43 protein-coding genes and 2 tRNA genes (2 of these 45 only partly in view) are annotated in these 57,671 nt (G+C 65.3%); 16 read left to right on the forward strand and 29 right to left on the reverse strand.

The features are described from left to right. The 8 genes from acs to DMX10_RS05565 form a co-directional block, all read left to right on the forward strand. Nucleotides 1–430: the 3' portion of an acetate--CoA ligase gene (gene acs, locus DMX10_RS05530; protein ID WP_111260150.1), read on the forward strand. 1,508 nt of this gene lie to the left of the window's left edge; 430 of the gene's 1,938 nt are visible here — the last part of the coding sequence; the start codon falls outside the window, past its left edge; the stop codon is at nt 428–430. Nucleotides 431–507: 77 nt separating this feature from the next. Further along, nucleotides 508–1,383, forward strand: a complete 876-nt coding sequence (locus DMX10_RS05535) for an oxygenase MpaB family protein (protein ID WP_111260151.1) — start codon at nt 508–510, stop codon at nt 1,381–1,383. An 88-nt stretch (nt 1,384–1,471) separates the two neighbouring features. After that, on the forward strand, nt 1,472–2,650 hold the full coding sequence (locus DMX10_RS05540; RefSeq protein WP_111260152.1) for an acetyl-CoA C-acetyltransferase: 1,179 nt from the start codon (nt 1,472–1,474) through the stop codon (nt 2,648–2,650). A gap of 115 nt (nt 2,651–2,765) precedes the next feature. Beyond that, nucleotides 2,766–3,785 (forward strand): class I SAM-dependent rRNA methyltransferase, encoded by a 1,020-nt coding sequence (locus DMX10_RS05545; RefSeq protein WP_111260153.1) that lies wholly within the window; start codon nt 2,766–2,768, stop codon nt 3,783–3,785. Between the two features lie 100 nt (nt 3,786–3,885). Then, nucleotides 3,886–6,831, forward strand: a complete 2,946-nt coding sequence (locus DMX10_RS05550) for a DUF748 domain-containing protein (protein ID WP_111260154.1) — start codon at nt 3,886–3,888, stop codon at nt 6,829–6,831. 127 nt (nt 6,832–6,958) lie between these two features. Then, nucleotides 6,959–7,282, forward strand: a complete 324-nt coding sequence (locus DMX10_RS05555) for a DUF2845 domain-containing protein (protein WP_111260155.1) — start codon at nt 6,959–6,961, stop codon at nt 7,280–7,282. A 60-nt stretch (nt 7,283–7,342) separates the two neighbouring features. Then, entirely contained in the window at nt 7,343–7,639 is a 297-nt protein-coding gene (locus tag DMX10_RS05560; RefSeq protein WP_111260156.1) for a DUF2845 domain-containing protein, read from the forward strand. A 38-nt stretch (nt 7,640–7,677) separates the two neighbouring features. Beyond that, nucleotides 7,678–9,132 (forward strand): rhomboid family intramembrane serine protease, encoded by a 1,455-nt coding sequence (locus tag DMX10_RS05565; protein WP_111260157.1) that lies wholly within the window; start codon nt 7,678–7,680, stop codon nt 9,130–9,132. A gap of 69 nt (nt 9,133–9,201) precedes the next feature. On the opposite strand, the gene DMX10_RS05570 is transcribed toward DMX10_RS05565, so the two are convergent. From DMX10_RS05570 to ftsH, 17 genes are all read right to left on the reverse strand, one after another. Beyond that, nucleotides 9,202–9,399, reverse strand: coding sequence for a CsbD family protein (locus DMX10_RS05570; protein ID WP_021217892.1), 198 nt, complete (start codon nt 9,397–9,399; stop codon nt 9,202–9,204). 58 nt (nt 9,400–9,457) lie between these two features. Next, on the reverse strand, nt 9,458–9,811 hold the full coding sequence (locus tag DMX10_RS05575; protein ID WP_021217893.1) for a BON domain-containing protein: 354 nt from the start codon (nt 9,809–9,811) through the stop codon (nt 9,458–9,460). Nucleotides 9,812–10,011: 200 nt separating this feature from the next. Then, nucleotides 10,012–11,424 carry a hypothetical protein gene (locus DMX10_RS05580; RefSeq protein WP_111260158.1) on the reverse strand — a complete coding sequence of 471 codons (1,413 nt, stop codon included), beginning with the start codon at nt 11,422–11,424 and terminating at the stop codon, nt 10,012–10,014. Nucleotides 11,425–11,521: 97 nt separating this feature from the next. After that, nucleotides 11,522–13,630, reverse strand: a complete 2,109-nt coding sequence (gene pnp, locus DMX10_RS05585; RefSeq protein ID WP_111260159.1) for a polyribonucleotide nucleotidyltransferase — start codon at nt 13,628–13,630, stop codon at nt 11,522–11,524. Nucleotides 13,631–13,797: 167 nt separating this feature from the next. Next, on the reverse strand, nt 13,798–14,067 hold the full coding sequence (rpsO, locus tag DMX10_RS05590) for a 30S ribosomal protein S15 (RefSeq protein WP_111260160.1): 270 nt from the start codon (nt 14,065–14,067) through the stop codon (nt 13,798–13,800). A gap of 92 nt (nt 14,068–14,159) precedes the next feature. Next, nucleotides 14,160–15,077: a tRNA pseudouridine(55) synthase TruB gene (gene truB, locus DMX10_RS05595; protein ID WP_111260161.1), complete on the reverse strand. Its 918-nt coding sequence runs from the start codon at nt 15,075–15,077 to the stop codon at nt 14,160–14,162. A gap of 2 nt (nt 15,078–15,079) precedes the next feature. Further along, a complete protein-coding gene (rbfA, locus tag DMX10_RS05600) occupies nt 15,080–15,469 on the reverse strand; it encodes a 30S ribosome-binding factor RbfA (protein WP_111260162.1) in 390 nt (129 codons plus the stop codon). 108 nt (nt 15,470–15,577) lie between these two features. Further along, nucleotides 15,578–18,100, reverse strand: coding sequence for a translation initiation factor IF-2 (gene infB / locus DMX10_RS05605; protein WP_111260163.1), 2,523 nt, complete (start codon nt 18,098–18,100; stop codon nt 15,578–15,580). Nucleotides 18,101–18,127: 27 nt separating this feature from the next. Beyond that, complete coding sequence (gene nusA, locus DMX10_RS05610; protein WP_111260164.1) at nt 18,128–19,609, reverse strand: transcription termination factor NusA; 1,482 nt, start codon at nt 19,607–19,609, stop codon at nt 18,128–18,130. A 47-nt stretch (nt 19,610–19,656) separates the two neighbouring features. Then, a complete protein-coding gene (gene rimP / locus DMX10_RS05615) occupies nt 19,657–20,115 on the reverse strand; it encodes a ribosome maturation factor RimP (RefSeq protein ID WP_111260165.1) in 459 nt (152 codons plus the stop codon). 130 nt (nt 20,116–20,245) lie between these two features. Then, a tRNA-Met gene (locus DMX10_RS05620) sits at nt 20,246–20,322 on the reverse strand. Between the two features lie 100 nt (nt 20,323–20,422). Then, a tRNA-Leu gene (locus tag DMX10_RS05625) sits at nt 20,423–20,508 on the reverse strand. A 10-nt stretch (nt 20,509–20,518) separates the two neighbouring features. Next, the gene (gene secG / locus DMX10_RS05630; RefSeq protein ID WP_111260166.1) at nt 20,519–20,902 is read right to left on the reverse strand and encodes a preprotein translocase subunit SecG; all 384 of its coding nucleotides are present in this window, start codon (nt 20,900–20,902) and stop codon (nt 20,519–20,521) included. A 4-nt stretch (nt 20,903–20,906) separates the two neighbouring features. After that, on the reverse strand, nt 20,907–21,662 hold the full coding sequence (gene tpiA, locus DMX10_RS05635) for a triose-phosphate isomerase (protein ID WP_111260167.1): 756 nt from the start codon (nt 21,660–21,662) through the stop codon (nt 20,907–20,909). A gap of 65 nt (nt 21,663–21,727) precedes the next feature. Then, entirely contained in the window at nt 21,728–23,071 is a 1,344-nt protein-coding gene (gene glmM / locus DMX10_RS05640; protein WP_111260168.1) for a phosphoglucosamine mutase, read from the reverse strand. Between the two features lie 16 nt (nt 23,072–23,087). After that, on the reverse strand, nt 23,088–23,939 hold the full coding sequence (gene folP / locus DMX10_RS05645; RefSeq protein WP_111260169.1) for a dihydropteroate synthase: 852 nt from the start codon (nt 23,937–23,939) through the stop codon (nt 23,088–23,090). Nucleotides 23,940–23,948: 9 nt separating this feature from the next. Beyond that, the gene (gene ftsH, locus DMX10_RS05650) at nt 23,949–25,865 is read right to left on the reverse strand and encodes an ATP-dependent zinc metalloprotease FtsH (RefSeq protein ID WP_111260170.1); all 1,917 of its coding nucleotides are present in this window, start codon (nt 25,863–25,865) and stop codon (nt 23,949–23,951) included. 498 nt (nt 25,866–26,363) lie between these two features. On the opposite strand from ftsH, the gene DMX10_RS05655 reads away from it, so the two are divergent. Continuing rightward, a complete protein-coding gene (locus tag DMX10_RS05655; RefSeq protein ID WP_111260171.1) occupies nt 26,364–26,678 on the forward strand; it encodes a YhbY family RNA-binding protein in 315 nt (104 codons plus the stop codon). 25 nt (nt 26,679–26,703) lie between these two features. On the opposite strand, the gene DMX10_RS05660 is transcribed toward DMX10_RS05655, so the two are convergent. The 8 genes from DMX10_RS05660 to grpE all read right to left on the reverse strand — a co-directional run bounded on the left by DMX10_RS05660 (nt 26,704) and on the right by grpE (nt 36,892). Continuing rightward, on the reverse strand, nt 26,704–27,132 hold the full coding sequence (locus tag DMX10_RS05660) for a DUF4149 domain-containing protein (protein WP_111260172.1): 429 nt from the start codon (nt 27,130–27,132) through the stop codon (nt 26,704–26,706). Further along, nucleotides 27,125–27,601 (reverse strand): transcription elongation factor GreA, encoded by a 477-nt coding sequence (gene greA / locus DMX10_RS05665; RefSeq protein WP_111260173.1) that lies wholly within the window; start codon nt 27,599–27,601, stop codon nt 27,125–27,127. Before greA ends, DMX10_RS05660 begins: the two co-directional genes overlap by 8 nt. After that, nucleotides 27,598–30,819, reverse strand: coding sequence for a carbamoyl-phosphate synthase large subunit (carB, locus tag DMX10_RS05670; protein WP_111260174.1), 3,222 nt, complete (start codon nt 30,817–30,819; stop codon nt 27,598–27,600). The genes greA and carB overlap by 4 nt, the downstream gene beginning before the upstream one ends. 36 nt (nt 30,820–30,855) lie before the next feature. Further along, the gene (gene carA, locus DMX10_RS05675; RefSeq protein ID WP_111260175.1) at nt 30,856–31,992 is read right to left on the reverse strand and encodes a glutamine-hydrolyzing carbamoyl-phosphate synthase small subunit; all 1,137 of its coding nucleotides are present in this window, start codon (nt 31,990–31,992) and stop codon (nt 30,856–30,858) included. A 184-nt stretch (nt 31,993–32,176) separates the two neighbouring features. Further along, nucleotides 32,177–32,983, reverse strand: a complete 807-nt coding sequence (dapB, locus tag DMX10_RS05680; protein WP_111260176.1) for a 4-hydroxy-tetrahydrodipicolinate reductase — start codon at nt 32,981–32,983, stop codon at nt 32,177–32,179. A gap of 77 nt (nt 32,984–33,060) precedes the next feature. Continuing rightward, complete coding sequence (dnaJ, locus tag DMX10_RS05685) at nt 33,061–34,188, reverse strand: molecular chaperone DnaJ (protein WP_021222329.1); 1,128 nt, start codon at nt 34,186–34,188, stop codon at nt 33,061–33,063. A gap of 123 nt (nt 34,189–34,311) precedes the next feature. Beyond that, nucleotides 34,312–36,222 (reverse strand): molecular chaperone DnaK, encoded by a 1,911-nt coding sequence (gene dnaK, locus DMX10_RS05690; RefSeq protein WP_111260177.1) that lies wholly within the window; start codon nt 36,220–36,222, stop codon nt 34,312–34,314. A 100-nt stretch (nt 36,223–36,322) separates the two neighbouring features. After that, a complete protein-coding gene (gene grpE, locus DMX10_RS05695; protein WP_111260178.1) occupies nt 36,323–36,892 on the reverse strand; it encodes a nucleotide exchange factor GrpE in 570 nt (189 codons plus the stop codon). 152 nt (nt 36,893–37,044) lie between these two features. Here grpE and recN point away from each other — a divergent pair, with 152 nt between their 5' ends. Continuing rightward, on the forward strand, nt 37,045–38,718 hold the full coding sequence (gene recN, locus DMX10_RS05700) for a DNA repair protein RecN (RefSeq protein ID WP_111260179.1): 1,674 nt from the start codon (nt 37,045–37,047) through the stop codon (nt 38,716–38,718). Nucleotides 38,719–38,790: 72 nt separating this feature from the next. On the opposite strand, the gene fur is transcribed toward recN, so the two are convergent. After that, a complete protein-coding gene (fur, locus tag DMX10_RS05705) occupies nt 38,791–39,195 on the reverse strand; it encodes a ferric iron uptake transcriptional regulator (RefSeq protein WP_021222333.1) in 405 nt (134 codons plus the stop codon). A gap of 96 nt (nt 39,196–39,291) precedes the next feature. Between fur and DMX10_RS05710 the strand changes: the two genes are divergently transcribed. Next, nucleotides 39,292–39,813, forward strand: a complete 522-nt coding sequence (locus DMX10_RS05710; RefSeq protein WP_111260180.1) for an outer membrane protein assembly factor BamE — start codon at nt 39,292–39,294, stop codon at nt 39,811–39,813. A gap of 69 nt (nt 39,814–39,882) precedes the next feature. Here DMX10_RS05710 and DMX10_RS05715 read toward each other — a convergent pair whose 3' ends face one another. After that, nucleotides 39,883–40,194 (reverse strand): RnfH family protein, encoded by a 312-nt coding sequence (locus tag DMX10_RS05715; protein WP_111260181.1) that lies wholly within the window; start codon nt 40,192–40,194, stop codon nt 39,883–39,885. Further along, on the reverse strand, nt 40,187–40,621 hold the full coding sequence (locus tag DMX10_RS05720; protein WP_111260182.1) for a type II toxin-antitoxin system RatA family toxin: 435 nt from the start codon (nt 40,619–40,621) through the stop codon (nt 40,187–40,189). Before DMX10_RS05720 ends, DMX10_RS05715 begins: the two co-directional genes overlap by 8 nt. Before the next feature lie 151 nt (nt 40,622–40,772). On the opposite strand from DMX10_RS05720, the gene smpB reads away from it, so the two are divergent. After that, entirely contained in the window at nt 40,773–41,255 is a 483-nt protein-coding gene (gene smpB / locus DMX10_RS05725; protein WP_111260183.1) for an SsrA-binding protein SmpB, read from the forward strand. A gap of 49 nt (nt 41,256–41,304) precedes the next feature. Here smpB and DMX10_RS05730 read toward each other — a convergent pair whose 3' ends face one another. Continuing rightward, nucleotides 41,305–42,072: an FCD domain-containing protein gene (locus tag DMX10_RS05730; RefSeq protein WP_111260184.1), complete on the reverse strand. Its 768-nt coding sequence runs from the start codon at nt 42,070–42,072 to the stop codon at nt 41,305–41,307. Nucleotides 42,073–42,367: 295 nt separating this feature from the next. Between DMX10_RS05730 and DMX10_RS05735 the strand changes: the two genes are divergently transcribed. From DMX10_RS05735 to DMX10_RS33050, 4 genes are all read left to right on the forward strand, one after another. Next, entirely contained in the window at nt 42,368–44,053 is a 1,686-nt protein-coding gene (locus tag DMX10_RS05735) for a lactate permease LctP family transporter (protein WP_111260185.1), read from the forward strand. Nucleotides 44,054–44,206: 153 nt separating this feature from the next. Next, entirely contained in the window at nt 44,207–45,352 is a 1,146-nt protein-coding gene (gene lldD, locus DMX10_RS05740) for an FMN-dependent L-lactate dehydrogenase LldD (RefSeq protein ID WP_111260186.1), read from the forward strand. A 75-nt stretch (nt 45,353–45,427) separates the two neighbouring features. Further along, nucleotides 45,428–48,238, forward strand: coding sequence for an FAD-binding and (Fe-S)-binding domain-containing protein (locus tag DMX10_RS05745; RefSeq protein ID WP_111260187.1), 2,811 nt, complete (start codon nt 45,428–45,430; stop codon nt 48,236–48,238). A 408-nt stretch (nt 48,239–48,646) separates the two neighbouring features. Beyond that, on the forward strand, nt 48,647–57,671 hold the 5' portion of the coding sequence (locus DMX10_RS33050) for a leukotoxin LktA family filamentous adhesin (RefSeq protein WP_158545577.1). It continues 5,063 nt past the right edge of the window; the window shows 9,025 of its 14,088 coding nt (coding positions 1–9,025); the start codon lies at nt 48,647–48,649; its stop codon lies beyond the right edge, outside the window.

Here is a 57,671-nt window from a genome sequence, read left to right on the forward strand (position 1 = left end):
GGACGGCTACTACTGGATCACCGGCCGTGTCGATGACGTGATCAACGTCTCCGGCCACCGCATCGGCACCGCCGAGGTGGAGAGCGCCCTGGTGCTGCACGACGACGTGGCCGAGGCCGCGGTGGTCGGCTACCCGCACGACGTGAAGGGCCAGGGCATCTATGCCTTCGTCACCACCATGAAGGGCGTGGAGGCCAGCGACGAACTGAAGAAGGAACTGCTGGCCCTGGTCAGCAAGGAAATCGGCAGCTTCGCCAAACCCGACCTGATGCAATGGGCCCCCGGCCTGCCGAAGACCCGCTCAGGCAAGATCATGCGCCGCATCCTGCGCAAGATCGCCTGCAACGAGCTGGACAGCCTGGGCGACACCTCCACCCTGGCCGACCCCTCGGTGGTCGACAGCCTCATCGACAAGCGCTTGAACCAGTAGATAAAGCTTGAAGCTGGGAGCTGGAAGCCGGAAGAATCACCGGGCGCCAGCTCCCGGCCTGTCTCGAACGCCTGACGATGAACCTTATCCGCAACCGCATCGAAAGCCAGATTCTCAGCCTCACCGGGGCCTCCCTCGGGCAGATCGACCTGGACAGCCCCAAGGGCGACCCCGGCCTGTTCGGCCCGGAGTCCATGCCCTGGAAGGTCCACGGCGACTTCACTTCGATGATGATCGGCGGCATCAGCGCCCTGCTGTTGCAGATGCTGCACCCCCTCGCCCTGGCGGGCGTGTGGGACCACTCCAATTTCCGCCAGGACATGCTCGGCCGCCTGCGCCGCACCAGCCTGTTCATCTCCGGCACCACCTACGGCAACACCCGTGACGCCGAATGGTTGATCGACAAGGTGCGCACCATCCACCTGCAGGTGGTCGGCAGTGCGCCGGACGGTCGCCCCTATGCGGCCAGCGACCCGGACCTGCTCACCTGGGTGCATGTCGCCGAGGTCAGCAGCTTCCTCGGGGCCTACCTGCGGCACCTCGACCCGGCGATGCCCGGCGCCGACCAGGACCGCTACTACGAGGAAATCGCCCTGGTGGCCGAACGCCTGGGTGCCCGCAACGTACCCAAGTCGCGCCGGGCCGTCGCCGACTACCTGGACGCCATGCGCCCGCAGATGCTCTGCGACGAGCGCACCCTCGAAGTGGTGCGCCTGCTGCGCGATGCCCCAGCGCCAAGCGCCCTGGCCAAACCCTTCGGCAACCTGATGATGCAGGCGGGCATCGAGCTGCTGCCCACCTGGGCCATGGCGATGCTCGGCCTGCGCCTGCCCGACTGGCAGCGTCCACTGATCCGCGCCGGCGTACAGCGCACCGCGCCGATGCTGCGCTGGGCCCTGCGCAACGGCGCCTCCAGTCGCGCCCGCCGGCGCATGGGCCTGCCCGCCCGCTGAGTGGCTGGCCGGTCACTCGGCCCTGTGCGACCATCGCCCACTTTCCGGTCATGACCTGAACCGAACCCCAGCCTTGAGGACAGAAACCATGCAAGACGTCGTCATAGTCGCCGCCACCCGCACCGCCGTCGGCAGCTTCCAGGGCTCGCTGGCCAACATCCCCGCCCCCGAGCTGGGCGCTGCGGTGATCCGCCAGCTGCTGGCCCAGACCGGCCTCGATGGCGCCCAGGTGGACGAGGTCATCCTCGGCCAGGTGCTCACTGCAGGCAGCGGCCAGAACCCTGCGCGCCAGGCCGCCATCCTCGCCGGCCTGCCCAACGCCGTGCCGGCCATGACCCTGAACAAGGTCTGCGGCTCCGGCCTCAAGGCCCTGCACCTGGCCGCCCAGGCCATCCGCTGCGGCGACGCCGAGGTGATCATCGCCGGTGGCCAGGAGAACATGAGCCTCGCTCCCTACGTCATGCCCGGCGCCCGCACCGGCCTGCGCATGGGCCACGCCAAGCTGGTCGACACCATGATCCAGGACGGCCTGTGGGACGCCTTCAACGACTACCACATGGGCATCACCGCCGAGAACCTGGTGGAGAAGTACGGCATCAGCCGTGAAGCCCAGGACGCCTTCGCCGCCGCCTCCCAGCAGAAGGCCTCCGCCGCCATCGAAGCCGGCCGCTTCGTGGATGAGATCACCCCGATCCTGATCCCGCAGAAGAAGGGCGACCCCGTCGCCTTCGCCACCGACGAGCAGCCCCGCGCCGGCACCACCGCCGAATCCCTGGCCATGCTCAAGCCGGCCTTCAAGAAGGACGGCAGCGTCACTGCCGGCAACGCTTCCAGCCTCAACGATGGCGCCGCCGCCGTGCTGCTGATGAGTGCCGAGAAGGCCAAGGCCCTGGGCCTGCCGGTGCTGGCGCGCATCGCCGCCTACGCCAACGCGGGCGTCGACCCGGCGATCATGGGCATCGGCCCGGTTTCCGCCACCCGTCGCTGCCTGGAGAAGGCCGGCTGGAACCTCGGCGAGCTGGACCTGATCGAAGCCAACGAAGCCTTCGCCGCCCAGGCCCTGTCGGTGGGCAAGGAGCTGGGCTGGGATGCCGAGAAGGTCAACGTCAACGGCGGCGCCATCGCCATCGGCCATCCCATCGGCGCCTCCGGCTGCCGCGTGCTGGTGACCCTGCTGCACGAGATGATCAAGCGCGATGCGAAGAAGGGCCTGGCGACCCTGTGCATCGGCGGCGGGCAGGGCGTGGCCCTGGCCATCGAGCGCTAAGCCACCCGCCACGCCATCGAGACCCTGCGCGAGGCCCACACCGGCCTCGCCGCACTCGGCGCCAAGCCGTCCCCGCTTTGTTAAACTGCGCGCCCTTTCCTCCGAGACGCCGCGCATGCCTTCCGATCTCCCCCAGGCGCTGCGCGTCGCACTCGACGCCCGCCAGCCCCTGCTCGCCGAACTGCACGCGCAAGGCACCGACTGCTACCGCCTGTTCCATGGCAGCCAGGAAGGCGCATCCGGCCTGACCATCGACCGCTACGGCCCGCAACTGCTGGTGCAGAGCTTCCACCAGACACTGCAACGGGACGAACTGCTGCAAGCCGTCGCACAGGTGCGGGAACAACTCGGCGAGCCACTGCTGCCGGTCTACAACGATCGCTCCCAGGGCAATTCGCGCATCGATCGCAGCGACCCTGTGTACCAGGCCGAGCCAGGCGCACTGGTCGACCTCGTCGGCCACGAATGGGGCCTGAACTACCGGGTACGCGGCCGTCATCCCGGCCAGGACCCGCTGCTGTTCCTCGACCTGCGCAACGCCCGCGGCTGGGTAAAGCGCCACGCTGCCGGCAAGTCGGTACTCAACCTCTTCGCCTACACCTGTGGCGTCGGCCTGGCTGCCGCAGCGGGAGGAGCCAGCGAGGTGTGGAACCTCGACTTCGCCGAGGGCAACCTGGCCGTCGGCCGCGAAAACGCCGCGCTCAACCCCGGGCTTGCGCCCATGCGCTTCGTGCAATCGGACTACTTCCCCGCCATCCGCCAGCTCGCCGGCCAGCCCATCGCCCGCCGTCACGGGCAGAAATTGCCCAGCTACCCGCGCCTGGAACAACGCCGGTTCGACCTGGTGTTCCTCGACCCGCCGGCCTGGGCCAAGAGCGCCTTCGGCACCGTCGACCTGCTGCGTGACTACCAGAGCCTGCTCAAGCCGGCGATCCAGGCCACTGCCGAAGACGGCACGCTGATCTGCTGCAACAACCTGGCGAAGGTGGACATCGAGGACTGGCGCGAGCAGGTGCTGCGCTGCGCCAGCAAGCTCGGCCGACCGGTGCGGGAATGGGAGCCGCTGCCACCGGCGGACGACTTCCCCTCCCTCGATGGGCGCCCGCCGCTGAAGACCCTGGTGCTGCATTTCTGAAGCGAGAACCGCCCAACGAAACCACCAGCAACCGTCTGTCGGAACCTTGCGGCCGTGCCATACTCCAAGCCACCTCCGCCGGGATAGTCGACGCCTCACCATGCACAAAGGATTGAAACGCGCCATCAGCGCCTTGCTGATCGTCATCGCCCTCTACAGCCTGCTCGGCTTCCTGATCATCCCCGGGATCGCCCTGCGCGTGGTCAACCAGCAACTGGCCCAGTACGCGAAGGTCCCCGCGCGGCTCGAGCGCATCCAGCTCAACCCCTTCAGCCTCGAGCTGACCCTGTGGGGCCTGCACATCGGTGAAGCGGGCAAGGAACAGATCGGCTTCCAGCGCCTGCACGCCAACCTGCAGCTCGACAGCCTGTGGACCGGTGCCCTGCACCTGGCCGACGTCGAGCTGGAGAAATCCACCACCGAGGTGCTGTTCGCCAAGGACGGCACGCTCAACCTGACCCAGCTGTTCCAGATCCCGCCCAGCGAACCCAAGGCCGAAGAGCCCGCCAGCGACCCGTTCCCGCTGCGCATCGACAGTGTTCGCCTGGTCGAGGGCGGCCTGCACTTCCAGGATCTGCGGCCGAGCGACGCCATTGAGTTCGTCTACGACTCGCTGAACCTCGAGCTGAAGAACCTCAGCACCCTTCGCGACGACAACACCGACATGCTGCTGGTCGCCACCGGCCCCTATGGCGGCCGCATCGACTGGCAGGGCAGCCTGAGCCTGGTGCCCTTCGCCTCCAAGGGCGAGCTCAAGGTCACCGACGGCAACATGAAGGCCTTCTGGCCCTACGTACGCGACGCCGTACCCCTGGCGCTGGAGAAGGGCACCATCAGCCTCGCCACCCAGTACCACCTGAGCCTGGCCCAAGGCACCGAACTGAAGCTGGAACAGACTGCGATCAAGGTCGCGCCCTTCGCCATCACGGCTCCGGACGGGCGCCCCCTGGTCAACCTGGAGAGCCTGGAGGTCAGCGAGAGCTCACTGGACCTCGCCAAGCAGCAAGTGGTGGTCGGAAAGATCCGCAGCCAGAACCTGGAGACCTGGGCCGCTCGCGAAGCCGATGGCCAGCTGGATTGGCAGAAGCTGTTCGCCGGCGACACCAAGGCCCCGGCGAAAGATACCGAGCCAGGACCGGCAGCGGTGGACGCGAAAGCCGTCGAGCCCGCCCCGGACGCCCAGCCGGCCCAAGCCAAGCAGGAGGCTCCCGGCAAGCCCTGGCAGGTGCTGCTGCGCGACACCCAGCTGCGCGGCTACAAGGTGCACCTGGCCGACCGCGTGCCGAAGAAGGCCGTGCAGATCGACCTCGGCCCGCTGAACCTCGACCTCAAGGACTTCGACAGCCTGGGCGAGTCGCCCTTCCAGCTCGCCATCGACACCGGCCTCGGCAAGCAGGGCAAGCTCAAGGCCGAAGGCCAGGTGCAGCTCAAGCCCACCACCGCCAACCTGAAGGTGGAGACCCGCGACATCGACCTGCGCGTGGCCCAGGCCTACATGGAGCCCTTCGTGCGCCTGGAGCTGCGCAGCGGCATGCTCGACAGCAACCTCGACGTCGCCCTCACCGGCACCGAGCCCCTGGCGCTGACCGTCAGCGGTCGCGCGCTGGTCAACCAGTTGCACACCCTGGACACGCTCAAGGAGCGCGACTTCGTCAAATGGCAGCAGTTGCTGGTGGAGGGTTTGGCCTATCGCCACGGCGAGAGCCTGTCCATCGACAAGGTCGGCATCAACCAGCCCTACGCACGCTTCATCATCAACGAGGACCTGACCACCAACGCCAGCGACCTGGTGATCAAGCAGCCCGCCGCGCCCAACGCCAAGCCCGAGCCCGCCGGCAAGCCGCTGGACATCCATGTCGGTGCGGTGAGCATCAGCAACGGCTCGGCCAACTTCGCCGACTTCAGCCTGACGCCCAACTTCGCCACCGCCATCCAGCAGCTCAACGGCGAGATCGGCACACTCGACACCCGCACCCGCACGCCGGCCACGGTCGACATCAAGGGCAAGGTCGACCGCTACGCCCCGGTCACCATCAAGGGCAGCCTGACCCCCTTCGACCCGCTGGAGTCCCTGGACATCGCCACCAGCTTCAAGCGCGTCGAGCTGACCACCCTGACCCCCTACTCCGGCAAGTTCGCCGGCTACCGCATCCGCAAGGGCCGCCTCAATCTCGACCTGCACTACCAGATCGAGAAGGGCCAGTTGAAAGCGCAGAACCGCCTGGTGCTGGAACAGCTGCAACTGGGCGAGCAGGTCGACAGCCCCGATGCGGTGGACCTGCCGATCAAGCTGGCGGTGGCGCTACTCAAGGACACCGAAGGCAAGATCGACATCGAGCTGCCGGTCGCCGGCAATCTCAAGGACCCGCAGTTCAGCGTCGCGCCCATCGTCTGGCAGACCCTGCGCAACCTGGTGTTGCGCGCGGCGCAGGCACCGTTCAAGTTCGTTGCCGGGCTGGTGTCCGGAGGTGGCGATCAGGATCTGAGCAATGTCCCCTTCGCCGCCGGCAGCAGCGAGCTGTCCACCGAGGCGCAAGGCACCCTGGATACCCTCGCCGCCGCGCTCAAGGAGCGACCGGCGCTGCGCCTGGAAGTCGAGGGCATGAGCGCCAAATCCAGCGACGGCCCGCTGCTCGCGGCCCAGCGCCTGGAGCGCGAATACCAGAGCACCTACTACAAGATCGCCCAGCGTCGCGGTGACAAGGTGCCCGCCGAACCGGCCCAGCTGGTAGTCCCGGACGACGAGAAGCCGCCGATGCTCGAAGGCATCTACCGCACCCGCCTCAAGCAGCAGCCGCCCGCCGAGTGGAAGGACCTGGGCAGCGACGAGCGCACGGCGAAGATGCGCGAGGCGGTGATCGGCTCCTGGGCACAGAGCGAACTGCTGCTGCGCCAGCTGGCGCAGGCCCGTGCCGCCAGCATCAAGGATTACCTGGTGGACCGTGGCGGCCTGCAGGACGAGCGCGTGTACATGCTCGACGTCAGCCTCGGCGAGGCGGACGCGGACGGCAAGGTCGACACCCCTCTGCAACTGGGCAGCGAATAGCTGCCCGGGCCCCTGGAATTACCTCTCTTTCCATCTGTCCAAGCGGCTGTGTTGCACGAGTTTTCGTGCGGCATCCAGCCCTGCTGACAGCCGCGCCACGGCGGCGTAGGCTGAAATCCCAACCTGAATGACGGAAGCATTCGTGAAGATCCTCCCCCTGCTCGCCCTGCCCCTGCTCCTGGCCGCCGCATCCGCCCAGGCCTCCTCCACGCTGCGCTGCGAAGGCGGTGGCCTGATCAGCCAGGACGACAGCACCTCGCAGGTGCAGCGCAAGTGCGGCGACCCCGCCAGTCGCTCGAGCCTGGGCTATCGCGAGAAGGTCGATCGCTACGGCAACACCAGCGAAGTGCTGGTGGAAGAGTGGGTCTACGGGCCGCGCAACGGCATGTACCAGTACCTGCGCTTCGAAGGGAACAAGCTGATCAAGATCGAGAGCAAGCGTGGCGACTGACAGCCACGAACCGGCAGTGCTAGGCTCTGCCACCCATTTTCCCCGGACAGGATGCCCACCATGAAGAGACTGCTGTTTTCCCTGCTCGCGTTGCCGGCCCTGCTGCTGGCCCACGAAGCATCCGCCGCCACCTTCCGCTGCGGCAGCGCGCTGGTCAGCGAGGGCGATCGCGCCGTCGAGGTGCAGCGCAAGTGCGGCGACCCCGTCAGCCGCAACCTGATCGGCTACTCCGAAACCCGCAGCGGGCGCCAGGAGATGCAGGTGGAGGAATGGGTCTACGGGCCGGTCAACGGCATGTACTACTACCTGGACTTCATCGGTGGCCGCCTCAACTCTGTGGAAAGCAAACGCGACTGACCCACCCCTGAATCCGATCCGCGACAAGGACGTCCCGCTTGGTCATTCTCCCCGCCGAACACCCGCTGGACTGGAAACGTCCGCCCGTCATCACCCTGCTGCTGGTCATCCTCAATACGCTGATCTACCTCGCCTACCAGGGCGGTGACGAAGCGCGCACGGACGCCGCCGTGCATCTCTATCTCGACGGCGGCCTGCTCAATCGCGAACGTGCGCTGTTCATCGACAGCCTGGCCCAGCGCCACGAGCTGGACGCCGACGAGCGCCGCAGCATCGATGCCGCGCGGCGCCAGGAACTGGCCGGCTACGTGCTGCGCGACCTGGAGTTCGAGGACCAGCTGCACCGCTCCGCCGCCTACCAGGCCGACCCCGCCTGGCAAAAGGCGCGCGCGGGCGCCGAGGCGGCCCGCGACCGCATCAGCAGCTACCGCTTCGGCTTCGTGCCCAAGCGCTTCACCGTCGAAGGCCTGTTCGGCGCGATGTTCCTGCACGGCAGCTTCGATCACCTGCTGGGCAACATGATTTTCCTGTTCATCTGCGGCTTCGCCCTGGAACGGGCCCTGGGCCGCACCGCCTACCTGGCGCTCTACCTAACCAGCGGCCTGGCCTCGCACCTGCTCTGGTGGGCCCTGGACCCGGGCTGGGTGCCCGGCATCGGCGCATCCGGCGCAGTCGCCGGCCTGATGGGCATGTACATCGGCGTGTACGGGCTGAGGAAGATCAACTTCTTCTACTGGCTGGGCCCGCTGATCGGCTACTTCAAGGCTCCCGCGCTGTGGATCCTGCCGATCTGGATGGGCAAGGAACTCTATGGCCTGTTGCTGGCCAACGACCACGTCAACTACTACGCGCACCTGGGTGGGCTCGGTTTCGGCTTCCTGGGCACCTGGCTGCCCCGTCGCCTGGGCGGGCTCAAGGTGGACGAGCAGTACCTGGCCAAGGAGGACCCGGACGCGCCTTTCAAACGCGAGCTGGCGGCACTTGACCAGTTGATCGGCCGCTTCGCCCTGGATCAGGTGCCGGCCCGTGGCCTGGACCTGCTGAGCCGCCATCCCGGCCGCCTCGAATTGCTCGAACGCCTCTACCCGGTGGCCAGGACCCGCAACGATGCGCCGTTGATGAGTGCGGTGCTCAAGCAGCTCTTCGCCCTGCCCAATCCGAACCTCGCCCACTCCCTGCTTTGCCGCCTGGCCGATGATGCGAGCGATGCACAGAATCGCCTGCTGCAACACCCGGCCATCCAGTTGCACCTGCTACAGGGCTTGCTGAAGGTCGGCGAAGGGCCGAGGGCCCTGGCCCCCTGGCGCGCCCTCGGCCGGACTGCCACGCCGCCGGCACAGCTACCCGGCCTCACCCTGATGCTGGCCAAGCAACTCGGCCAGCGCCGGGACCTGCGCGGCGTCGCCGAGCTGGCCAGTTTCATGCGCAAGGCCTTTCCCGAAGCCGAGCAGACGCACCAGCTGGGCCTCTACCAGCAACACCTGGCACGCTGAACGACGCCACTGCATCGCCCAACGAAAAGCCCCGGGTGGCGGCCCGGGGCTTTTCGTTGATCGTCTGGATCAGAGCTTGCTGCTGAAGTCGCGCAGCTCGTCCTGGGCCTTTTCCTTGGTCCAGCCATAGCGCTCCTGCAACTTGCCGACCAGGTATTCGCTGTGGCCCTCGGCCACGTCGATATCGTCGTCGGTCAGATTGCCCCAGCGCTCCTTGAGCCGGCCGCTGAGTTGTTTCCACTTGCCTTTGATGATGTCGGAATTCATGGCGTTCTCCTTCGATTACACGCCGGACCGCCCGGGCATGGGCGGCCGGCTGCGAGGGTTACTCGGCGGATTTCAGGCCGTCGGCCGATACCGCAGTAACACCTTTGATGGACTTGGCGGTGGTCACCGCCAGGTCACGCTCGGCATCGCTGGCCACGACACCGGAGAGCGAGACGACGCCCTTGTTGGTTTCGACCTTGATGTCCAGGGCGCTGAGATTCTTGTCAGCCAGGAAGCTGGATTTCACCTTGCTGGTGATCCAGGTATCGGAAACGGCCTCTTCAGCCTTGTTCACGGTTTCGCTGGCAGCCAGCATGGTGGGCTGGGCAGCGAAGGCGGTGCCGGCCAGCGGCAGGCTCAGGGCAGTAGCGGCTACGGCAGCGAGGGTCCACTTGTTGAAAGACTGTTTCATGGTTGTTCTCCTATGTTCTACAGGTCTCTGCAGCGTTGTCCTGTCTGCAGTCACGGTAGATATCGCAAGGCCTGTGCCAAGCTGGAGAACAAAAAATAAATGTTATTTATCAATAACTTAAAAAAACAAGCCAAACGCGACCTACTTGCAGATTGCAATTTCCAGCCAAGCGGCACGTGCACTTTGCACGATCGATCCTCTCACTGAGACGCCAGCCGATCGAGCGTCGACTCCAGCGCGGCCACCTCCTCCAGAAGCGGAGAACCAGGGTAGCGCGCCCGGATATAGCCCAGCAGCTTGCGCGCCGGCTCCACCTGCCCGAGTCCCTCGGCGAAGCCGCGCGCAGCCAGGAGGTAGGCCCGAGGGATGAAGGGGTAGTCGGGGAAGCGCTGGTGCAGGTTGCGCAGCAGGCTGAGCCCCTCGCGCACCTTGTGGCGATCGATCAGCGCGCCGGCGATACGCTCGCAGACCTGGGCATCCGCCGGCATGTAGTCCGCCTGCAACTGGCGGGCATTGAGCAGGGCGGTGGCGCCGAGGGGAGCGTTCAGGCGCGCGGCCAGGGGCAGGTAGTGCTCGAGGTGCCGCAGGCAGCGCGAGCGGTCGTTGAGGCCGAACAGCAGTTGGTGGAAGCGCTCGTTGAGCTTGAGGTCGTCGGGGTCGCGCTGCAGCGCCTGGGTCAGGGTTTCCAGCGCGGTGCCGCTCTGGCCCTCCTTGATGCGCACCTCGGCCTCGGCCAGCGCGCGACGACGTCGCCACTCTGCGGCGGGGAAGCCTTCCTGGGCGCCCTCCTCGGCGATGGCGAAGCCCAGGGCCCCCTGATACTGGAAGACCGCATAGCCCATCATGCTGCACATCACCACGCCGAAATAACCGAACAGGAAGGCGGCGATGGGTACCAGCACCACACGGGGCAGCCCGTGGGAGAGCAGGTAGGTGACGTAGTCCGGCGACTGCCAGAGGGCGAAGAGGAAGATGCACAGGATCAGGTAGCGCCAGCCCATGGCCTTGATCACCTCGCCCAGCTGTTCGGGACTCAGCGCGGCCCCCAGCTCCTTGTTCAGCGCCAGGCGGATGATGCTGGCAGGCATCAGCAGCATCAGGCCGATGTTCACCGCCCAGAACAGGGCTTCGCTCTGGAAGTCGGCGGCGAGCCAGAGCACGCCGAAGGCGACGAGGAACACCACCAGTTGCTTGATGAACAGCGAGAACCCTTCGCCGACGAAGGCCGTGGCCAGGCCCGGGGCTTCGCGCCCGCCTTCGCTGGCAGCCTCGATGACGCTGTGGAAGTACTTGGTGGCGATGCTGAACAGTGCGATCCAGAGGATCAGCGAGCGCGGCATGAACAGGCTGGCCAGGGCCAGCAGCGCGGCGAAAGCCAGGGGGCCGGTCTGCAGGCCGTAGAGGAAGAACTGGGGAATACGCTCCCAGAAAGGCTGGGCGGTGTTGGCTGCGCCGAGGAAATGCAGCGGCGCCCGGCACAGCGGGCAGGCCGGTGACTCGTTGGGCTCGTCGGCATTAAGCGGGATGCAGCAATCACCGAAGTGGCGCTCGCAGGGCGGGCAGTGCCAGGTGGCGGGTTGGCTCTGGTGGTACTTGCAGTAGGTCTTGTCCATGACCCGGCTTCCTTGGGCTGATACTGGCGGCGCGCCATTTTCCGAGAAAAAAAAGAGGGCCCGCAAGGGGCCCTCTCTCATTGACCGTCGCCGGGGCTTAGACGCCCGAAGCTTCAGCCGCTTCCACGTCTTTCATGGAGAGCTTGATGCGGCCGCGGTTGTCCACGTCCAGCACCAGTACTTTCACTTCCTGGCCTTCCTGCAGGACGTCGGTGACCTTGTCGATGCGCTTGTCGCTGATCTGCGAGATGTGCACCAGGCCATCTTTGCCCGGGAGGATGTTGACGAAGGCGCCGAAGTCGACGATGCGCTCGACCTTGCCGACGTAGACCTTGCCGATCTCGGCTTCCGCGGTGATACCCAGTACGCGCTGGCGCGCGGCCTCGGCAGCTTCCTTGGTTTCGCCGAAGATCTTCACGCTGCCATCGTCTTCGATGTCGATGGAGGCCTTGGTCTCTTCGCAGATGGAGCGGATGGTGGCGCCGCCCTTGCCGATGACGTCACGGATCTTGTCGGTGTCGATCTTCATCGCGATCATGGTCGGGGCGTTGGCCGACAGCTCGGTACGCGACTGGCCGATGACCTGGTTCATCTGGCCGAGGATGTTCAGGCGCGCTTCCAGAGCCTGTTCCAGGGCGATCTCCATGATCTCTTCGGTGATGCCGTTGATCTTGATGTCCATCTGCAGCGCGGTCACGCCCTTGGCGGTACCGGCTACCTTGAAGTCCATGTCGCCCAGGTGGTCTTCGTCACCCAGGATGTCGGTCAGGACGGCGAACTTGTCACCTTCCTTCACCAGGCCCATGGCGATACCGGCTACCGGTGCCTTCATCGGCACACCCGCGTCCATCAGGGCCAGGGAGGCGCCGCAGACGGAAGCCATGGAGCTGGAGCCGTTGGATTCGGTGATTTCCGATACGACGCGGATGGTGTAGGGGAACTCGTCGCTCTTCGGCAGCATGGCTGCGACACCACGACGGGCCAGGCGGCCGTGACCGATCTCGCGACGGCCGGCGCTGCCCATGCGGCCGCACTCGCCCACGGAGAAGGGCGGGAAGTTGTAGTGCAGCATGAAGCCGTCTTTGCGCTCGCCTTCCAGGGTGTCCAGCAGCTGGGCATCACGAGCGGTGCCGAGGGTGGCAACGACCAGGGCCTGGGTTTCGCCACGGGTGAACAGGGCGGAACCGTGGGTCTTGTCGAGGACGCCGACTTCGATCTTCAGCGGACGGACGGTGCGGGTGTCGCGGCCGTCGATGCGCGGCTTGCCGTTGACGATGTTCTCGCGGACGGTGCGGTATTCCAGAAGGCCGAAGGCGTCCTTCACTTCACCGGCGGGGAACTGACCGGCTTCTTCGCCAGCGAAGCGGGCGACGACCTGGTCGCGCAGCTCGCCGAGGCGGTTGTAGCGGTCCTGCTTGATGGTGATGGTGTAGGCCTGGGAGATGGCCTCGCCGAACTCGGCCTTGATGGCGTTGAGCAGGGCGGTGTTCTCGACCGGGGCGGTCCAGTTCCAGGCCGGCTTGCCGGCTTCGGCTGCGAATTCCTTGACGGCGTTGATCACGGCCTGGAATTCCTGGTGGGCGAACAGCACGCCACCGAGCATCTGGTCTTCGGTCAGCTCCTGGGCTTCGGACTCAACCATCAGCACGGCGTCCTGGGTACCGGCGACGACCATGTCCAGGCTGGAGGCCTTGAGCTGCTCGTAGTTCGGGTTCAGCAGGTAGCCGGTGCTCTCGTGGTAGGCCACGCGGGCGGCGCCGATCGGGCCGGCGAAGGGGATGCCGGAGATGGCCAGGGCAGCGGACGTACCGATCATCGCGGCGATGTCCGGATCGGTCTTCTTGTTGGTGGAGACGACGGTGCAGATGACCTGCACTTCGTTGAGGAAACCTTCCGGGAACAGCGGGCGGATCGGACGGTCGATCAGGCGCGAGGTCAGGGTTTCCTTCTCGGAAGGACGGCCTTCACGCTTGAAGAAACCACCGGGGATGCGGCCGGCTGCGTAGGTTTTTTCCTGGTAGTGGACGGACAGCGGGAAGAAGCCCTTGCCCGGATCGGCCTGCTTGGCGCCGACCACGGTCACCAGCACGGTGACGTCTTCGTCCATGGTGACCAGAACGGCACCGGAAGCTTGACGGGCGATGCGGCCAGTCTCGAGGGTTACGGTCGATTGACCGAACTGGAATTTCTTGATTACCGGGTTCACGGTGTCTTTACCTTCTCTTTGTTGCCTTTGGGGGAAATCTGCGGAAGGCACGGGAATCGGCCCGTCGTCCTCCTCGAAAAAAGCCTGAAGCTGGAAGCCAGAAGCTGGAGGCAGGACCGAGGCCCCGCTTCCAGCTTCCGACTTCCAGCTTCCAGCTCGAGTGCGTCTTAGCGACGCAGACCCAGACGACCGATCAGGGCGCTGTAACGAGTGGTGTCCTTACCCTTCAGGTAGTCCAGCAGCTTGCGGCGCTGGTTGACCATGCGGATCAGACCACGACGGGAGTGGTGGTCTTTGCCGTTGGCCTTGAAGTGATCCTGCAGCTTGTTGATGTTGGCGGTCAGCAGTGCAACTTGCACTTCCGGAGAACCGGTGTCGCCTTCAGCTTGCTTGTACTCGTTAACGATCTGGGCTTTCTCAGTAACGCTCAGTGCCATGATGGGCTTCCTCTGAGGTAATAGGCCGGGAACGAATCCCGTGTTTTAAAAGGAGGAGTGACCGTGCCTATTAACAGCCACCCTCGAATCGGTCATTCCGACCGAATCAGTCGACGCGGCGCTACGCGCCCGTCATCGCTCACTTCACCGATGCCGATGAAGCGACCGTTGTGATCCTGCACCCGCAGCATGCCGAACTTCGGCGCCTCGGGAGCCCTTACCGGCTGGCCATGCAGCCAGTAATAGGCACTGTGTTCGCTCAACTGGATCAGGGGCCAGTGTTCCAGGCCGCTGTCCTCGGGCAGGAGGAACCGGTCCAGTGCCTCATTGCCGCCTTCGGCGTGCGCTTTCTCCAGCTCTTCCAGGGTGATGGCCTGGGCCAGCGAGAAGGGGCCTGCCTGGGTACGACGCAGTTCCGCCACGTGCGCCCCGCATCCAAGCACCTGGCCGAGGTCTTCGACCAGGGTACGGATGTAGGTGCCTTTGCTGCAGGCCACGGCGAGTCTCGCCTGGGTGGACTCGAAGGCCAGCAATTCCAGGCGCGCAATAGTAACAGAACGCGCTTCGCGCTCCACTACCTCGCCCGCGCGTGCCAGCTTGTACAGCGGCTGGCCGTCTTTCTTCAGGGCCGAGTACATGGGCGGTATCTGCTTGATTTCGCCACGGAAACCAGCGAGGCGGGCTTCGATGTCGGCACGACCGACGGTCACTTCGCGACGCTCGAGGACTTCGCCTTCCGCATCCCCAGTGGTGGTGGTGATGCCCAGTTGGGCCAGGGTCTCGTAGCCCTTGTCGGCATCCAGCAGGTACTGGGAGAACTTGGTCGCCTCGCCGAAGCACAGCGGCAGCACGCCGGTGGCCAGGGGATCGAGGCTGCCGGTGTGGCCGGCCTTCTCGGCATTGAGCAGCCAGCGCACCTTCTGCAGGGCCTGGTTGGAGCTCATGCCACGGGGCTTGTCGAGAATCAGGATGCCGCTGACGTTGCGGCGGATGCGCTTCACCTGGGCCACGGTTATTCCTCGCCGTCGCCCTGGTGCTTGCGATCCTCGGCCACAGCGCGCTCGATGAGCGCCGACAGCTCGACGCCGCGACGGATGCTGGCGTCGTAGTTGAAGTGCAGCTGCGGCACGGTGCGCAGCTTCATCGCGCGGCCCAGCTGCATGCGCAGGAACCCGGCGGCATCGTTGAGGATGTCGGTGTTCTGCTTGATGACTTCGGCGTTGTCGTCCTGGCCCATCACGGTGATGAACACCTTGGCGTGGGACAGGTCACGGGCCACGTCGCAGCCGGTGATGGTCACCAGGCCCAGGCGCGGATCCTTGATTTCACGTTGGATCAGCAGTGCCAGCTCGCGCTGCATCTGATCGCCGATACGTTGGGTACGGCTGTATTCTTTTGCCATTTCCTGCTACCTGCACTCTCCCCCGGGCCTAGAAACCAGGGGGTTCAAAAGCGGCAAACGCCCGGCCGAGCGGAAGCTGGACCGGGCGTTGCGTATTGCAGCTCGCGCTTAGAGGCTGCGAGCCACTTGGACCTTCTCGAACACTTCGATCTTGTCGCCGACCTTGACGTCGTTGTAGCTCTTCACGCCGATACCGCACTCCATGCCGGCACGCACCTCGGACACGTCGTCCTTGAAGCGGCGCAGGGATTCCAGTTCGCCTTCGAAGATCACCACGTCGTCGCGCAGTACGCGGATCGGACGGTTGCGGTGGACCATGCCCTCGACAACCATGCAGCCCGCGATCGCGCCGAACTTCGGCGAGCGGAACACGTCGCGCACCTCGGCGATACCCAGGATGTTCTCCCGGACGTCGCTGCCGAGCATGCCGGACAGTGCTTTCTTAACGTCTTCGATGATGTCGTAGATGATGTTGTAGTAGCGCAGGTCCAGGCCTTCCTGCTCGACGATCTTCCGGGCGCCCGCATCGGCACGCACGTTGAAGCCGAACAGTACGGCGTTGGAGGCCAGAGCCAGGTTGGCGTCGCTCTCGGTGATGCCACCGACGCCGCCACCGACAACACGCACCTGCACTTCGTCGTTGCCGAGATCCGACAGCGCACCTTGCAGGGCTTCCAGAGAACCACGGACATCGGACTTGAGGACGATGTTGAGTGTCTTCTTCTCGTCCTGGCCCATGTTCTCGAAGATGTTTTCCAGCTTGCCGGCATGCGCACGGGCCAGCTTGACCTCGCGGAACTTGCCCTGACGGAACAGGGCCACTTCGCGGGCCTTCTTCTCGTCGCTGATCACGGTCAGCTCGTCACCCGCATCCGGGGTGCCGTCCAGGCCGAGGATCTCGACCGGGATGGAGGGACCGGCTTCCTTGATGGGCTTGCCGTTCTCGTCGAGCATGGCACGGACGCGACCGAAGTTGACGCCGCAGAGAACCATGTCGCCCTGGCGCAGGGTACCGTCCTGAACCAGTACGGTGGCCACCGGGCCACGGCCCTTGTCCAGGCGGGACTCGACCACGACACCACGGCCGGGGGCCGACGGGGTGGCTTTGAGTTCCAGGACTTCGGCCTGCAGCAGCACGGCTTCAAGCAGTTCGTCGACACCGGTACCGACCTTCGCCGATACGGGTACGAACTGGGTGTCGCCGCCCCACTCTTCCGGGATCACGTCACGACCGGCGAGGTCGTTCTTGATACGGTCGAGGTCAGCTTCGGGCTTGTCGATCTTGTTCACCGCGACCACGATCGGCACGCCAGCCGCTTTCGCGTGCTGGACGGCTTCTTCGGTCTGCGGCATCACGCCGTCGTCCGCCGCCACCACGAGGATGACGATGTCGGTCGCCTTGGCACCACGGGCACGCATCGCGGTGAACGCGGCGTGGCCAGGGGTGTCGAGGAAGGTGACCATGCCACGGTCGGTTTCGACGTGGTAGGCACCGATGTGCTGGGTGATGCCACCGGCTTCGCCCGCGGCGACCTTGGCACGACGGATGTAGTCGAGCAGCGAGGTCTTGCCGTGGTCGACGTGGCCCATGACGGTCACGACCGGCGCGCGGTGGATGGCTTCACCTTCGAACTTCAGGGATTCGGCCAGTTGCTCTTCCAGTGCGTTCTCGCTGACCAGCTTGACCTTGTGGCCGAACTCTTCTGCGATCAGCTGGGCAGTTTCCTGGTCCAGCACCTGGTTGATGGTCACCGGGGTGCCCATCTTGAACATGAACTTGACGACTTCCGCGCCCTTGACGGTCATCTGCGCAGCCAGTTCGGCCACGGTGATGGTCTCGCCGATATTCACATCACGCACAATCGGTCCTGTCGGGCTCTGGAACCCGTGCTGGTTGCGCTTCTTGAGCTTGGACTTGCCACCACGACCGCCACGACGGTAGCCGTCGCTTTCCTCTTCGGTGCTGCGCGGGGCGACACGCGGAGCCGGAACCTTTTCCTTCTCCTTGACGGAGGGACGGTGCTGCGTGTGCTTGCGATCACGGCGCTCGTCTTCGTCACGAGCCTTCTCGGGACGGCGCGGCTCTTCCTTCTTGCGATCGTCGGCGCCTGCGGCAGCGGCAGGAGCCGGAGCAGCAGCAGGGGCGGTCGCTTCGGCAGCCACGGCGGCAGCAGGTGCTGCATCGCCGCCGCGAGCGGCTTCCAGGGCACGGGCATCGGCCTGGCGACGGGCATCTTCTTCGGCCCGACGCTTGGCTTCTTCCTCGGCCTTCAGGCGCGCGGCTTCTTCAACGGCACGCTGCTCTTCGAGCTCGCGCTGCTTCTCGGCCTCGATCTCGTCGGGGCTGCGTTTCACGTACGTCTTCTTCTTACGTACTTCGACGCTGATGGTCTTGCTACCGGCAACTCTCAGCGTAGTGGTGGTCTTGCGCTGCAAGGTGATCTTGCGGGGCTCTTCCAGCCGTTCGCCGTGACTGCCCTTGAGATGCGCCAGCAGCGCCTGTTTCTCATTGTCAGTCACAACTTGCTCGGCGCTGGTGTGCGGCAACCCTGCCTCACGCATCTGCAACAGCAGGCGCTCCACCGGTGTGTCGACCACTTGGGCCAGTTCTTTCACCGTGACTTGCGTCATGCACTTCTCTCCTCAGGCCGCGACTGCTTACTCGAACCAATGGGCTCGGGCGGCCATGATCAGCTTGCCGGCACGCTCTTCGTCCATGCCGTCGATGTCGAGCAGGTCGTCAATAGACTGCTCGGCCAGGTCTTCGCGGTTGACTACGCCACGTACTGCCAGCTCAACAGCCAGCTCTTTGTCCATGCCTTCGAGAGCAAGCAGGTCGTCCGCCGGCTGAGCGTCAGCCAGTTTTTCTTCAGTGGCGATAGCCTTGGTCAGCAGGCGATCCTTGGCGCGGGCACGCAGCTCGTTGACGATGTCTTCGTCGAAGCCGTCGATGCTCAGCATCTCTTCCATCGGTACGTAGGCGATTTCTTCCAGGCTGGTGAAGCCTTCCTCGACCAGTACCTGGGCCAGTTCCTCATCGACTTCCAGCTCGTCGACGAAGGCCTGCATGATGTCGCCGGTCTCGGCCTGCTGCTTGGCCTGGATGTCGGCCTCGGTCATCACGTTCAGCGTCCAGCCGGTCAGCTGGCTCGCCAGGCGAACGTTCTGACCGCCTCGACCGATGGCCTGGGCCAGGTTGTCCTCGCCGACGGCGATGTCCATGGCATGGGCATCTTCGTCGACGATGATCGCGGCCACTTCGGCCGGAGCCATGGCGTTGATCACGAACTGCGCGGGGTTGTCGTCCCACAGCACGATGTCGACACGCTCACCGCCCAGCTCGCCGGAAACGGCCTGGACGCGCGAACCACGCATGCCGATGCAGGCGCCTTGCGGGTCGATGCGCTTGTCCTTGGAGCGAACGGCGATCTTGGCGCGGGAACCCGGGTCACGGGAGGCGGCCATCACTTCGATCAGCTCTTCGGCGATCTCCGGCACTTCGATGCGGAACAGCTCGATCAGCATCTGCGGCGCAGTGCGCGACAGGATCAGCTGCGGGCCGCGGTTCTCGGTGCGGATCTCTTTCAGCAGTGCGCGAACGCGCGCGCCGACACGGAAGGTCTCGCGGGCGATGATGTCCTCACGAGCCAGCAGCGCCTCGGCGTTGTTGCCCAGGTCGACGATCACGTTGTCACGGGTGACCTTCTTCACGGTGCCGGAGATGATGTCGCCCAGCTTCTCGCGATAGGCCTCGACGACCTGCGCACGCTCGGCTTCGCGAACCTTCTGCACGATCACCTGCTTGGCGGTCTGTGCAGCGATGCGGCCGAACTCGATGGACTCGATTTTTTCTTCTACGAAATCACCGACCTTGGCACCAGGTTGCTTCTCCTGGGCCTCTTCGACGGTCAGTTCGGCCGCAGGGTTTTCCTGGTCGTCTTCTTCGACGACCGCCCAGCGGCGGTAGGTGTCATAGCTGCCAGTGTGGCGATTGATCTCCACACGCAGTTCCACTTCATCTTCGAAGCGCTTCTTGGTAGCAGTGGCCAGAGCCAGCTCCAGCGCCTCGAATATCACGCCAGCCGGTACGCCTTTCTCGTTGGATACCGACTCTACAACCAGCAGTACTTCTTTGCTCATCGTACGCCTCGCCTTTCGCAATCCATTGGATCCGCGGGATCCGCGTCTCAGTCAAAACGGGGAATGATGTTGGCCTTGTCGATCAGATCGATCGGCAGCAGGTACTCGTGATCTTCAACAAGAACCACCACATCCTGTTCCTCCACCCCGCGGAGGAGCCCCTGGAAATTACGTCGCCCATCGTAGGGAGAGCGCAACTTGATCTTCACCAGTTCACCGGCATGTGCAGCGAACTGCTCAAGACTGAACAGCGGTCGATCCATGCCAGGCGAGGACACCTCGAGGGTGTATTCGCTGGGGATGGGATCTTCCACGTCGAGAACACCACTGACCTGGCGACTGACCTTTTCACAGTCGTCGACCTGGATGCCGTTCTCATGATCGATATAAACCCGCAGCAGCGAATGCCGCCCCTGGGACAGGAACTCGACGCCCCAGCATTGGTAGCCAAGCGCTTCGACTACCGGGGCCAGCAAGGCCTGCAACTGTTCTAGCTTGCTCGACACCTGATTGCCCTCGCATGCTGTGCAAATAAAAAATGGGCGAAACGCCCATCCATTCGAACCAATCGGCAAATGACCGATGGCTAACTGTCCCAGCTAGCAAAAAGCCCCTAAAAAGGGGCTCCGCTACTACTGGTTGCGGGGGCTGGATTTGAACCAACGACCTTCGGGTTATGAGCCCGACGAGCTACCAGACTGCTCCACCCCGCGTCAAAGCTGGGGCGAGAGTATACGGCCTACGTGCGTACACGGTCAACCGAACACCTCACCAACAAGAAAGCCCGCATGGAGCGGGCTTTCTTGTTTTGTATGGTACCGAGGAGGGGACTCGAACCCCTACAGCCTATGGCCACTACCACCTCAAGGTAGCGTGTCTACCAATTCCACCACCTCGGCAAAACTTGCCTTACTTCTGCTCTGGAGCCTGAGGTACATCACCTGCACTTTCTGCAGGCTTCTGCTCTTCGAGCACCGGCACATCGTCAGCTGCCGGCTTTTGCTGCTGAACCTCGACAGCTGCCGGATCCGGCAGGCCAACGTGACTCAGAGCTTCAGCCTTTTCTTTAGCGAAGAACGCTAAGCCCAGGCTGGTAATGAAAAAAACCGCGGCGAGTATACCAGTAACTCGACTCAGAAAGGTAGCAGAACCTTGACTACCGAAAACGGTACCCGAAGCCCCCGCACCAAACGAGGCGCCAGCATCCGCACCCTTACCCTGCTGCAGCAACACCAGCGCGACAACGCCGAGCGCGCCGAGCAGGTGAACCACGATAACGACAGTTTCCAGCATCTCGTCAGCTTCCTGCGGCACGACAGATCGCGCCGAACTCATCAGCATTCAGGGAGGCCCCACCAACCAGCCCCCCGTCGATATCCGGCATGCCAAACAACTCGGCCGCACTGGCCGCCTTGACACTGCCGCCATAAAGAATCCTTACACCGCGCGCCACCTCGGCATTTTCCGCCGCCAGTTGCGCCCGTATTGCAGCATGCACTTCTTGCGCTTGCTGCGGAGTTGCCGTGAGCCCTGTACCGATAGCCCAGACCGGCTCGTATGCGATCACCGCTTTCGCAAATGCCCCCACACCGAGCTCTTCGATCACGCTACCGAGCTGACGCCCGACAACCTCAAGAGTCTTGCCCGCCTCACGCTGCTCCTGGGTCTCACCGACGCAAAGCACCGGAACAACACCACAAGACTGAGCCGCAGCGAACTTGCGACTAACCACTTCGTCACGCTCACCAAGAATCAGGCGACGCTCGGAGTGTCCAACGAGAACCAAGGTACAACCGGCATCAGCCAGCTGACTCGCAGCAACCTCACCTGTGAGCGCCCCCTGAACGGGTTCGACAGCACAATTCTGCGCACCAACGACAATCGACTTGCCGTCCAGGCCTTGCATCACCTGATTGATGTACAGGCAGGGCGGGAATACCGCGACCTCGACACCAGCATTCAATGCCAACTGGCGAAGCCCTTTGATCAGCTCTGCGACGCTGGCGCGGGTACCGTGCATTTTCCAGTTACCAGCTACCAGGGGGCGACGCATGCTTTACCTCGTCGATCAAAGTGGGCGCAGATGTTACCCAAGGTTTTTTGAAGTAGCAAGAGAAATCAAGCACATACCTCAGCTACGACTTTAACCAGCTCTTCCGCGTAACCGCGGACCTGGCTTTCATCGTCGCCCTCGACCATTACGCGAACCAACGGCTCGGTGCCGGATTTGCGCAGCAGCACGCGTCCGCGCCCTGCCATCTTCTCGGTGACGCGGGCACAAGCATCCTTTACGGCAGGGTGTTCGACCGGATCCACACCGCCACCGGCAAAGCGCACATTCAGCAGCACCTGAGGGCACTTGCGCATGCCTTGACGGGCCTCTGCCAGGGATTGGTCACGACGCTGCAGGGCCAGCAACACCTGAAGCGCGGCGATCAAGGCGTCCCCAGTGGTAGTGAAATGACTGCAGAGGATATGCCCCGAGTTCTCACCACCGAGGCTCCAGCCCCGCTCCTGCATGTCGGCTATGACATAGCGATCCCCGACCTTAGCGCGCGTAAAAGGCACGCCAAGCTCGCCCAGAGCGAGCTCGAGCCCGAGGTTGCTCATCAACGTCCCGACCACACCGGTACCCTGGAGCTTGCCACGCTCATGGAGGTCACGAGCAATGATGAACAGCAGCTCATCACCGTCTACGACGGCACCGGTGTGATCGACCATGAGCACACGATCCCCATCGCCATCGAAGGCGATGCCGATGTCCGCGTGCTGGGCCACCACTTCCGCCTGCAACGCTTCCATGTGGGTGGAACCGCACTTGTCATTGATGTTCAGTCCATTGGGCTGCGCCGCGAGCACCGAAACGCTGCCGCCCAACTCACGAAACACACTGGGGGCGACCTTGTAAGTCGCTCCGTGCGCGCAATCGACCACTATCTTGAGCCCCGCGAGATCGGTACTCATGGGTACCGTACTCTTGCAGAACTCGATGTAGCGACCGGCCGCATCGTTGATACGCGAAACCTTGCCGAGGTTGGCCGACTCGACCACCACCATAGGCTGATCGAGCAACTCCTCGATCATCAGCTCGACCTCGTCGGAGAGCTTCACCCCCTGGCCGGAGAAGAACTTGATGCCATTGTCGTTGTGCGGATTGTGCGAGGCACTGATGACGATCCCCGCGTCCGCGAGGAAGGTTCGGGTCAGGTAAGCGATGGCCGGGGTCGGCATCGGCCCGAGCAGCATCACATCGGCACCCGCAGCGGAAAGACCCGCCTCCAGCGCGGACTCGAACATGTACCCGGAGATACGGGTGTCCTTGCCGACCAGAATGCGGCACTTACCCTGCTTGCGGAACGCCATGCCGGCGGCCCAACCCAGCTTGAGCATGAAATCAGGGGTAATGGGGAACTGCCCAACATGGCCGCGAATGCCATCGGTGCCGAAATACTTTCTGCTCATGAATGCTCCGTGTTTCTTATTCCGCCGCCTGTACTGCAGCGATCATGCGTACGACATCGACAGTCTCGGCCACATCGTGCACCCGCAGGATGCAGGCTCCCTTGGCCACCGCCAGGGCCGCCAAAGCCAGACTGCCGTAAAGGCGCTGATCGATATCGCGACCCAGCACCTGACCCACCATGCTCTTGCGTGAAACACCTATCAGCAGGGGGCGCCCGAGACTATTCAGCTCTTCCAGATGCCTGAACAGGCCCAGGTTGTGTTCAAGGGTCTTGGCGAAGCCAAATCCCGGATCCAGCAGAATACGTTCCACCGGTATCCCTGCTGCGACGCACGCCGCCATGCGGTCGGCAAGAAACCCTGCAACCTCACGCGTGACATCCTCGTACTGCGGATTCTCCTGCATGTTCCCCGGCTCGCCGAGCATGTGCATCAGGCACACGGGCAGGCTGGTATCGGCTACGGCATCCAGCGCACCATCACGTCGCAGTGCGCGGACATCGTTGATCATCCCCGCCCCCAATCGAGCGCCTTCACGCATGACGGCGGGCGTCGAAGTATCCAGGGAAATAATCACATCCAACTCGCGGGCGATCATTTCGACCACTGGAGCGACACGCTCCAACTCTTCGGTGGGAGAAACCGCCCGCGCTCCAGGCCGGGTCGACTCCCCCCCTACGTCGATGAGCGTAGCACCGGCGGCCACCATCTCGGCAGCGTGGCGCAGCGCCGCATCGCGCTGACTGAAACGCCCGCCGTCGGAGAAGGAGTCTGGAGTGACATTGAGGATGCCCATCACGTGCGGGTGCCCCAAATCAAGAACCCGGTTGCCGCAAGGCAACCGGGTCAGGTACTGCGTGGAACTCATGTAGGAACCTTAGTGTTCGCCAGCCGGCCCGCCGATCGGGTTCTCGGGACGCGGAGCTTCCTCGCGAGGAGCGGGCTTGCCCGATGAGGCGCCAGGACCACCCTGCCAGTCCTTCGGCTCACGAGCCTGGCGACCGGCCATGATGTCGTCGATCTGTTCGGCGTCGATGGTTTCGAACTTCATCAGCGCCTCGGCCATCATGTCCAGCTTGTCACGGTTATCCACGAGGATCTGCTTCGCCGTGGCGTAGCAGTGATCGATGATGCTGCGTACTTCCTGATCGATCAGTTGCGCCGTCTGCGCCGAGACACTGGAGTGCTGGCCACCAGCGCTGCGCCCCAGGAAGACCTCACCCTCTTCCTCTGCATACATCAACGGACCGAGCTTCTCGGACAGGCCCCACTTGGTCACCATGTTCTTGGCGATCTGAGTGGCGCGCATGATGTCGTTGGATGCACCTGTAGTCACGCCATCGAAGCCCAGGGTCATCTCTTCGGCGATACGACCACCGAACAACGAGCAGACCTGGCTGATCAGCGCCCGCTTGGACAGGCTGTAGCGATCCTCTTCCGGCAGGAACATGGTCACACCGAGGGCACGGCCACGCGGGATGATGGAAACCTTGTAGACCGGATCATGCTCGGGAACGATGCGACCGACGATGGCATGGCCGGCTTCGTGGTAAGCGGTATTGAGCTTCTCTTTCTCGGACATGACCATGGATTTGCGCTCGGCACCCATCATGATCTTGTCCTTGGCCAGCTCGAACTCCTTCATCTCGACGATGCGCTTGTTGACGCGAGCGGCGAAGAGAGAAGCCTCGTTGACCAGGTTGGCCAGGTCGGCGCCGGAGAAACCAGGAGTACCACGGGCGATCACGCCAGCGTCGACGTCGTCCCCCATGGGCACCTTGCGCATATGCACCTTGAGAATCTGCTCGCGGCCCCGGATATCCGGCAGGCCAACCACCACCTGGCGATCGAAGCGTCCCGGGCGCAGCAGAGCAGGGTCCAGCACGTCAGGACGGTTGGTCGCGGCGATGACGATGATGCCATCGTTCATTTCGAAACCATCCATCTCCACCAGCAACTGGTTGAGAGTCTGTTCACGCTCGTCATGACCACCGCCCAGGCCCGCACCACGATGGCGACCGACAGCGTCGATCTCATCGATGAAGATGATGCAGGGCGCATGTTTCTTGGCCTGGTCAAACATGTCGCGAACACGGGACGCACCCACGCCGACGAACATTTCGACGAAGTCGGAACCGGAAATGGTGAAGAAGGGAACCTTGGCTTCACCCGCGATGGCTTTTGCCAGCAGGGTCTTACCGGTACCGGGCGGACCAACCATCAGCACGCCACGGGGAATACGGCCACCCAGGCGCTGGAATTTGCCTGGGTCGCGCAGGAATTCGACCAGCTCACCCACTTCCTCCTTGGCTTCGTCGCAACCGGCGACATCGGCCAGGGTGGTCTTCACCTGATCCTCGGACAGCAGGCGCGCCTTGCTCTTGCCGAAGCTCATGGGGCCACCACGACCACCGGAGCCGCCCTGCATCTGGCGCATGAAGAACATGAAGACAGCGATGATCACCAGAATCGGGAAACTGGCGACGAGCAACTGGGTCCAGATGCTCTGCTGCTCGGGCTGCTTGCCCTCGATGATGACGTTGTTGTCGATCAGATCGCCGATCAACCCGCCATCCTGAATGGCAGGACGAATGGTCTTGAAGGAGTCGCCGTCGTTACGCTTGCCGGTGATGACGAAACCGTCGACGGTGACGCGCTCGACCTTACCTTCCTTCACCTGACCGATGAAGTCGGAGTAGTTCAGCGTCTGCGGTTCGCTCGGACTGGAGAAGTTGTTCATCACCGTGACCAGTACGGCGGCGATGATCAGCCACAGGATGAGATTCTTTGCCATATCGTTCAATTAGCTACCCTCTGGAGCAGATCCCGCCCTGGGACACGCCCCGCATGACGGCTGGTTATCAACCGGCCTAACTTACTATACAACCCCCACCCCTGGCAGGCGCCGTCTGTAACCCTTTATGAAGCATGGCACTCGTAAAACAACCGAGCCTGGCCATTCAGACCGAAAAACGAGTCGACCGTTGCAGTCTATTCCTCGCAAAGAACACACGCGAGCGGGTATTGCCCGGAGGAACAGTCGCTCGACGAAAGAGAGGGGCCTGCGCAGGCCGACCCGACATCCCCCATATTGGGGCACTCTCGAAAATCACAAGTCCTGTCGGACATCCGCAAGGCTCTCCACCCTACTGGCGGACCACGTACCGATGATGAAGACCCTTCGAGCCAATGCTGACTAGTCTTGGTACAAGCTACGGGACACCGCGTGTTCAGCTGTGCGCCCCGAAATGACTCGGGTAAACTAACCGCCTTTTTTCGCAGGGGTCTGATTATGGCGCTCTCTCAGGAGCACAAGAAGCAATACAAATCTATCGGCCACCACCTGAAACCGGTATTGATCGTGGCTGAAAATGGTTTGACCGAAGGCGTGCTCGCCGAACTGGAGCGCGCACTCAACGATCACGAGCTGATCAAGGTGCAATTCCGCATCACCGAGCGCGATGACCGCCGCGCACTCATCAATGAGCTGTGCAGCACCGGCAAATGCGAACTGGTCCAGGTGATCGGCAAGATGGCCCTGGTCTATCGCCGCAACCCCAAGCCAAATCGCAACCTGTCCAACATCAGCCGCTTCAGCGGGCTCTGAACCCAGGCCGATGACCGAGGCGCGCTCAGCGCGCCCGGACCTTCTCGCCCACCGGCACAGGCTGGATCACCAGCAAGGCGCCACAGAACGCCAGAACCAGGTAGTTGAACGCCAGCCAGCGCATTGCATTCGGCTGCAACTGGTTCACCAGCAGAAACACCACCGCCATCACCAGAACGGCCACCAGCAACTGCCCGCGCGAATCGCGCTGCAGGCTGCGGGCACCTTCGATCTGGACCAGCACGAACCCTTGAACCAGCGCACAGAAAGCGCTGAATGCCACCAGCAGCGGCGTCAGGCTGCGCGTGATTTCCTCCACCAGCAACGGCGCCAGACCGACGCGTTCCAGGGAAGGCACGACAACGAAGTGCAGAAGCCAGAGGCCGCCGACCCAGAGTGTCTGGGCCAGCTGCCAACTGGCTGTCGCTGTGCGGAACCGCCGACGATCAGATATGGCGGACCTCGACGATCTCGTACTCGATCAGCCCGCTCGGGGTCTTGACCGTTACCACGTCGCCCTCTTCCTTGCCGACCAGGGCGCGGGCGATCGGTGACCCCACCGACAGCTTGCCCTGCTTGATGTCGGCCTCATCCTCGCCAACGATCTGGTAGGTCACGGTCTCATCGGTTTCCACGTTGGCGATATCCACCGTAGTGCCGAAGATCACCTTTCCTGTGTGGGCGATGGCGGTGACATCGATGACCACGGAGTTCTGCAGGCGACCTTCGATGTCGCGGATACGCGCCTCGACCATGCCCTGCTGCTCGCGCGCGGCGTGGTACTCGGCGTTCTCCTTGAGATCACCCAGTTCACGTGCCTCGCCGATGGCCTGGCTGAGTTGCGGGCGCATCACCTTGGTCAGATGAGCCAGTTCCTCTTCCAGGGCGCGCGCGCCCTGGACGGTCATGGGGTATTTATTCATGCCTTGATTCCTGCATGCAGATCCTGCAGCCGGCGAACGGTCTTCTCGGGACCGAACTTGAGCGCCTCACAGACCGCCTGCCCCGCCGCGATGGTGGTGGTGCAGTAGATCTTGTGCTGCAGGGCGTTACGACGGATCGAGTAGGAGTCTGCAATCGACTGACGCCCCTCGGTGGTGTTGATGATCAGGGTAACCTCATCGTTCTTGATCATGTCAACGACATGCGGACGACCCTCGGTCACCTTGTTCACGCGGCGAACCGGCAGGCCGGCGGCCTCGATCACCTTGGCGGTGCCGGCGGTGGCAACCACTTCGAAGCCCAGGGCGATCAGGTCACGAGCGACCTGGACGGCTTCCGGCTTGTCGTCTTCACGTACGCTGATGAACGCGCAGCCGGAGTTCGGCAGGATCTCGCTGGCGCCCAGCTGAGCCTTGGCGAATGCCTCGCCGAAGCTGTCGCCCACGCCCATCACCTCACCGGTGGACTTCATTTCCGGGCCGAGGATAGGGTCGACACCCGGGAACTTGGCGAACGGGAACACCGCTTCCTTGACGCTGAAGAACGGCGGGATGATCTCTTCCTGGTAACCGGCTTCCGCCAGGCTCTTGCCCGCCATGACGCGAGCGGCGACCTTGGCCAGCGACTCGCCCACGCACTTGGAGACGAACGGTACGGTACGCGAGGCGCGCGGGTTCACTTCGATGACGAAGATGTCCTCGCCCTGTACTGCCATTTGCACGTTCATCAGGCCGACGACACCGAGCTCCAGGGCCATCTTCTTGACCTGGTCGCGGATCTCGTCCTGGATATGCTTCGGCAGCGAATACGGAGGCAGCGAGCAGGCCGAGTCACCGGAGTGCACGCCAGCCTGTTCGATGTGCTGCATGATCGCGCCGATCACGACGGTCTCACCGTCGCTCACCGCATCCACATCCACCTCGATGGCGCAGTTGAGGAAGCGATCCAGCAGCACCGGGCTGTCGTTGGACACCTTCACCGCTTCGCGCATGTAGCGCTTGAGCTCTTCTTCCTGGTAGACGATCTCCATCGCCCGACCGCCCAGTACGTAGGACGGGCGCACCACCATCGGGTAACCGATGTTCTTCGACAGGGCCAGTGCCTCGTCTTCGCTGCGCGCAGTGGCGTTGGCCGGCTGGCGCAGGCCGAGGCGCTGCACCATCTGCTGGAAGCGCTCGCGGTCTTCCGCGCGGTCGATGGCCTCGGGGCTGGTACCGATGATCGGTACGCCGGCTTCTTCGAGGGCGCGGCAGATCTTCAGCGGGGTCTGGCCACCGTACTGGACGATGACACCCTTGGGCTGCTCGACGCGGACGATTTCCAGCACGTCTTCCAGGGTCACCGGCTCGAAGTACAGGCGGTCGGACGTGTCGTAGTCGGTGGAGACGGTTTCCGGGTTGCAGTTGACCATGATGGTCTCGTAACCGTCTTCACGCATGGCCAGCGCGGCGTGTACGCAGCAGTAGTCGAACTCGATGCCCTGGCCGATCCGGTTGGGGCCACCACCGAGGATCATGATCTTCTCGCGGCTCGACGGATTGGCTTCGCACTCTTCCTCGTAGGTCGAGTACATGTAGGCGGTGTCGGTGGCGAACTCGGCGGCGCAGGTATCCACGCGCTTGTACACCGGCAGCACCTTGAGCTTGTGGCGATGGGCACGCAGGCTCTTCTCGGAAACACCGAGCAGCTTGGCCAGGCGCGCATCGGAGAAGCCCTTGCGCTTGAGCTTGAACATCAGGTCGCGGTCGATGGCGGACAGACCGAGAGTCTGTACGTTCGCCTCGTCCTTGATCAGGTCTTCGATCTGGACCAGGAACCACTCGTCGATACGGGTCAGCTCGAACACTTCGGCGACGGTCTTGCCGGCGCGGAAGGCATCGGCCACATACCAGATGCGATCGGCGCTGGGCACGGTCAGTTCGCGACGCAGGGTGCTCTCGGCTTCCGGATCGTTCAGATCGAGCTTCGGATCGAAGCCGGCGACACCGACTTCCAGGCCGCGCAGGGCTTTCTGCATGGACTCCTGGAAGGTACGACCGATGGCCATGACTTCACCGACGGACTTCATCTGCGTGGTCAGGCGGGCATCGGCCTTGGGGAATTTCTCGAAGGCGAAACGCGGCACCTTGGTGACCACGTAGTCGATCGCCGGCTCGAAGGACGCCGGGGTGCGACCGCCGGTGATGTCGTTGGACAGCTCGTCCAGGGTGTAGCCGACGGCCAGCTTGGCGGCGATCTTGGCGATCGGGAAGCCGGTAGCCTTGGAGGCCAGCGCCGAGGAGCGGGATACGCGCGGGTTCATCTCGATCACGACCATGCGGCCAGTGTTCGGGCAGATACCGAACTGCACGTTGGAACCGCCGGTTTCCACGCCGATCTCGCGCAGCACCGCCAGGGAGGCGTTACGCAGGATCTGGTATTCCTTGTCGGTCAGGGTCTGGGCCGGGGCCACGGTGATCGAGTCACCGGTATGCACGCCCATCGGGTCGAAGTTCTCGATGGAGCAGACGATGATGCAGTTGTCCTTCTTGTCGCGGACCACCTCCATCTCGTATTCCTTCCAGCCGATCAGCGACTCGTCGATCAGCAACTCGCTGGTCGGCGACAGGTCCAGGCCGCGGGCGCAGATTTCCTCGAACTCTTCACGGTTGTAGGCGATGCCGCCACCGGTACCCCCCATGGTGAAGGACGGGCGGATGATGCAGGGGAAGCCCACCTTCTCCAGCACGCCGTACGCTTCTTCCATGTTGTGGGCGATACCGGAAACCGGGCAGGCCAGGCCGATGTCCTTCATCGCCTTGTCGAAGCGCGAACGGTCCTCAGCCTTGTCGATGGTGTCGGCATTGGCACCGATCATCTCGACACCGAACTTCTCCAGCACGCCGTGCTTTTCCAGGTCCAGTGCGCAGTTCAGCGCAGTCTGGCCACCCATGGTCGGCAGCAGGGCGTCGGGGCGCTCCTTCTCGATGATCTTGGCCACGGTGGCCCATTTGATCGGCTCGATGTAGGTGGCGTCGGCCATGGCCGGGTCGGTCATGATAGTGGCCGGGTTGGAGTTCACCAGGATGACGCGGAAACCCTCTTCCTTCAGGGCCTTGCAGGCCTGAGCGCCGGAGTAGTCGAACTCGCAGGCCTGGCCGATGACGATCGGGCCAGCGCCGAGGATCAGGATGCTTTTGATATCTGTACGTTTAGGCATTTTTACTCACTCGAATCCTTGGGTCAGTCGACAGGCTCAGCGGCGCTTGGCCATGGCTTCGATGAAGCGGTCGAACAGCGGGGCCACATCGTGCGGGCCAGGGCTCGCCTCCGGGTGCCCCTGGAAGCTGAAGGCCTCCTTGTCGGTACGCTCGATACCCTGCAGGGTGCCATCGAACAGCGACTTGTGGATGGGGCGGACATTGGCCGGCAGGCTGGTCTCGTCGACGGCGAAACCGTGGTTCTGGCTGGTGATCATGACCACGCCGCTGTCCAGGTCCTGGACGGGGTGGTTGGCGCCATGGTGGCCATGGCCCATTTTCAGGGTCTTGGCACCAGAAGCCAGGGCCAGCAACTGGTGACCGAGGCAGATACCGAAGACGGGGATCTCGGTCTCGAGGATTTCCCTGATCGCGGCGATGGCGTAGTCGCAGGGCTCAGGGTCGCCAGGGCCGTTGGAAAGGAACACGCCATCCGGATTGAGCGCCAGCACTTCACTGGCCGGGGTCTGTGCCGGCACCACGGTCAGGCGGCAGCCGCGGGCAACCAGCATGCGCAGGATGTTCAGCTTGACGCCGTAGTCGAACGCCACCACGTGGTAGGGCAGCTCGCTGGCCGGGATTTCCGGGTGGCTGTCGGTCTTCAGGTTCCAGATGCTGGAGCGCCACTCGTAACGCTCGGTGCAGCTGACCACCTTGGCCAGGTCCATGCCCTTGAGACCGGGGAAGCTGCGCGCCAACTCCAGGGCTTTTTCTGCAGTAGCACCTTCACCGGTGAGGATGCAGCCGTTCTGCGACCCCTTCTCGCGCAGGATGCGGGTCAGGCGACGGGTATCGATGCCAGCGATGGCGACGGTGCCGTTGGCCTCCAGGTACTCGGGCAGCGACTGCTTGTTGCGCCAGTTGCTGGCCAGCAGCGGGAGGTCACGAATGATCAGGCCGGCGGCCCATACGCGATCGGACTCGGCATCTTCCGGCGTGGTGCCGGTGTTGCCGATGTGGGGGTAGGTCAGGGTGACGATTTGCTGGGCATAGGAAGGATCGGTGAGGATTTCCTGATAGCCGGTCATGGCAGTGTTGAACACCACCTCTCCGATGGTCTGGCCGTCGGCCCCGATGGATTCACCGAGGAAAATGCTGCCGTCGGCAAGCGCGAGTATGGCTGGCTTAGTCAAGAAGACCTCCCGTAGATCAAGGCTGAAGCAAACGCAGGTTGTAAAAAAGCGGGATGACGTTTTGAACCGTCACCCCGCTTTTTTATCTGAGCCATTCTGCGTAACTTTTAGTGGACACACTAAAGCTGCAGCTTACAGGAGAAGCCTTTTTCGGTCCACCGTGGAGTAGGACCTTTTGGCGGTTTCAGCGCAAGCCGAGCACATCCTGCATGTCATAAAGGCTCGCTTCCCGACCTTCCAGCCAAAGCGCCGCGCGAACTGCGCCGCGGGCGAAGGTCATGCGGCTGGATGCCTTGTGGGTGATCTCAACGCGCTCACCATCCGCCGCGAAGAGAACGGTGTGATCACCGACCACATCGCCAGCCCGAACAGTGGCGAAACCGATGGTCTCGCGCGGACGGGCACCGGTCTGGCCTTCACGCCCATACACTGCCACCTTCTCCAGATCACGCCCGAGCGCACTGGCAACGACCTCGCCCATGCGCAGGGCGGTGCCGGACGGTGCGTCGACCTTGTGGCGGTGATGGGCCTCGATGATCTCGATATCCACGTCATCACCCAGCACACGGGCAGCCGTATCGAGCAGCTTCAGGCAGAGGTTCACACCGACGCTGTAGTTGGCGGCGAAGACGATCGGGATCTCCTTGGCCGCCGCGCTCAGCCATTCTTTCTCCTGCTGGGAGAAACCGGTGGTGCCGATCACCATGGCCTTGCCTGCCTTGCGGCAGATCTCCAGGTTCTTGAGGGTCACGGTCGGGTGGGTGAAGTCGATCAGCACGTCGAACTCATCGACCACCTTACCCAGATCACCCGACAGCGGTACGCCGATACGGCCGAGACCCGCCAGTTCACCGGCATCGGCCCCCACCAGGGTGCTGTCCGGGCGATCGATCGCGGCGGTCAGACCCGCGCTACCGCCGGTCTGCTGGACCGCCTCGATCAGAATCTTGCCCATGCGCCCGGCGGCGCCCATCACTGCAATACGTCGCATACACAAAGCTCCAAGCTGCAAGCCTCACGCCGCAGGCGCCGCTCGTCGAGCCTGCGCCTGCAGCCTGGGCCGGGATGTCAAAGATCGCCGAAGAAGCGCTTCATGCCTTCGAACCAGCTGCTGGCCTTGGGCGAATGGGAGCCGTCGTTCTGCAGGGACTTGCGGAACTCCTCGAGCAGCTCGCGCTGGCGCTTGTCGAGGTTGACCGGGGTCTCGACCACGACGCGACACATCAGGTCGCCCGCACCCCCACCACGCACCGGGGCCACGCCCTTGCCGCGCAGACGGAACAGCTTGCCGGTCTGGGTCGCTTCCGGGATCTTCAGCTTGACCCGGCCATCGAGGGTCGGCACTTCCAGTTCGCCGCCCAGGGCGGCATCGGCGAAGCTGATCGGCACTTCGCAGTACAGGTGCTTGCCGTCACGCTGGAAGATCGGGTGCTCACGCACGTTGACCACGACGTACAGGTCGCCCGCCGGCCCACCCATGGCGCCGGCCTCGCCCTCGCCGGACAGGCGGATGCGATCGCCGGTGTCCACGCCAGCCGGCACTTTCACCGACAGGGTCTTGTGCTCCTCGACGCGCCCCTGGCCGTGGCAGCTGCCACAGGGATCGGAAATCATCTTGCCGGTGCCATGGCAGCGCGGGCAGGTCTGCTGGACCGAGAAGAAGCCCTGCTGCATGCGCACCTGGCCGATGCCGCCGCAGGTGGTGCAGGTGACGGGGCTGGTGCCCTTCTTGGCGCCGGAGCCTTCGCAGGTCTTGCAGTTGACCAGGGTCGGCACGCGAATGGTGACGGTGGTACCGCGCACCGCTTCTTCCAGGTCCAGCTCCAGGGTGTAGCGCAGGTCGCTGCCACGCTGGGCGCCACCGCGCTGGCCGCCGCGCTGGCCACCGAAGAAGTCGCTGAAGACGTCGCCGAAGATGTCGGAGAAGCTGGCGCCGCCGAAGCCCGCACCACCGCCCGCGCCCATCTGCGGATCGACACCGGCGTGGCCGTACTGGTCGTACGCCGCGCGCTTGCTGGCATCGGAGAGCACTTCGTAGGCCTCGTTGGCCTCCTTGAATTTCTCTTCAGCCGCCTTGTCGTCCGGATTGCGGTCCGGGTGGTACTTCATGGCCAGACGACGATAAGCCTTCTTCAGCTCAGCCTCGCTGGCGCCCCGCTCGACACCGAGGATTTCGTAAAAGTCACGTTTAGCCATTGGTTCTCTGCACTCTTCAAATTTCGCGCCCTCCAGACACGCCGACGCGGGAGCAAGCTCCCGCGCGGCGCATCAACCTGCGGGGCTGGGCCCGGCAGGCAGGAGAGCAAGCAAGCCTGATGCTTACTTGTTGTCCTTGACCTCTTCGAACTCGGCGTCGACGGCATCATCGGATGCCTTGTCTTCACCGGCCGGAGCACCTTCACCCGCCTGGGGCTGTTCGGCATACATCTTCTGCGCCAACGGAGTGGAAGCCTGGGACAGCGCATTCATCTTGGCTTCGATCTCGGCCTTGTCGTCGCCCTTCACGGCAACTTCCAGCTCACCCAGCGCCTTCTCGATGGCCGCCTTCTCTTCGGCAGTAGCCTTGTCGCCAGCCTCGGTGAGCATCTTGCGGGTCGCATGGACCAGCGCGTCACCCTGGTTGCGGGCGGCGGCCAGCTCTTCGAACTTACGATCCTCCTCGGCATTGGCCTCGGCGTCACGCACCATCTGCTGGATTTCGTCCTCGGACAGGCCGGAGTTGGCCTTGATCACGATGGACTGCTGCTTGCCGGTGGCCTTGTCCTTGGCGGACACGTGCAGGATGCCGTTGGCGTCGATGTCGAAGGTCACCTCGATCTGCGGCACGCCACGCGGAGCCGGCGGGATCTCGGCCAGGTCGAACTTGCCCAGGGACTTGTTCTGGGTGGCCTGCTTGCGCTCGCCCTGCAGCACGTGGATGGTCACGGCGGACTGGTTGTCGTCGGCGGTGGAGAACACCTGCGACTTCTTGGTCGGGATGGTGGTGTTCTTCTCGATCAGCGCAGTCATCACGCCACCCAGGGTTTCGATACCCAGGGTCAGCGGGGATACGTCGAGCAGCAGCACGTCCTTCACGTCACCGGACAGCACGGCGCCCTGGATGGCGGCACCGATGGCCACGGCTTCGTCCGGGTTCACGTCCTTGCGCGCTTCCTTGCCGAAGAAGTCGGCGACCTGCTTCTGCACCAGCGGCATGCGGGTCTGGCCACCCACGAGGATCACCTCGTGGATGTCGCCCACGTCCAGGCCGGCGTCCTTCAGGGCAATGCGGCACGGCTCGATGGTGCGAGCAACCAGGTCCTCGACCAGGGCTTCCAGCTTGGCGCGGGAAATCTTCACGTTGAGGTGCTTCGGACCGGTCTGGTCTGCGGTGATGTACGGCAGGTTGACGTCGGTCTGCTGGCTGGAGGACAGCTCGATCTTGGCCTTCTCGGCGGCTTCCTTCAGGCGCTGCATGGCCAGGGGGTCGCCCTTGAGGTCCATGCCGGATTCTTTCTTGAACTCGTCGACGAGGTAGTCGATCAGGCGGATGTCGAAGTCTTCGCCACCGAGGAAGGTGTCGCCGTTGGTGGCCAGGACCTCGAACTGGTGCTCGCCGTCGACTTCGGCGATCTCGATCACCGACACGTCGAAGGTACCGCCACCCAGGTCATAGACGATCACGGTGTGGTCGCCCTTGGCCTTGTCCATGCCATAGGCCAGCGCAGCCGCGGTCGGCTCGTTGATGATGCGCTTGACGTCGAGACCGGCGATGCGGCCGGCATCCTTGGTAGCCTGGCGCTGGCTGTCGTTGAAGTAGGCCGGAACGGTGATCACCGCTTCGGTCACGGTCTCGCCGAGGTAGTCTTCGGCGGTCTTCTTCATCTTCTTCAGCACCTCCGCGGAAATCTGCGGCGGCGCCATCTTCTGGCCCTTCACCTCGACCCAGGCGTCACCGTTGTCGGCCTTGGCGATCTTGTAGGGGACCATCTTGATGTCTTTCTGCACGACTTCTTCTTCGAAGCGACGACCGATCAGGCGCTTCACGGCGTACAGGGTGTTGTGCGGGTTGGTGACCGCCTGGCGCTTGGCGGACTGGCCAACAAGGATCTCGCCATCGTTGGTGTACGCGATGATCGACGGCGTGGTGCGAGTGCCCTCGGCGTTCTCGATCACCTTGACGTTGCCGTTCTCCAGGATGGCGACGCAGGAGTTGGTGGTCCCCAGGTCGATACCGATGATTTTGCCCATGTTCTCTCTCCCGAAACTTTGGATTTGCCGAGACCCCGTTTCACTGGTCGCGGCAGCATGAATACGCTTGGTTAAACAGATGGGGGCCGCAGCCCGGATTTCAAGCCTGCTCGTCGATGGACGGCGGCACTTCGGCCGGTGCCTTGCTGACCACCACCATGGCGGGGCGCAGCAGGCGGCCGTTGAGCAGGTAGCCCTTCTGGAACACCTTGAGCACGGTGCCCGGCTCCACATGGGTGCTCTCCTGCATCGCCATCGCCTGATGGTGTTCCGGATTGAACGGCGCACCATGGGGATCGACCGCCTCCAACTGGTAGCGCTTGAGGGTGTCGTGGAACAGCTTGAGGGTCAGTTCCATGCCCTCGCGCACCGGCTTGATGGCCTCGTCCTCGGCGCTGCTCAGCTCCAGGCCGCGCTCGAGGCTGTCCACCACCGGCAACAGGTCATTGGCGAATTTCTCCAGCGCGAACTTGTGCGCCTTCTCCACATCCTGCTCGGCGCGCCGGCGGATGTTCTGCAACTCGGCGGCAACGCGCAGGGACTGATCCTGGGCCGCGGCCAACTGCTCTTCCAGCGTCTGCACACGGGTCACGAGGTCTTCGCCGCCGGCGGCCTCGGTAGCGGTGTTCGCCTCAGGGTTCTGGTTGTCCAGGGTCTGTTCGTCAGCCATGCGTTCCTCCTTTCAAAAACGGGCCGGGCAATAACCCGGCGATCTGTCCGCCTATATGGGGTCGCAATTTGTCGGTTCAAGGGGGCGGGGTGATTGTCAGGCGGAAAACAAACACTGTATAAATACCCAGCCATCGCCCTGGGAGTGCCGCCATGCTGGTCCACCTTTCCGTCCACAACTACGCCATCGTCGAACACCTCGATCTCGAACTCGCCGGCGGCATGTCGGTGATCACCGGCGAGACCGGCGCGGGCAAGTCGATCATGCTCGACGCCCTGGGCCTGACCCTGGGCGATCGCGCCGACAGCGGCGTGGTAAGGCCGGGAGCGGACAAGGCGGACATCCTCGCCAGCTTCGATCTGCACGACATTCCCGAAGCCCGCACCTGGCTCGCCGAACGCGACCTGGATAACGACGGCCCCTGCATCCTGCGCCGGGTCATCACCGCCGAAGGCCGCTCGCGCGCCTATATAAATGGCACCCCCTGCCCACAGGGCGACCTCAAGAGCCTGGGCGAGCTGCTGATCGACATCCACAGCCAGCACGAACACCAGTCGTTGCTCAAGCTCGACACCCACCGTCGCCTGCTGGACGAGTTCGCCGGGGCCAGCGAGCTGGCCCGCCAGGTGCAACTCGCCGCGCAACGCTGGAAGCAGACCCGCCAGGAACTGGAACGCCTCTCCCGCAGCGGCGAAGAACAACGCGCCCGCCACCAGCTGCTCAGCTACCAACTGGAAGAGCTGGAGAACCTTGCCCTCGGCGACTGCGAGCTCGACCAGCTGGAGCAGGAGCACAAGAACCTCTCCAACGCCGAAAGCCTGCTCGCAGGCTGCCGCCAGGTGCTGGACATGTGCAGCGAGAGTGACGCAGGCAACGTGCTCAGCGCCCTCACCTCCAGCCTCAACCGCCTGACCGCCTTCAACACCCAGCAAGGCGCCATCGCCGAAGCCGTCAACCTGCTGGCCAGCGCGCAGATCCAGGTGGAGGAAGCGGTCGGCGAGATCAATCGCTTCATCGATCATTTCGACGCCGACCCGCAACGCCAGCAGCAACTGGAGGAGCGCCTCGACACCATCTACACGCTCGCGCGCAAACACCGCGTGCATCCGAGCGAGCTGGCCAGCCTGCAGCAGTCACTGCTGGAGGAGATCGAGGCGCTGAATGCGGATGACGAAGCAGTCGAGCGCCTGACCGAAGAGCTCGCGTCCTACACCCGCCATTACCAGGCCAGGGCCGGCGAACTCAGCAAGCTGCGTGGCAAATCCGCCGGCAAGCTGGCCAAGGCCGTGGAAGCCGAGATGCAGCGCCTGGGCATGCCCGGCGGACGCTTCACCATCGAACTGCACCCGATCCAGAGCCAGGACCCGCAGGCCAATGGCCTGGAGCAGGTCGAATTCCTGGTCAGCGCCAACCCCGGCCAACCTCTCAAGGCCCTGGCCAAGGTCGCCTCGGGTGGCGAGCTGTCGCGCATCAGCCTGGCGATCCAGGTCATCACCGCGCAGACATCCCGCGTCCCCACCCTGGTGTTCGACGAAGTGGACGTGGGCATCGGCGGCCCCACCGCAGAAGTCGTCGGCCAGCTGCTGCGTCGGCTCGGTGAGCGCGGCCAGGTACTCACCGTGACGCACCTGCCACAAGTCGCGGCGCAAGGCCACAACCACCTGTTCGTGCACAAGGTGCGCGGCAGCAAGGAAACCCGCACCGCCGTGGCCAACCTCAGCGAGGCGGCGCGCATCGAAGAAATCGCCCGCATGCTCGGCGGCCTGGACCTCACCGAAGAGTCCATCGCCCACGCCAGGAAGATGGTCACCAGCGCACAGGGCTGACACCTCCCACATCCCCATAAATAAAGAAGGCGACCCGCAGGTCGCCTTCTTCCATTTACTGGTGCAGTGCGCTTATTTCTTCTTGCGCACGTACAGCACCAGATTGTGATCGACCAGCTCGAAGCCGTGCTCCTTGACGATCTCTTTCTGGCGTTTTTCGATTTCGGTGTCGAAGAACTCGATCACCTCACCGCTGTCGACGCAGACCATGTGGTCGTGGTGGCCACCGTCGGCAAGCTCGAATACGGCATGGCCACCATCGAAATTGTGGCGTACCACGAGGCCGGCTGCCTCGAATTGGGTCAGCACGCGGTAAACGGTTGCCAGCCCCACATCTTCACCCGCTTCCATCAGGGCCTTGTAGACATCTTCGGCACTCATGTGGCGCTGTTCGGTGGAGTCAAGCATCTGCAGGATCTTGACCCGGGGCAGGGTCACCTTCAGGCCAGCTTTGCGAAGTTCGTTATTTTCAACCATGGTCAGCTTTCTCGTGGACGCTGCTTCGCAGCTTCCCTTAATGCGGGTATGATCGGATTTTCGTTGCCCAGCCAAGATAGTGGAAGTCACCCACCGATGCAAAACACCAAGCTCTTGCTGACCAGCCTCACATTTGCAGGCCTGGTCGCACTCGCCGGCTGTTCATTCCCCGGGGTTTACAAAATCGACATCCAGCAGGGCAATGTCGTGACGCAGGACATGATAGACCAGTTGAAGCCCGGAATGACCCGGCGGCAAGTGAGGTTTATCATGGGCAACCCGCTGATCACCGACACCTTCCACGCCAACCGCTGGGACTATCTCTACAGCATCCAGCCGGGTGGTGGCGAACGCCAGCAGGAACGCGTCAGCCTGGTGTTCGACGGAAGCGATCAACTGATCGGCCTGGCGGGTGACTTCATGCCGGGCGTGAGCCGTGACGAAGCCATCCTCGGCAGCGACGGCAACACCGAAGTGAAAAGCGAGAAGCCTGCCCAGCAACAGCAGGAAGAAAAGCCGAAACCCGGCTCGCTGCTCGAGCAGATCCAGCAGGAAGTGGACAAGGTGGAAACCGTGCCGGTGCCCACGCCCGAGCCGCTGGAAACCTCGCCGCAGTAAACGCTGCGCAGAAAAAAGCCCGGACTGGTTCCGGGCTTTTTCTTGGGCACCTGTCAGGCCAACAGGCAGCTATTGCTCCGCCGCCCTCGCCTGGGCCGCACGGGCGGCGCGCGCCTTGCGCACCTCCTTCGGATCGGCCAGCAGCGGGCGATAGACCTCGACGCGATCCCCCTCCTCCAGCACCCGCTCCTCGGGGTTGGCCAGCGCCTTGCCGAAGATGCCCAGCGGGCAGCTTGCCAGGTCCAGCTCGGGGAACTCCGCAGCCAGTCCTGACGCCACCACGGCCGCGCGCGCCGTGGTGCCAGAAGCCACATCCAGGCCAAGCAGGCGCTGACGCTCGGCCAGCGCGCAGACGACCTCGACTCGGATCGAATCAGCCATGAAGCTGTTTGGCCCGCTGACAGAAGGCGTCGACCAGGGTGTTGGCGGCCTGATTGAAGAGCGGCCCGAGTGTCGCCTTGACGATGGGGCCGGCGTAGTCGAAGGACAGATCCAGGCTGATCTTGCAGGCCTTCTCGCCCAGCGCCTTGAAATTCCACACGCCGTGCAACTCGGTGAATGGCCCCTCCTCCAGGTTCATCTCGATCACCTGCCCCGGCACCAGCCGATTGCGGGTGACGAAGCGCTGGCTGATCCCACCCTTGGCCACGCCGAGGCTGGCGACCATCTCGGTCTCGCTGGCCTGCAGCACTTCACTGGTGGAGCACCAGGGCAGGAACTCGGGGTACCTCGCCACGTCGTTGACCAGATCGTAAAGCGCCTGCGCAGGGTACGGCAGCAGAGCGGAGCGCTGGATATGGGTGGTCATCTGGGCCTCTGATCGTCGGTCAGTCGGCTGCGCCGGAGCGAGCAACACGGCTGGTCAAAAAAAGAGCGCGCATTGTCAGGGATTCACCCCTCGCGCTCAAGCCTACGCCGCCGTAGCGGCCACGCCTGGGACTCCCTATAATGCCGCGCCTATGGCTAAGCAAAAGAAACATCCCCAAGGCTCCATCGCGCAGAACAAGAAGGCTCTGCATGACTACTTCGTCGAACAGCGGTTCGAGGCGGGCCTCGCCCTCGCCGGCTGGGAAGTCAAGAGTCTGCGTGCCGGCAAGGCCCAACTGGTGGACAGCTACGTGTTGCTCAAGGACGGCGAAGCCTGGTTGCTCGGCAGCCACTTCACGCCCCTGAAAACCGCCAGCACCCACGTGATCGCCGACCCCGTCCGCACCCGCAAGCTGCTCCTGCACAAGCGCGAACTGAGCAAGCTGATCGGCGCCGTCCAGCAGAAGGGCTACGCCTGCGTGGCGCTGTCGCTGTACTGGAAAGCCCACCTGATCAAGTGCGAGATCGCACTGGTAAAGGGCAAGAAGGAATTCGACAAGCGCGCCACCGAGAAGGAGCGCGACTCCGATCGCGAGATCGCTCGCGTCATGCGCACCAAGGGCAAGGAAGACTGAGCGCCGCCCCGGCGCCAGTCACCCGCCCCGCACCTTCAGGCCAGCGACCTCAGATCCCCTGCCTGCGCTGCGCACGCTCCATGCGGCGCGCTTCCAGCTGCCCTTCCGCCAGCACCTCCTGCACGTAATCGATGTGCTGGTGCGAAATCTCCCTCGCCTCCTCGGCACGCCGCTCGATGATCGCCTCGAACAGCGCCCGGTGCTGCTTCATCAGCATGTCGCGGGTCTCGTCGCGCTGCAGGTACATGCCTCCGATATTGGTGACCACGTTGTGCTTGAGCAGTTCGAACAGGCCGCGAATGGTGTGCAGCAGCACGGCGTTGTGGCTGGCCTCGGCGATCGCCAGGTGGAAGCGCGCATCCGCCGCCCCCTCGTCCTCGCGGCTCGCCTTGCTCCCGGGCATGTAGCAGGCCTGCAAGGTCTCGAAGGCCTCACGCAGGCGCTCATGGTCGACCGAGGTCGCGCGTTGCGCCGCATAGAAGGCGCATGAGCCCTCCAGCGTGTGGCGGAACTCCAGCAAATCGCGCTGGGCATCCGGATTGCCCTCCAGCAGCGACAGCAAAGGGTCGCTGAAGGTGGAGCCGAGCTCGGCGGAAACGTAGTTGCCGCCACCCTGGCGACTGACCAGCAAACCCTTGGCCACCAGCTTCTGGATGGCCTCGCGCAGCGACGGCCGGGACACCCCGAACTGCTCCGCCAACAGCCGTTCCGCAGGCAGCCGCTCGCCGGCCTTCAGGGTGCCCTCGAGGATCATCGACTCCAGGTGGCTGACGATGTCATCCGACAGACGGCGCTGACGCACCTGACCAAATCCCATACCCCTCCCGACTCAGTTCCGCAGCCCATCCGGGCAGCCTGGCGCGGCAGCCTAACCAGCCCACGCGCGACACACAAGAAAAGCCCGATCACAACCCTCTCGACCAAAGTTGTAGGACAGGAAATTGACATGCGCACGGTAAGACTTTTACCCTGAGCCGTCGATTTTGTAAATTGGTATTACCAATTTCGACGAAGTACGCCAGATCCGGCCAATGCCTGCTGCAACGCCAAAAGCGTCGCGCCTACCCGGACGGCCCACAGGCACTCCAAAAACAATTACGGAGCCAACCACCATGCAAGCATGGCAACAGATCTACACCCCTCTCGGCAGCCTCGGCCTGTCCGCTGCCGTCGCCGTGATCCCGATCGTGTTCTTCTTCCTCGCCCTCGCCGTGTTCCGCCTCAAGGGCCACATCGCCGGCACCATTACCCTGGCGCTGGCACTTGCCGTCGCCATCTTCGCCTTCAACATGCCCGCCGACATGGCCTTCGCCGCGGCCGGCTACGGCTTCGCCTATGGCCTCTGGCCGATCGCCTGGATCATCGTCGCGGCGGTGTTCCTCTACAAACTCACGGTCAAGAGCGGCCAGTTCGAAGTGATCCGCAGCTCGGTGCTGTCGATCACCGATGACCAGCGCCTGCAGGTGCTGCTGATCGGCTTCTCCTTCGGTGCCTTCCTCGAAGGGGCCGCCGGCTTCGGCGCCCCGGTGGCCATCACCGCCGCGCTGCTGGTGGGCCTGGGCTTCAACCCGCTCTACGCCGCCGGCCTGTGCCTGATCGCCAACACCGCCCCGGTGGCCTTCGGCGCCCTGGGCATCCCGATCATCGTCGCCGGCCAGGTCACCGGCATCGATGCCTTCAAGATCGGCGCCATGACCGGCCGCCAACTGCCTTTCCTGTCGATCCTCGTGCCCTTCTGGCTGGTCGCAATGATGGATGGCTGGCGCGGTGTCAAGGAAACCTGGCCCGCCGCCCTGGTGGCCGGCGGCAGCTTCGCCATCACCCAGTACTTCACCTCCAACTTCATCGGCCCGGAGCTGCCGGACATCACCTCCGCCCTGGTCAGCCTGATTTCCCTCACCCTGTTCCTCAAGGTCTGGCAACCGGCCCGCGCGCAGAGCGCGGAAGTGGTCGGCGTCTCCGGCGGCGCAGCGGTCGTCGGTGGCTTCGGCGGCCCGCGCAGCACCACGCCCTCGCCCTACAGCTTCGGCGAGATCCTCAAGGCCTGGTCGCCCTTCCTGATCCTCACCGTGCTGGTGACCATCTGGACCCTCAAGCCCTTCAAGGCGATGTTCGCCCCGGGCGGCGCACTGGAGCAGTTCGTCTTCATGTTCGCCATCCCGCACCTGGACCAGCTTGTCCTGAAAGGCGCGCCCATCGTGGCCACCACCACGGCCATGCCGGCGGTGTTCAAGCTCGACCCGATCTCCGCAACCGGCACCGCGATCTTCTTCTCCGCCGTGCTGTCGATGCTGGTGCTCAAGGTCAACGTTAAAAATGGTCTTACCACTTTTGGCGAAACCCTGGTCGAACTGAAATGGCCGATCCTGTCCATCGGCATGGTGCTGGCCTTCGCCTTCGTCACCAACTACTCGGGCATGTCCACCACCCTGGCACTGGTCCTCGCCGGCACCGGCGCAGCCTTCCCGTTCTTCTCGCCCTTCCTCGGCTGGCTGGGGGTCTTCCTGACCGGCTCGGACACCTCGTCCAACGCCCTGTTCAGCTCCCTACAGGCCACCACCGCGCACCAGATCGGCGTCAACGACACCTTGCTGGTGGCCGCCAACACCAGCGGCGGCGTGACCGGCAAGATGATCTCGCCGCAATCCATCGCCGTGGCCTGCGCCGCCACCGGCATGGTCGGCAAGGAGTCGGACCTGTTCCGCTTCACCCTGAAGCACAGCCTGATCTTCGCCGCCCTGGTCGGCCTGATCACCCTGGCGCAGGCCTATGTCTTCACCGGCATGCTGGTTCACTGACCGAGCCCTGATCGGCTGCGCGTCGGCGATACGGCGTTGGAAATGGCCTCGGAGATGCTCACCTACAGTCGTAGGCTCCGCTCCCTCGGCCATTTCCGCCTTGTCTCGCTCTAGCTCGCTCGATCCAAACTTTTCTCGCAAACGGAAGAGCCCATGATCATCTCCGCCTCCACCGACTACCGCGCCGCCGCCCAGCGCAAGCTGCCGCCCTTCCTGTTCCACTACATCGACGGCGGCGCCTACGCCGAGTACACGATGCGGCGCAACGTCGAGGACCTCTCCGGCATCGCCCTGCGCCAGCGCGTGCTGAAGAACATGTCCGAGCTGAGCCTCGAAACCCAGCTGTTCGGCGAAACCCTCACCATGCCCGTGGCCCTGGCCCCGGTGGGCCTGACCGGCATGTACGCACGTCGCGGCGAAGTGCAGGCGGCCAAGGCGGCGGCGGACAAGGGCATCCCCTTCACCCTCTCCACCGTCTCGGTGTGCCCGATCGAAGAAGTCGCCCCGGCCATCCAGCGCCCCATGTGGTTCCAGCTCTACGTGCTCAAGGATCGCGGCTTCATGAAGAACGCCCTGGAGCGCGCCAAGGCCGCCGGTGTCACCACCCTGGTGTTCACCGTCGACATGCCCGTGCCCGGCGCCCGCTACCGCGACGCCCACTCCGGCATGAGCGGCCCCAACGCTGCCATGCGCCGCGTGCTGCAAGCCATGACCCACCCCGCCTGGGCCTGGGACGTCGGCCTGCTGGGCAAGCCCCACGACCTCGGCAACATCTCCGCCTACCGTGGCGACCCCACCGGCCTGGCCGACTACATCGGCTGGCTCGGCGCCAACTTCGACCCGTCCATTTCCTGGAAGGACCTGGAGTGGATCCGCGAATTCTGGGACGGCCCCATGGTCATCAAGGGCATCCTCGACCCCGAGGACGCCCGCGACGCGGTCACCTTCGGTGCCGACGGCATCGTCGTCTCCAACCATGGCGGTCGCCAGCTCGACGGCGTGCTCTCCAGCGCCCGCGCCCTGCCCGCCATCGCCGACGCGGTGAAGGGCGAGCTGAAGATCCTCGCCGACTCCGGCATCCGCACCGGCCTCGACGTGGTGCGCATGCTCGCCCTCGGCGCCGACACCGTCATGCTCGGCCGCGCCTTCGTCTACGCCCTGGCCGCCGCCGGTGGCGCTGGCGTCAGCAACCTGCTGGAGTTGATCGACAAGGAAATGCGCGTGGCCATGGTGCTCACCGGCGCCAAGAGCATCGCCGAAATCAGCGCAGACTCGCTGGTACGCGAGCTCGGTCGCTGACCCGCTGCACCTGATAGAGAACCGACGAGGCCGCCCGAGCGGCCCGCACCCACCGTTGATGACAGGACCCGACCGATGAGCCTGCCCGCCGCCTTCCTGCACACCGTCGAGCGCCTGATCCCCCGCGACCGGCGCTTCGACGATGCGCTTTCCACCCTCGCCTTCGGCACCGACGCCAGCTTCTACCGCCTCATCCCCAAGCTGGTGGTGCGGGTCGAGAGCGAAGCCGAAGTCATCACCCTGCTCAAGGCCGCCTACGCCGACCAGGTCCCCGTCACCTTCCGCGCCGCCGGCACCAGCCTCTCCGGCCAGGCCATCAGCGACTCGGTGCTGATTGTCCTCGGTGACAACTGGAACGGCCGCGACATCCGCAAGGGCGGCGAGCAGATCCGCCTGCAGCCCGGTGTCATCGGCGCCCAGGCCAACGCCTGGCTCGCCCCCTACGGCCGCAAGATCGGCCCCGACCCGGCCTCCATCAACGCCTGCAAGATCGGCGGCATCGTCGCCAACAACGCCAGCGGCATGTGCTGCGGCACCGCGCAGAACAGCTACCACACCCTCGCCGGCCTGCGCCTGGTGCTGGCCGACGGCACCCTGCTGGACAGTGAAGACCCGGCCAGCGTCGCCGCCTTCCAGGCCAGCCACGGCGAGCTGCTGGAGCGCCTGGCCGAACTCGGCCGGCAGACCCGCGCCAACACCGAACTGGCCGCGAAGATCCGCCACAAGTACCGCCTGAAGAACACCACCGGCCTGTCCCTCAACGCCCTGGTGGACTACGACCAGCCGCTGGACATCCTCACCCACCTGCTGGTGGGCTCCGAAGGCACCCTCGGCTTCATCAGCGCGGTGACCTACGACACCGTGCCCGAGCACCCGCACAAGGCCTCCGCGCTCATCGTCTTCCCCGATGTGGAAACCTGCTGCCGCGCCGTGCCCGTGCTCAAGACCCAGCCCGTCTCCGCCGTCGAGCTGCTCGACCGCCGCAGCCTGCGCTCGGTGCAGGAGAAGCCCGGCATGCCCGCCTGGGTCAAGGGCCTCTCCGCCAGCGCCTGCGCCCTGCTCATCGAATCCCGTGCCGCCAGCGCCAGCCTGCTGCACGAACAGCTCGCGCAGATCACCGCCTCCATCGCCGACTTCCCGGTGGAGCAGAAGGTCGACTTCAGCGAAGACCCGCTCGTCTACAACCAGCTGTGGAAGATCCGCAAGGACACCTTCCCCGCCGTCGGTGCCGTGCGCCAGACCGGCACCACGGTGATCATCGAAGACGTCACCTTCCCCGTCGAACAGCTCGCCGCCGGCGTCAACCGTCTCATCGAACTGTTCGACAAGCACCGCTACGACGAGGCCATCCTCTTCGGCCACGCCCTGGAAGGAAACCTGCACTTCGTCTTCACCCAGGGCTTCGACAGCCCCGAACAGGTCGCCCGCTACGACGCCTTCATGCAGGACGTCGCCCAACTGGTCGCCGTCGAATTCGGCGGCGCCCTCAAGGCCGAGCACGGCACCGGCCGCAACATGGCGCCCTTCGTCGAACTGGAATGGGGCCACGACGCCTACCAGCTGATGTGGCAGCTCAAGCGCCTGCTCGATCCCACCGGCATCCTCAACCCCGGCGTCATCCTCAGCGACGACCGCGAACTGCACCTGAAGAACCTCAAGCCGCTGCCCGCCGCCGACGAAATCGTCGACAAGTGCATCGAATGCGGCTTCTGCGAACCGGTCTGCCCCTCCAAGGGCCTGACCCTCAGCCCACGCCAGCGCATCGTCATCTGGCGCGACATCCAGGCCCGCAAACGCGCCGGCATCGACACCCGTGAGCTGGAGGAAGCCTTCGCCTACCAGGGCGTCGACACCTGCGCCGCCACCGGCCTCTGCGCCCAGCGCTGCCCCGTCGGCATCAACACCGGCGACCTGGTGCGCAAGCTGCGTGGCAACGCGGCCCACCACGCCGGCCGTGCCGACTGGCTCGCCGGCCACTTCGCCACCGCACTCAAGGGCGCACGCCTCACCCTGCGCCTGGCCGACGGCGCCCGCCGCCTGCTCGGCGCGCCGCTGCTGGAAAAAACCTCCGGCACCCTGCGCCGCCTCTCCGCCGGGCGCCTGCCGCAATGGACGCCCGCCCTGCCCCAGGCCGCCAAGCCCATCCAGTTCACCCCGCCGGCCAACGACGCCCGCCCCCGCGTGGTCTACCTGGCCGCCTGCGTATCCCGCGCCATGGGCCCCGCCGCCACCGACGGCGAACAGGTGCCGCTGGTGGACAAGACCCGCATGCTGCTGGAAAAGGCCGGCTATCAGGTGGTCTTCCCCGCGCAGCTGGAAAGCCTCTGCTGCGGCCAGCCCTTCGCCTCCAAGGGCTACGCCGAGCAGGCCGAAGGCAAGCGTCGCGAAATGATCGACGCCCTGCTGGAAGCCAGCCGTGGCGGCCTCGACCCCATCTACTGCGACACCAGCCCCTGCACCCTGCGCCTGGTGCAGGACGGCCTCGATTCGCGCCTGGACCTGTTCGACCCGGTGCGCTTCATCCGCACCCACCTGCTCGACCGCCTGGAGTTCACCCCCCAGGAGCAACCCGTGGCCGTACACGTCACCTGCAGCACCCAGCACCTGGGCGAATCCCAGGCGCTGATCGACCTGGTCGGCCGCTGCACCCGCCAGGTGGTCGTCCCCGAGGGCATCCACTGCTGCGGCTTCGCCGGCGACAAGGGCTTCACCACCCCGGAACTCAACGGCCACGCCCTGCGCAGCCTGAAGGACGCCGTGCAGGTCTGCGAAGAAGGCATCTCCACCAGCCGCACCTGCGAGATCGGCCTCACCCAGCACGGCGGCATCGACTACCACGGCCTGGTCTACCTGGTGGACCGCGTCACCCGCCCCCGGGCCATCTGAACCTCAAGCTGCCGTGCCTCGCACGGATTGCGCCCCGCCCAGTGCGGGGCTTTTTTTGCCCGGCAAAAACGCCTCCGCCCGCCTCCCGGCCAAGCGCAACGGCAACCCGGGTGCAATCTGCAATGGGCTTCATCCCGCCTCCCCCTCCCGACGAAATGCCAGCCCTGGAGCCCACGAAACCCGTCACGCGAGCGCCCCGTAAATCCCCACGCAGCCCATCTACTCCGCCTCTTCCAGGGCTGGCCATCATGATCTCGAAAAATGATGGCCAATTGTCAGCATTGCTCAGTTTCAGGCCAGGGACCCGCTCATATACTCGCGCCCAAACCCTTTCCCTGGCCCGCACTCCGCCGGCACTGCCCGACACCCGCTCGGCAGGCCGCCGTGGCCCTCATCAAGGATCGCGCCATGAACCACGTCTATCGCACCATCTGGAACCACGCCAAAGGTGTCTGGCAAGTCGTTGGGGAGCACACCACGCGACAGGGCAAGACCAAGTCGAGCAAATCCGCCAGCGGCGCCGGCCTGCTGGCCATCGGCGCCCTGCTGAGCCCCGGCCTCTATGCCCAGGGCATCGTCACCGACGGGCGCACGGCCACCAGCGTGGTGCAGAACGGCGCGGTCACCGACATCCGCACCGAGACCATCCGCAACGGCAACGGCTTCAACTCCTTCTCGCAGTTCAACGTGGGCAGCGGCGAAACCGCCAACCTTTATGTACCGGACTCGGCCAACGCCCTGATCAACATCGTTCGCGACCAGCGCAGCGAGATCAACGGCATCCTCAACGGCTACAAGAACGGCCAGATCGGCGGCGACATCTATTTCGCCAACCCCCACGGCATGGTCGTGGGCGAGTCCGGCGTGATCAACGTCGGCTCCCTCACCGTCACCACCCCGGACAGCGCCTCCCTGGAACGCCTGATCGGCGCCGACGGCAAGATCGACGACCTCGCCGTGGCCCAGCTGAAGTCCGGCAACCTGCCCCTTTCCGAATCCGGCCTGGTGTCCATCCGTGGCCAGGTCAATGCCAAGGGCGCCGTCACCCTCAGCGCCCGCGACGTCGGCATCGGCGCCAGCGGTCGCGTCACCGCCGGCCAGCAGGCCATGCCGCGCATCGAGCAACTGGTGAACATCGACGGCCTCGACAGCGCCGCCGCCATCACCGAGGTCAACGGCGAGATCCGCATCATCGCCGAGAACGACGTGCTGATCGCCGGCCAGGTGAACACCGACGGTGTCGCCGGCAAGTCTGCCGGCGAGATCGAGATCCGCGCCGGCCACGACATCACCATCGCCGGCGGCGGCAAGGTCTCCGCCTCGGGCCAGGGCGCCCACTCCGACGGCGGCAAGGTCGTGATCAAGGCCAAGCAGCAGAGCACCCTGGCCAAGGGCGGCACCGTGGCGGCCAACGCCGGCACCAGCGGCAATGGTGGCCAGGTCGAGCTCTCCGCCGACGAAAGCGTGACCTGGGCCGGCACCCTGGAGGCCAAGGCCGGCCAGGGCGGCGCCGTCGGCCACGTGCTGATCGACCCGCGCGAAATCAACCTCACCCAGGACCAGCGCCTGGGCGGCACGAACTACAGCCTGCAGGCGTCGGAGAAGATCAACGTCGCCGACGGCGTGATGATCTCCACCCGCAACATCGCCAACTACCAGACCGCCAGCCAGCAGGAACACCGCGACGCGGTCTCCGTCGGCGACTCCGGCGACATCACCCTGGAAGCGCCGACCATCGTCCTCGGCCAGAACGCCAAGCTCTACGCCCACACCAACAACGCCGCCTTCGAGGCCGGCGACGTCACCCTCAAGGCCATCGCTGCCGAGGGCGCCCTGCTCACCCCCGGCATCCTCGTCGGCGTGGGCAGCAACAAGACCGAAATCACCCTGGGCGCCGGCACCGAGATCCGTGGCGGCCAGGTCACCCTCAGCGCCGAATCCTCCACCGCGCTGACCGACAGCCTGTCCAGCGACGGCCTGTACAACGGCGTCGATGAAAACGGCCACCCCATCGCCCAGGTCCTCGACGACGACGAGCTGGAAGAACAGCGACAGGCCCTGGCCGATGCCGGCGTGCAGACCGATGACGACGGCGGCAGCGACTTCTTCGGCGGCCTGCTCGACACCCTCGCCAGCAGCGGCCTGCTGGCCTCGGTGCAGGTGCTCGATGCCCAGTCCAAGGTCAACATCGGCAACGGCGTGAGCATCATCGGCAGCAACGATGTGAACATCTCGTCCCACGCCAGCACCAACGCCCAGGCCGAGGTCGCCGACCTGCCGGTGGGCGCCGTGGTCTCGGTGACCAACACCGACGCCCAGCTCAACGTCGGCCAGAACGCCCGCATCGAATCCCTGGGCGGCAACGTCAACCTCAAGAGCCAGTCCGACACCACCGTGGAAACCGCGGTAGAAGCCGGCGCCCTCGAAGGCCTGCCGGTCACCCTCACCGCCAACGTCACCTCGGCCAAGGGCCGCGCCACCACCACCGTCGGCAGCGGCAGCCTGATCAAGGCCGCCTTCGACGCCAGCGTCAGCGCCGAGCAGGTCAAGGTGTTCGATGTCAGCGCCCAGGCCGGCGACGCCGAGGGCGCCATCGGCGTCTCGGTGCTGGTCGCCCTCTCCGACCTGCAGGCCCGCAACGATTTCAACGGCACCCTGGAAGCCGGCGGCAACGCCACCCTGGAAGCCAAGGTGGACACCCAGTCCAACAGCAACGAAGCCGCCGTGATGCTCGGCGACGAGAACAAGATCGTCGCCACCCTGGAAGAGAAGATCGGCGAGGCCGGCGAAGACCCCACCGAGCTGCTCCAGGCCAAGACCAAGGACGGCATCAAGGAGCTGCTGAAGAAGCTCGTCGAGAAGGGCGAGGAAGAAGAAGGCGAGAAAGGCGGCAGCGAGCAGAGCAAGGGCTTCCTCGATGAACTGGGCGCCGCCGGTGCCCTGGCCTACATCAACCACGACAACCAGGCGCTGCTGAACCTGGGCAGCCAGGCCAAGGTCAAGGCCGGCCAGGATGCCAGCCTCAACGCCGAGGTCACCGACCTGCTGGACTCCACCGTGTCCTCGGTGATCTCCGACAAGAAGAACGCCGACAAGCCGTTCGACTTCAGCACCGAAAGCACCGGCAAGAAGAACGGCGTGGGCGTCGCCATCCTCATCAGCAACCAGGACAACGACGCGGTGCTGACCGTGCGCCCGGGCGCCGAGCTGGACGCCATGCAGGCCCTCAGCCTCAACGCCAAGACCAGCCTGCCGTGGCTGGACCAGAGCCGCCTGTCGAACCTGATCAAGGCCTTCAGCGCCGACAACCTCAGCGACTTCCTGCAGACCATCAACGAAGGCCAGATGTTCAGCACCTGGGTCAACGCCGCCACCGCCGTCTCCGGCGAAGGCGCCCAGGACAGCGGCACCACCCTCAGCGGCATGGTCGACATCAACCACGTCGGCCTCAACGCCAAGGTGGATGTCGCCGATGGCGTCAACATCAACCAGGACCTGGCCTACCGCGGCCAGGAACAGACCGTCGACATCGAAGCGCGCACCGAATCGCAGATGGTCAACGTCGCCGCCGACCCGGGCCTGTTCAACAACGAAGGCGGCAAGAACGGCTTCGGTGCCGGCCTCATCGCCGGCATCTACAGCAACAGCGCCCAGGCCACCGTCGGCGCGGTGAACCTCTACGCCAGCGAGCTCAACGTCAACGCCGTCACCGACGTCGACATCCTCAACTACGCGGTGGCCGGCTCCAAGGGCGGCACCAACGCCCTCAGCGGCTCGATCTCCGTCTCCGTGCTGGACAACCTCACCCGCGCCGGCATCGACGACGGCGCCCACCTGGTGGTGAGCGACGAGAACGGCGGCAGCGGCGACATCAACATCAACGCCAGCGATGAAACCGACAGCCTGACCATCACCGGCGGCGTGGTGAAATCCACCAGCAAGGCCGCCGGCGTCGCCGTCGGCGTGCACGCCTTCGACCGCACCACCGAAGCCTGGCTGGGCAGCCGCGACACCCAGCTCGCCGCCGGCTCCGTGGCCGCGTCCGGTGGCCTCAAGGTCGGCGCCAGCGCCGATGGCCGCATCGGCAACTACGCCCTCTCCGTAGCCCTCACCGCACCGCCGGCACCCAGCACCCAGCCCGCCGCGCAGTCCCGCGAGGGCACCGGCTCCTTCGGCATCAACGTCTCCGGTTCGGCGGCGGTGAACACCCTGGACAACCTGGTCAGCGCACGCATCACCGACAACCTCGACATCAACGCTGGCGCGGTCAACGTGCAGGCCAGCGACGACACCGCGCTGCACGCCATCGCTGGCGGCGCCGCCGTCTCCAGCAACACCGGCAACGGCGTCGGCCTGGCCGGTGCCTACACCCAGAACACCGTGGACGCCCTGGTGGAGGCCGAGCTGGCCGCCACCGGCGACGTCACCGCGCGCCGCCTCGACATCGCCGCCGACAACGAAGCCAGCGCCCTGTCGATCTCCGCCGGCGTCTCTGCCAGCGCCTCGGCCAGCAGCTACCAGGTGGCCGGCTCGGTGAGCGTCAACTCGATCGACAGCACCACCCGCGCGCGCCTCGCCGATGGCGCCATCGATGCCATCGACGGCGTCACCGTCAGCGCCCGCGACGACTCCAGCATCCACGCCGTGGCCGGTGCCGCCAGCTTCGGTGGCAAGGCCGGCGTCGGTGCGGGCCTGTCGATCAACAGCATCGACGGCGCCACCGAAGCCGTGGCCGACGACCTGCGCCGCCTCGACAGCGCCGCCGGCCTCAGCCTTGATGCCAGCAGCGACGCCGACCTGGTCTCGGTGGCCGCCGCCATGGGCTACTCCAACCAGTACGCCTTCGACGGCGCCGTGGCCATCAACCAGCTGGACCACGACACCCTCGCCGCCCTGCGCGGCAGCCACGACCTCAACCTTGGTGGCGCCCTGGCGGTGAACGCCGGCAACACCAGCAGCATCTGGACCGCCTCCGGTTCGGCCGCCATCGGCAACGACGGCGCCGTGGGTGCCAGCTTCGGCTACAACACCATCAGCGACCGCGTCAGCGCCGAGATCCTCGACAGCGACGCCGAAGCCGCCAGCATCGCCGTGCAGGCGAACCAGCAGAGCGACATCAACGCCCTGGTCGCCGGTGGCGCCGTGGCCGCACGCTCCTCCGCCGTGACTGGCTCCATCGCCATCAACACCATCGACAACCGCACCAGCGCCCGTACCGACGACTCCAGCCTGACCAGCCACGGCTCGCTGCTGGTGAACGCCCAGGACGCCTCGCGCATCCGCAGCCTCACCGGTGCCCTGGCCTACGGTGGCCAGGGTGCGGGCATCGGCATCGCCGGTTCCTACAACCAGATCTCCGGCGCGGTCTATGCCGGCATCAACGGCGGCAACCTCCAGGCCGGCGACCTGCTGCGCGTCAGTGCCCTGCGCAACCAGCAGCTGCAATCCCTGGCCGCCGGCGCCGCAGTGGGCAACAACGTCGGCGTCGCCGGCTCGGTGGCCGTCAACAGGGTCGGCGGCGCCACCCTCGCCGAGATCGGCGACGGCGCCCAGGCCCACAGCGACGGCAGCCTCCTGCTGACCGCACGCTCCGACAGCGACATCGAAACCGTGGCTGGCGCCCTGGGCGTGGGCCTGTCCGGCGTCGGCCTGTCCGGCGCGGTGGCGGTCAACCAGCTCGAAGGCACCACCACCGCCCGGGTCACCGGTGCGTCCACCCACCTGAGCGCCGACGGCCAGGGTGCCGCCCGCGCCATCGACAACGGCCAGCTCAACGGCAACCTGGGCAGCGACCTGCGCGATCGCACCCTGCAGGACAGCATCAAGGGCATCGGCGTCGTCGCCAGCAGCACCGACGAGATCGACACCGTTTCCGTCAGCGTCGGCGGCGGCTCCAGCGTCGGCGTGGCGGGCGCGGTCACCGTCAACAGTGTGGGCGGCTCCACCCTGGCCCAGGTCAGCGGCGCCACCCTCGACAGCGACGCCGCCACCCAGGTCGGCGCCTACCACCACACCCGCGTCACCACCGGCAACGGTGCCGGCGCGGGCGGTGGCACCGCCGGGGTCGGCGTGTCCACCACCACCAACATCCTCGATCACGACACCCAGGCCCTGGTCGCCAACGCCACCCTCGGCAGCGACGCCGGCATCGGCGTCAACGCCCGCGCCACCCACGACCTCAACGCCGTGGTCGTCGGCGCCGCCATCGGCGGTACCGCCGGGGTCAACGGCTCGGTGGCCGTCACCACCCTGGCCGGCACCGTGCGCAGCAACGTGCAGGGCTCCAACCTGCGCAGCGACGCCGGTGGCATCGAGATCGCCGCCGACGCCGACAACGACCTCGACATCGTCGCCGGTGGCGTAGCGGGCGGCGGTGTGGCCGGCGTCGGTGCCACCGTCATCGTCACCGACCTCAACCAGCGCACCGAAGCCTCCACCTCCGGCGCCACCCGCCTGGACGCCAGCGGCCTCACCGCCATCGACGCCAGCGCCGCCCAGGACGTGACCATCGTCGGCTTCACCGGCGCCGGTGGCGGTACCGCCGGCGTGGCCGGCACCGTCAACGTGCTGGTCGCCAAGGGCCAGACCCTCGCCGGCGTCGGCGCGGGCAGCCAGCTCAACACCCAGCTGGGCGGCGCCCAGCAGGACGTGCGCGTGCACGCCCAGGACAGCCTCGAAACCACCGACGTGCTCGGCACCGCCGGTGTCGGCGGCGTAGCCGGCGTCGGTGCCGGCGCCGATGTGCAGGTGGTGCGCAGCGGCGCCATCGCCAGCGTCGGCGACGGCGCCACCGTCAAGGCCGGTCGCGACATCACCGTCGAAGCCGAGAACAGCCGCGACATCGATTCCGTCTCCATCGCCGCCGCCGGCGGTGGCTACGTCGGCGCGGGCGCCGGCGTCTCGGTGGTCAGCGTCGCGTCCGGCGCCTCCTCCCAGGCCACCGGCAGCCTCGACAGCAGCATCCGCAACGCCCAGAACGTCGCCCGCAATTCCGGCCTCAACGGCCAGATGGGCAACGCCTTCTCAGGCTCCAGCCAGCTGCAGGCCGACATCAACGCCAACCAGCAGACCATCAGCCCCAACGACACCTTCCTCAGCACCCCGGACGGCACCGCCTACTCCGCTGCCGCGCGGGTCGGCAACGCCACCCTGGACGCCGGCCGCAACGTCACCGTCAGCGCCCACAACAGCACCGACGCCCTCAGCGAGGCAGCCGGTGTGGCCGGTGGCCTGGTGGGCGCCGGCGCCGGCGTCGCGGTGATCAACGTCGGTGACCGCAGCCTGGCGGAACTGGGCGGCACCCTGCGTGCCGGCGGCACCGTGCGCATCAGCGCCGAAGACGGCCAGGACGGCACCACCCAGGCCCTCGCCCAGGCGGGCGGTGGCGGCCTGGTGGGCCTCGGCGCCGCCGTGGCGGTGAGCGAGAAATCCAGCCAGACCACCGCGCGCATCCTCGACGGCGCCAACATCACCGCCGGCGGCGCCCTCAGCGTCGACGCCGACCTCGACCACGCGCTCAAGGCGCAGACCGTCGGCGTCAGTGCCGGCGGCGTGGCCGTGGGCGCGAGCATCGCCACCTCCAGCAGCAGCGGCCAGGCCCAGGCCCTGGTGGGCAAGAACGTGCAGGTCAGCGCCGGCAGCCTCGCCGTCGACGCCAGCGCACGCTCCAGCAACAACGTCGACGCCGTCGGCGTCAGCGGCGGCATCGTCGCCGGCAACGCGGTGGTCGCCACCGCCAGCGACCGCACCAGCGCCCGTGCCTGGGTCGACGACGGCAGCCGCGTCACCACCCAGGGCGCCATCGGCATCCGCGCCAGCACCGACCCGATGACCCGCGCCTTCGCCATCGGCGCCTCCGTGGGCGCCGGCGCCATCGGTGCCAGCGTCGCCACCGCCAACGTCGACAACAGCGTGCAGGCCGGCACCGGCGCGGTGAACCTCACCGGCGGTTCGCTGGAGGTGGACGCCGCCGCCCAGCGCACCCGCAACCAGAGCGCCGAAGCCCAGGCCGTGGGCGCCAGCGGGGGTGCCCTGATGGGCCTCAACGCCACCGTCGCCAGCGCCAACCTGGACACCGACGTGCTCGCCGACCTCGGCCAGGGCACCCAGCTCGCTATCACCGGCAACGCCGCGGTGAAGGCCAGCGACGCCACCCGGGTCAAGACCGACGCCACCGGCATCGCCGTCGGTGGCCTGCTGGCCGTGGGCGCCAACGTCGGCCTGGCCGACATCGACGCCACCCAGCGTGTGCGCATCGGCGCCACCGGCCTGGTGGGCGGCACCCTGGCCCTCTCCGCCACCGGCAGCAACGGCATCAGCGGCAACGCGGTGGCCGGCAGCGGCGGTGTGGTCGCCGGCAGCGCCTCCACCCTCAACCTCGACGCCACCAGCACCACCACCGTGGACGTGCTGGGCAACACCAACATCCTCACCGGCCGCACTGATGTGCTCGCCGAGCACCGCCTCGACTACGCCGCCGACAGCGACTCGATCCAGGCCGCCATGGTCGGCGCCTCGGGCACCTTCATCGACCTCGACCTGGGTGCCACCACCCAGGTGCTGGTACGCGACGGCGCCCGCGTGGCCGCCCTCGACGGCCTCGACATCGAAGCCCACACCATCACCCAGGGCGGCGCCGAGGCCTTCTCCGGCTCGGGCGGCGTGATCAGCGGCAGCGCCGTGCTGGTCGACAACACCCTCCGCGACACCACCCGCATCCAGGTCGGCAACAACGTCGGCCTGGCCACCGTGGGCAGCCCGCTGGACATCGACAAAGGCCACCTGCGCCTGAGCGCCCACAACACCCTGCGCGCCGCCGACACCGGCAAGCTGTCGGCCGGTGGCGCCATCGCCGCCCCCTACGCGGGCACCGAGATGGACGTGGACGTCACCAACCAGGTGACCTTCGGCGACAACCTGAGCATGACGAGCAGCGGCCTGCTGCAGGTGGGCGCGTACAGCGACACCCGCGCCAGCACCAATGCCCGCGTGGACGTCTACGGCCTGGTGGGCGCCGGCGGCGGCGACTCCAAGATCGACCTGACCGCTGCGCAGCTGATCCGCTTCGGCGCCAACGCCGACCTGCTCGGCTACGGCAACCTCGGCCTGCGCGCCGGCCAGAGCGCCGATGGCAACCTGGCCAACGACATCCGCGCCAGCGCCAGCACGGTGGTGGTCAACAACACCCTGATCCCGGTGACTGCAGTTCTCGATGCCGATGCCACTGCGACCACCACCAACGACCTGGTGTTCGGCACCGGCGCCCTGCTGCGCTCGGTGCGCAACGTCGACCTGATCGCCACCAACGGCGCGGTCAGCGCCAGCGGCGGCGGCGTGGGCAAGAACCCCTACCTGGCACTGTTCTCCAGCGAGCAGACCACCCGCTCCGACCGGGTCAACCAGTTGGCCAGCCTGAACCTCGCCAACAGCCGTG

Source organism: Pseudomonas sp. 57B-090624 (assembly GCF_003234055.1).
Lineage (GTDB): Bacteria > Pseudomonadota > Gammaproteobacteria > Pseudomonadales > Pseudomonadaceae > Metapseudomonas > Metapseudomonas tohonis.

What these genes read in the sequence shown, in the direction of transcription:
- DMX10_RS05535 (WP_111260151.1), top strand. Translation starts at nt 508, where the DNA reads ATGAACCTTATCCGCAACCGCATCGAAAGCCAGATTCTCAGCCTCACC.
- DMX10_RS05540 (WP_111260152.1), top strand. Translation starts at nt 1,472, where the DNA reads ATGCAAGACGTCGTCATAGTCGCCGCCACCCGCACCGCCGTCGGCAGC.
- DMX10_RS05545 (WP_111260153.1), top strand. Translation starts at nt 2,766, where the DNA reads ATGCCTTCCGATCTCCCCCAGGCGCTGCGCGTCGCACTCGACGCCCGC.
- DMX10_RS05550 (WP_111260154.1), top strand. Translation starts at nt 3,886, where the DNA reads ATGCACAAAGGATTGAAACGCGCCATCAGCGCCTTGCTGATCGTCATC.
- DMX10_RS05555 (WP_111260155.1), top strand. Translation starts at nt 6,959, where the DNA reads ATGACGGAAGCATTCGTGAAGATCCTCCCCCTGCTCGCCCTGCCCCTG.
- DMX10_RS05560 (WP_111260156.1), top strand. Translation starts at nt 7,343, where the DNA reads ATGAAGAGACTGCTGTTTTCCCTGCTCGCGTTGCCGGCCCTGCTGCTG.
- DMX10_RS05570 (WP_021217892.1), bottom strand. Translation starts at nt 9,399, where the DNA reads ATGAATTCCGACATCATCAAAGGCAAGTGGAAACAACTCAGCGGCCGG.
- DMX10_RS05575 (WP_021217893.1), bottom strand. Translation starts at nt 9,811, where the DNA reads ATGAAACAGTCTTTCAACAAGTGGACCCTCGCTGCCGTAGCCGCTACT.
- DMX10_RS05580 (WP_111260158.1), bottom strand. Translation starts at nt 11,424, where the DNA reads ATGGACAAGACCTACTGCAAGTACCACCAGAGCCAACCCGCCACCTGG.
- rpsO (WP_111260160.1), bottom strand. Translation starts at nt 14,067, where the DNA reads ATGGCACTGAGCGTTACTGAGAAAGCCCAGATCGTTAACGAGTACAAG.
- rbfA (WP_111260162.1), bottom strand. Translation starts at nt 15,469, where the DNA reads ATGGCAAAAGAATACAGCCGTACCCAACGTATCGGCGATCAGATGCAG.
- infB (WP_111260163.1), bottom strand. Translation starts at nt 18,100, where the DNA reads ATGACGCAAGTCACGGTGAAAGAACTGGCCCAAGTGGTCGACACACCG.
- nusA (WP_111260164.1), bottom strand. Translation starts at nt 19,609, where the DNA reads ATGAGCAAAGAAGTACTGCTGGTTGTAGAGTCGGTATCCAACGAGAAA.
- secG (WP_111260166.1), bottom strand. Translation starts at nt 20,902, where the DNA reads ATGCTGGAAACTGTCGTTATCGTGGTTCACCTGCTCGGCGCGCTCGGC.
- tpiA (WP_111260167.1), bottom strand. Translation starts at nt 21,662, where the DNA reads ATGCGTCGCCCCCTGGTAGCTGGTAACTGGAAAATGCACGGTACCCGC.
- glmM (WP_111260168.1), bottom strand. Translation starts at nt 23,071, where the DNA reads ATGAGCAGAAAGTATTTCGGCACCGATGGCATTCGCGGCCATGTTGGG.
- folP (WP_111260169.1), bottom strand. Translation starts at nt 23,939, where the DNA reads ATGAGTTCCACGCAGTACCTGACCCGGTTGCCTTGCGGCAACCGGGTT.
- ftsH (WP_111260170.1), bottom strand. Translation starts at nt 25,865, where the DNA reads ATGGCAAAGAATCTCATCCTGTGGCTGATCATCGCCGCCGTACTGGTC.
- DMX10_RS05655 (WP_111260171.1), top strand. Translation starts at nt 26,364, where the DNA reads ATGGCGCTCTCTCAGGAGCACAAGAAGCAATACAAATCTATCGGCCAC.
- greA (WP_111260173.1), bottom strand. Translation starts at nt 27,601, where the DNA reads ATGAATAAATACCCCATGACCGTCCAGGGCGCGCGCGCCCTGGAAGAG.
- carB (WP_111260174.1), bottom strand. Translation starts at nt 30,819, where the DNA reads ATGCCTAAACGTACAGATATCAAAAGCATCCTGATCCTCGGCGCTGGC.
- dapB (WP_111260176.1), bottom strand. Translation starts at nt 32,983, where the DNA reads ATGCGACGTATTGCAGTGATGGGCGCCGCCGGGCGCATGGGCAAGATT.
- dnaJ (WP_021222329.1), bottom strand. Translation starts at nt 34,188, where the DNA reads ATGGCTAAACGTGACTTTTACGAAATCCTCGGTGTCGAGCGGGGCGCC.
- dnaK (WP_111260177.1), bottom strand. Translation starts at nt 36,222, where the DNA reads ATGGGCAAAATCATCGGTATCGACCTGGGGACCACCAACTCCTGCGTC.
- grpE (WP_111260178.1), bottom strand. Translation starts at nt 36,892, where the DNA reads ATGGCTGACGAACAGACCCTGGACAACCAGAACCCTGAGGCGAACACC.
- recN (WP_111260179.1), top strand. Translation starts at nt 37,045, where the DNA reads ATGCTGGTCCACCTTTCCGTCCACAACTACGCCATCGTCGAACACCTC.
- fur (WP_021222333.1), bottom strand. Translation starts at nt 39,195, where the DNA reads ATGGTTGAAAATAACGAACTTCGCAAAGCTGGCCTGAAGGTGACCCTG.
- DMX10_RS05710 (WP_111260180.1), top strand. Translation starts at nt 39,292, where the DNA reads ATGCAAAACACCAAGCTCTTGCTGACCAGCCTCACATTTGCAGGCCTG.
- DMX10_RS05715 (WP_111260181.1), bottom strand. Translation starts at nt 40,194, where the DNA reads ATGGCTGATTCGATCCGAGTCGAGGTCGTCTGCGCGCTGGCCGAGCGT.
- DMX10_RS05720 (WP_111260182.1), bottom strand. Translation starts at nt 40,621, where the DNA reads ATGACCACCCATATCCAGCGCTCCGCTCTGCTGCCGTACCCTGCGCAG.
- smpB (WP_111260183.1), top strand. Translation starts at nt 40,773, where the DNA reads ATGGCTAAGCAAAAGAAACATCCCCAAGGCTCCATCGCGCAGAACAAG.
- DMX10_RS05730 (WP_111260184.1), bottom strand. Translation starts at nt 42,072, where the DNA reads ATGGGATTTGGTCAGGTGCGTCAGCGCCGTCTGTCGGATGACATCGTC.
- DMX10_RS05735 (WP_111260185.1), top strand. Translation starts at nt 42,368, where the DNA reads ATGCAAGCATGGCAACAGATCTACACCCCTCTCGGCAGCCTCGGCCTG.
- lldD (WP_111260186.1), top strand. Translation starts at nt 44,207, where the DNA reads ATGATCATCTCCGCCTCCACCGACTACCGCGCCGCCGCCCAGCGCAAG.
- DMX10_RS05745 (WP_111260187.1), top strand. Translation starts at nt 45,428, where the DNA reads ATGAGCCTGCCCGCCGCCTTCCTGCACACCGTCGAGCGCCTGATCCCC.